Annotated in this window: 50 protein-coding genes; 15 read left to right on the top strand and 35 right to left on the bottom strand. The window is 67.5% G+C overall.

The annotated features are described in order from the left end of the window. Nucleotides 1–10: 10 nt before the first annotated feature. From ABE546_RS13000 to gap, 7 genes are all read right to left on the bottom strand, one after another. Nucleotides 11–1015, bottom strand: coding sequence for a class I fructose-bisphosphate aldolase (locus tag ABE546_RS13000; protein WP_121039354.1), 1005 nt, complete (start codon nucleotides 1013–1015; stop codon nucleotides 11–13). A 152-nt stretch (nucleotides 1016–1167) separates the two neighbouring features. Further along, entirely contained in the window at nucleotides 1168–2634 is a 1467-nt protein-coding gene (pyk, locus tag ABE546_RS12995; protein WP_123730337.1) for a pyruvate kinase, read from the bottom strand. A 213-nt stretch (nucleotides 2635–2847) separates the two neighbouring features. Then, nucleotides 2848–3489 (bottom strand): HAD-IA family hydrolase, encoded by a 642-nt coding sequence (locus ABE546_RS12990; protein ID WP_346463998.1) that lies wholly within the window; start codon nucleotides 3487–3489, stop codon nucleotides 2848–2850. After that, on the bottom strand, nucleotides 3486–4661 hold the full coding sequence (locus ABE546_RS12985; protein ID WP_346463997.1) for a phosphoglycerate kinase: 1176 nt from the start codon (nucleotides 4659–4661) through the stop codon (nucleotides 3486–3488). Before ABE546_RS12985 ends, ABE546_RS12990 begins: the two co-directional genes overlap by 4 nt. 159 nt (nucleotides 4662–4820) lie before the next feature. Continuing rightward, the gene (locus ABE546_RS12980; protein ID WP_346463996.1) at nucleotides 4821–6176 is read right to left on the bottom strand and encodes a DUF3999 domain-containing protein; all 1356 of its coding nucleotides are present in this window, start codon (nucleotides 6174–6176) and stop codon (nucleotides 4821–4823) included. Beyond that, complete coding sequence (locus tag ABE546_RS12975) at nucleotides 6173–8857, bottom strand: DUF2339 domain-containing protein (RefSeq protein WP_346463995.1); 2685 nt, start codon at nucleotides 8855–8857, stop codon at nucleotides 6173–6175. Before ABE546_RS12975 ends, ABE546_RS12980 begins: the two co-directional genes overlap by 4 nt. 176 nt (nucleotides 8858–9033) lie before the next feature. After that, nucleotides 9034–10035, bottom strand: a complete 1002-nt coding sequence (gene gap, locus ABE546_RS12970) for a type I glyceraldehyde-3-phosphate dehydrogenase (protein ID WP_121039371.1) — start codon at nucleotides 10033–10035, stop codon at nucleotides 9034–9036. A gap of 200 nt (nucleotides 10036–10235) precedes the next feature. Between gap and ABE546_RS12965 the strand changes: the two genes are divergently transcribed. Beyond that, nucleotides 10236–10865 (top strand): OmpW family outer membrane protein, encoded by a 630-nt coding sequence (locus ABE546_RS12965; RefSeq protein WP_346463994.1) that lies wholly within the window; start codon nucleotides 10236–10238, stop codon nucleotides 10863–10865. A 79-nt stretch (nucleotides 10866–10944) separates the two neighbouring features. Here the strand turns inward: ABE546_RS12965 and ABE546_RS12960 are convergent, their stop codons facing one another. Then, entirely contained in the window at nucleotides 10945–11643 is a 699-nt protein-coding gene (locus ABE546_RS12960) for an aspartate/glutamate racemase family protein (protein ID WP_346463993.1), read from the bottom strand. Nucleotides 11644–11762: 119 nt separating this feature from the next. On the opposite strand from ABE546_RS12960, the gene ABE546_RS12955 reads away from it, so the two are divergent. Further along, nucleotides 11763–12578, top strand: coding sequence for a S1/P1 nuclease (locus ABE546_RS12955; protein ID WP_346463991.1), 816 nt, complete (start codon nucleotides 11763–11765; stop codon nucleotides 12576–12578). A 10-nt stretch (nucleotides 12579–12588) separates the two neighbouring features. Continuing rightward, nucleotides 12589–13401, top strand: a complete 813-nt coding sequence (locus ABE546_RS12950) for an MBL fold metallo-hydrolase (RefSeq protein ID WP_346463989.1) — start codon at nucleotides 12589–12591, stop codon at nucleotides 13399–13401. A gap of 33 nt (nucleotides 13402–13434) precedes the next feature. Here ABE546_RS12950 and ABE546_RS12945 read toward each other — a convergent pair whose 3' ends face one another. From ABE546_RS12945 to ABE546_RS12935, 3 genes are read right to left on the bottom strand one after another with little or no spacing between them, the layout of a single operon-like run. Continuing rightward, entirely contained in the window at nucleotides 13435–14007 is a 573-nt protein-coding gene (locus ABE546_RS12945) for a hypothetical protein (RefSeq protein ID WP_346463987.1), read from the bottom strand. Then, complete coding sequence (locus ABE546_RS12940) at nucleotides 14004–15215, bottom strand: TonB family protein (protein ID WP_346463985.1); 1212 nt, start codon at nucleotides 15213–15215, stop codon at nucleotides 14004–14006. Before ABE546_RS12940 ends, ABE546_RS12945 begins: the two co-directional genes overlap by 4 nt. Further along, entirely contained in the window at nucleotides 15208–15573 is a 366-nt protein-coding gene (locus ABE546_RS12935; protein ID WP_313210006.1) for a BlaI/MecI/CopY family transcriptional regulator, read from the bottom strand. Before ABE546_RS12935 ends, ABE546_RS12940 begins: the two co-directional genes overlap by 8 nt. Nucleotides 15574–15690: 117 nt before the next feature. On the opposite strand from ABE546_RS12935, the gene ABE546_RS12930 reads away from it, so the two are divergent. Both ABE546_RS12930 and ABE546_RS12925 read left to right on the top strand, forming a co-directional pair. After that, nucleotides 15691–16248: a flavin reductase family protein gene (locus ABE546_RS12930; RefSeq protein WP_313210003.1), complete on the top strand. Its 558-nt coding sequence runs from the start codon at nucleotides 15691–15693 to the stop codon at nucleotides 16246–16248. A 31-nt stretch (nucleotides 16249–16279) separates the two neighbouring features. After that, the gene (locus ABE546_RS12925) at nucleotides 16280–18232 is read left to right on the top strand and encodes an acetyl-CoA hydrolase/transferase C-terminal domain-containing protein (RefSeq protein WP_346463983.1); all 1953 of its coding nucleotides are present in this window, start codon (nucleotides 16280–16282) and stop codon (nucleotides 18230–18232) included. A 202-nt stretch (nucleotides 18233–18434) separates the two neighbouring features. Here the strand turns inward: ABE546_RS12925 and tkt are convergent, their stop codons facing one another. From tkt to ABE546_RS12860, 13 genes are all read right to left on the bottom strand, one after another. Next, nucleotides 18435–20444, bottom strand: a complete 2010-nt coding sequence (tkt, locus tag ABE546_RS12920; protein WP_313209998.1) for a transketolase — start codon at nucleotides 20442–20444, stop codon at nucleotides 18435–18437. Nucleotides 20445–20594: 150 nt separating this feature from the next. Beyond that, on the bottom strand, nucleotides 20595–21938 hold the full coding sequence (locus ABE546_RS12915; protein WP_152152534.1) for a dicarboxylate/amino acid:cation symporter: 1344 nt from the start codon (nucleotides 21936–21938) through the stop codon (nucleotides 20595–20597). A gap of 67 nt (nucleotides 21939–22005) precedes the next feature. After that, nucleotides 22006–23709 (bottom strand): BatD family protein, encoded by a 1704-nt coding sequence (locus ABE546_RS12910; protein ID WP_346463982.1) that lies wholly within the window; start codon nucleotides 23707–23709, stop codon nucleotides 22006–22008. Then, on the bottom strand, nucleotides 23706–25454 hold the full coding sequence (locus tag ABE546_RS12905) for a VWA domain-containing protein (RefSeq protein WP_346463980.1): 1749 nt from the start codon (nucleotides 25452–25454) through the stop codon (nucleotides 23706–23708). The genes ABE546_RS12910 and ABE546_RS12905 overlap by 4 nt, the downstream gene beginning before the upstream one ends. After that, nucleotides 25451–26449 carry a VWA domain-containing protein gene (locus ABE546_RS12900; protein WP_346464016.1) on the bottom strand — a complete coding sequence of 333 codons (999 nt, stop codon included), beginning with the start codon at nucleotides 26447–26449 and terminating at the stop codon, nucleotides 25451–25453. Before ABE546_RS12900 ends, ABE546_RS12905 begins: the two co-directional genes overlap by 4 nt. Nucleotides 26450–26457: 8 nt before the next feature. Next, nucleotides 26458–26916 (bottom strand): DUF4381 domain-containing protein, encoded by a 459-nt coding sequence (locus ABE546_RS12895; protein ID WP_346463978.1) that lies wholly within the window; start codon nucleotides 26914–26916, stop codon nucleotides 26458–26460. Then, a complete protein-coding gene (locus tag ABE546_RS12890; protein ID WP_313209988.1) occupies nucleotides 26913–27836 on the bottom strand; it encodes a DUF58 domain-containing protein in 924 nt (307 codons plus the stop codon). The genes ABE546_RS12895 and ABE546_RS12890 overlap by 4 nt, the downstream gene beginning before the upstream one ends. 5 nt (nucleotides 27837–27841) lie before the next feature. Next, a complete protein-coding gene (locus ABE546_RS12885) occupies nucleotides 27842–28864 on the bottom strand; it encodes a MoxR family ATPase (RefSeq protein WP_121041204.1) in 1023 nt (340 codons plus the stop codon). A gap of 139 nt (nucleotides 28865–29003) precedes the next feature. Continuing rightward, on the bottom strand, nucleotides 29004–30980 hold the full coding sequence (locus ABE546_RS12880; protein ID WP_346463976.1) for a type IV pilus secretin PilQ family protein: 1977 nt from the start codon (nucleotides 30978–30980) through the stop codon (nucleotides 29004–29006). Between the two features lie 20 nt (nucleotides 30981–31000). Then, nucleotides 31001–31495, bottom strand: coding sequence for a pilus assembly protein PilP (locus tag ABE546_RS12875; protein WP_226956626.1), 495 nt, complete (start codon nucleotides 31493–31495; stop codon nucleotides 31001–31003). A gap of 38 nt (nucleotides 31496–31533) precedes the next feature. After that, entirely contained in the window at nucleotides 31534–32208 is a 675-nt protein-coding gene (locus tag ABE546_RS12870) for a type 4a pilus biogenesis protein PilO (RefSeq protein WP_121039421.1), read from the bottom strand. Further along, on the bottom strand, nucleotides 32205–33038 hold the full coding sequence (locus ABE546_RS12865) for a PilN domain-containing protein (protein WP_346463974.1): 834 nt from the start codon (nucleotides 33036–33038) through the stop codon (nucleotides 32205–32207). Before ABE546_RS12865 ends, ABE546_RS12870 begins: the two co-directional genes overlap by 4 nt. Continuing rightward, on the bottom strand, nucleotides 33038–34096 hold the full coding sequence (locus ABE546_RS12860; RefSeq protein ID WP_019183880.1) for a pilus assembly protein PilM: 1059 nt from the start codon (nucleotides 34094–34096) through the stop codon (nucleotides 33038–33040). The genes ABE546_RS12865 and ABE546_RS12860 overlap by 1 nt, the downstream gene beginning before the upstream one ends. A gap of 223 nt (nucleotides 34097–34319) precedes the next feature. Here ABE546_RS12860 and ABE546_RS12855 point away from each other — a divergent pair, with 223 nt between their 5' ends. Together ABE546_RS12855 and ABE546_RS12850 are read left to right on the top strand one after the other, a co-directional pair. Continuing rightward, complete coding sequence (locus tag ABE546_RS12855) at nucleotides 34320–36749, top strand: penicillin-binding protein 1A (RefSeq protein ID WP_346463973.1); 2430 nt, start codon at nucleotides 34320–34322, stop codon at nucleotides 36747–36749. Between the two features lie 165 nt (nucleotides 36750–36914). Next, entirely contained in the window at nucleotides 36915–37562 is a 648-nt protein-coding gene (locus ABE546_RS12850; RefSeq protein WP_313209970.1) for a hypothetical protein, read from the top strand. Between the two features lie 18 nt (nucleotides 37563–37580). Here the strand turns inward: ABE546_RS12850 and ABE546_RS12845 are convergent, their stop codons facing one another. After that, nucleotides 37581–38348, bottom strand: a complete 768-nt coding sequence (locus ABE546_RS12845) for an alpha/beta hydrolase (protein WP_346463971.1) — start codon at nucleotides 38346–38348, stop codon at nucleotides 37581–37583. Nucleotides 38349–38444: 96 nt separating this feature from the next. On the opposite strand from ABE546_RS12845, the gene ABE546_RS12840 reads away from it, so the two are divergent. Next, entirely contained in the window at nucleotides 38445–39221 is a 777-nt protein-coding gene (locus ABE546_RS12840) for a helix-turn-helix transcriptional regulator (protein WP_346463969.1), read from the top strand. 62 nt (nucleotides 39222–39283) lie between these two features. Here the strand turns inward: ABE546_RS12840 and ABE546_RS12835 are convergent, their stop codons facing one another. The 10 genes from ABE546_RS12835 to ABE546_RS12790 all read right to left on the bottom strand — a co-directional run bounded on the left by ABE546_RS12835 (nucleotide 39284) and on the right by ABE546_RS12790 (nucleotide 50122). Then, on the bottom strand, nucleotides 39284–39649 hold the full coding sequence (locus tag ABE546_RS12835) for a NirD/YgiW/YdeI family stress tolerance protein (protein WP_070471146.1): 366 nt from the start codon (nucleotides 39647–39649) through the stop codon (nucleotides 39284–39286). A gap of 149 nt (nucleotides 39650–39798) precedes the next feature. Beyond that, nucleotides 39799–41076 carry a citrate synthase gene (locus tag ABE546_RS12830; RefSeq protein ID WP_313219666.1) on the bottom strand — a complete coding sequence of 426 codons (1278 nt, stop codon included), beginning with the start codon at nucleotides 41074–41076 and terminating at the stop codon, nucleotides 39799–39801. 316 nt (nucleotides 41077–41392) lie between these two features. Further along, nucleotides 41393–41653 (bottom strand): type B 50S ribosomal protein L31, encoded by a 261-nt coding sequence (locus ABE546_RS12825; protein ID WP_019183873.1) that lies wholly within the window; start codon nucleotides 41651–41653, stop codon nucleotides 41393–41395. Nucleotides 41654–41765: 112 nt separating this feature from the next. Then, a complete protein-coding gene (locus tag ABE546_RS12820; RefSeq protein WP_088432679.1) occupies nucleotides 41766–42701 on the bottom strand; it encodes a nucleoside hydrolase in 936 nt (311 codons plus the stop codon). Nucleotides 42702–42912: 211 nt separating this feature from the next. After that, nucleotides 42913–45024: an ATP-dependent DNA helicase RecG gene (recG, locus tag ABE546_RS12815; protein ID WP_346463967.1), complete on the bottom strand. Its 2112-nt coding sequence runs from the start codon at nucleotides 45022–45024 to the stop codon at nucleotides 42913–42915. 1 nt (nucleotide 45025) lies between these two features. Further along, nucleotides 45026–45418, bottom strand: a complete 393-nt coding sequence (locus ABE546_RS12810) for a RidA family protein (protein ID WP_102788192.1) — start codon at nucleotides 45416–45418, stop codon at nucleotides 45026–45028. Nucleotides 45419–45871: 453 nt separating this feature from the next. Beyond that, a complete protein-coding gene (locus ABE546_RS12805; protein ID WP_121039451.1) occupies nucleotides 45872–48031 on the bottom strand; it encodes a bifunctional (p)ppGpp synthetase/guanosine-3',5'-bis(diphosphate) 3'-pyrophosphohydrolase in 2160 nt (719 codons plus the stop codon). Nucleotides 48032–48187: 156 nt separating this feature from the next. Continuing rightward, entirely contained in the window at nucleotides 48188–48487 is a 300-nt protein-coding gene (rpoZ, locus tag ABE546_RS12800; RefSeq protein ID WP_005410877.1) for a DNA-directed RNA polymerase subunit omega, read from the bottom strand. A 112-nt stretch (nucleotides 48488–48599) separates the two neighbouring features. Continuing rightward, nucleotides 48600–49265: a guanylate kinase gene (gene gmk / locus ABE546_RS12795; protein ID WP_313209951.1), complete on the bottom strand. Its 666-nt coding sequence runs from the start codon at nucleotides 49263–49265 to the stop codon at nucleotides 48600–48602. Then, nucleotides 49262–50122, bottom strand: coding sequence for a YicC/YloC family endoribonuclease (locus ABE546_RS12790; protein WP_313209949.1), 861 nt, complete (start codon nucleotides 50120–50122; stop codon nucleotides 49262–49264). Before ABE546_RS12790 ends, gmk begins: the two co-directional genes overlap by 4 nt. Before the next feature lie 120 nt (nucleotides 50123–50242). On the opposite strand from ABE546_RS12790, the gene rph reads away from it, so the two are divergent. From rph to pepQ, 7 genes are all read left to right on the top strand, one after another. Then, entirely contained in the window at nucleotides 50243–50971 is a 729-nt protein-coding gene (gene rph / locus ABE546_RS12785) for a ribonuclease PH (protein ID WP_123730306.1), read from the top strand. Then, nucleotides 50968–51357: a VOC family protein gene (locus ABE546_RS12780; RefSeq protein WP_259259268.1), complete on the top strand. Its 390-nt coding sequence runs from the start codon at nucleotides 50968–50970 to the stop codon at nucleotides 51355–51357. Before rph ends, ABE546_RS12780 begins: the two co-directional genes overlap by 4 nt. Continuing rightward, nucleotides 51354–51947 carry an RdgB/HAM1 family non-canonical purine NTP pyrophosphatase gene (gene rdgB / locus ABE546_RS12775; protein WP_346463965.1) on the top strand — a complete coding sequence of 198 codons (594 nt, stop codon included), beginning with the start codon at nucleotides 51354–51356 and terminating at the stop codon, nucleotides 51945–51947. The genes ABE546_RS12780 and rdgB overlap by 4 nt, the downstream gene beginning before the upstream one ends. After that, entirely contained in the window at nucleotides 51947–53164 is a 1218-nt protein-coding gene (gene hemW, locus ABE546_RS12770) for a radical SAM family heme chaperone HemW (RefSeq protein WP_313209939.1), read from the top strand. Before rdgB ends, hemW begins: the two co-directional genes overlap by 1 nt. Nucleotides 53165–53332: 168 nt before the next feature. Continuing rightward, nucleotides 53333–55780, top strand: a complete 2448-nt coding sequence (locus tag ABE546_RS12765) for a DUF1631 domain-containing protein (protein WP_346463963.1) — start codon at nucleotides 53333–53335, stop codon at nucleotides 55778–55780. Beyond that, nucleotides 55777–56127: a PilZ domain-containing protein gene (locus tag ABE546_RS12760; protein WP_313209935.1), complete on the top strand. Its 351-nt coding sequence runs from the start codon at nucleotides 55777–55779 to the stop codon at nucleotides 56125–56127. Before ABE546_RS12765 ends, ABE546_RS12760 begins: the two co-directional genes overlap by 4 nt. Before the next feature lie 82 nt (nucleotides 56128–56209). After that, nucleotides 56210–57538, top strand: a complete 1329-nt coding sequence (gene pepQ / locus ABE546_RS12755) for a Xaa-Pro dipeptidase (protein ID WP_346463961.1) — start codon at nucleotides 56210–56212, stop codon at nucleotides 57536–57538. Nucleotides 57539–57671: the final 133 nt, after the last annotated feature.

Genomic DNA, 57671 nt, shown 5'->3' with positions numbered 1-57671 from the left:
CAGGCGTGAATCAGCCGTTCCACTTGCCCAGGGCAGCCTGGCCGTTTTCCTTGGCGCGATCGAAGATCGTCTGCTGCGCCTTGGCAACGTTCGCCTTGGTGTCCTTGGCCCACAGCTTCAACGCAGCCTGCTGCATGGCGCGGCCGTAGGAGAAGCTCAGCGGCCACGGCAGGTTGCCCATCTGGTTCATGGCATTCAGATGCGCGGTGGACTGCTCATCGCTCTGGCCACCGGACAGGAACACCACGCCCGGCAGGATCGCCGGCACGGTGCTCTTGAGGCACATCACGGTCGACTCGGCCACTTCCTCGACGTCGGCCTGCTCTTCGCAGCCCTTGCCGGAGATGACCATCGAGGCCTTCAGGATGGTGCCTTCCAGCAGCACGTTCTGCTGGTACAGCGCGTCGAACAGCGAACGCAGGGTGGCTTCGGTGACTTCGTAGCAGGTCTCGATGTCGTGGTCGCCGTCCATGATCACTTCCGGCTCGACCATCGGCACCAGGCCGCATTCCTGGCACAGCGCCGCATAACGGGCCAGCGCGTGGGCGTTGGACTCGATGCAGGTGCCCGACGGGATGCTTTCACCGATGTTGATGACTGCACGCCACTTGGCGAAGCGCGCACCCAGCTTGTAGTACTCCTGCAGGCGCTCGCGCAGGCCATCCAGGCCTTCGGTGACCAGCTCGCCCGGGCAGCCGGCCAGGGCATGGGCGCCCTTGTCGACCTTGATGCCCGGGATGATGCCCTGGGCCGCCATGTACTTGGCGAACGGGACGCCATCCTTGGTGGACTGACGGATGGTCTCGTCGTACAGGATCGCGCCGGAGATGTGCTCGTTCAGCTTGGGCGTGGTGAGCAGCAGTTCGCGGTAGGCGCGACGGTTCTCCTCGGTGTTCTCCAGGCCCACGCTGGCGAAGCGCTTGCCGATGGTGCCGGTGGATTCGTCGATCGCGATGATGCCCTTGCCCGGGGCGACCATGGCCTGTGCGGTTTCAGCCAGCTGTTCGATGCTCATGTACTTCCTGTGGCGGGTGCGGGAAAACCCCAATTATAGACCCCGCCTCCCGTGAACTGACCGTCCACGGAATCTGGAAACGATTCCATCTGAAACGACGAACCCGCGCGGCCGTGAGGCCACGCGGGTCCGGGTCTTGCGGGGTGGGTCGGTTAGAGTTCGCCCAGGCCGCTCGCACGGCCGTCTTCGCCCACTTCCAGCAGGCGCAGCGTGTTGGTGGCGCCATGGGTTTCCATGTGCTCACCGCTGGTGAAGACGACGCGGTCGCCGCTCTGCAGCTGGTTCGCTTCGAACAGCAGGCGGATGCTGCCGCGCGCGGCTTCGCGCGGGGTCAGGCCGCGGCTGTCGAAGTTGATCGGGAACACATCGCGCATCAGCGCCATCTGGCGGCGGGCGCCGTCATGGCGGGTCACCGCGAACACCGGTGCCGAGGCACGGAAGCGCGACAGGTAACGCGCGGTGCCACCGGATTCGGTCATCGCCACGATCGCGCGCACGCCCACGTGCTGGGACAGGAACATGGTGGCCATGGCGATCGCCTGGTCGGCACGTTCCAGGTTGCGCGGCGAGGCGCCGAAGTCGGTCTCGGTCTGGAACTGGCGTTCGGCACCGAGGCAGATACGCGCCATCGCTTCGACCGCCTTGACCGGGTACATGCCAGCGGCGGTTTCGGCCGAGAGCATCACCGCATCGGTACCGTCGATGACCGAGTTGGCCACGTCCAGCACTTCGGCGCGGGTCGGGATCGGGCTTTCGACCATCGACTGCAGCATCTGGGTGGCGGTGATCACCACCTTGTTCTGCGCCAGCGAGGCCTTGATGATCTTCTTCTGCAGGCCCGGCAGTTCGGCATCGCCGATTTCCACGCCCAGATCGCCACGCGCGACCATGACCACGTCACTGGCGTCGACGATCTCTTCGAGGTTCTCGATCGCTTCGGTGCGCTCGATCTTGGAGACCAGCGCGGCGTAGCAGCCGTGCGACTCGGCGATCTCGCGCGCGTCGTTCATGTCCTGCGCGTTGCGGCAGAAGGAGACGGCGATGAAATCCACGCCGATCTTGGCCACGATGCCGATCAGTTCTTTGTCGCGCTCGGTCAGCGCGCCCAGCGACAGGCCACCGCCCTGCTTGTTCAGGCCCTTGCGGTCGGACAGCACGCCATCGTTGAGCACCGTGTTGATGATGCGCTCGCCCTGCACTTCGATCACCTGCAGCTGCATCAGGCCATCGTCGAGCAGCAGCACGTCACCGGCCACCACGTCCTGCGGCAGACCGAGGTAGCTCACGCCGACCTGGGTGGTGTCGCCCGGCGGCGGGGTGGCCGAGGCGACCAGGTCGAAGCGGTCGCCCGCCTTGAGCTTGATCTTGCCTTCGGCGAAACGCTCGATACGGATCTTCGGGCCCGGCAGATCGGCCAGGATGCCCACTTCCACGCCTACGCGGGCGGCGGCGGCACGCACATCGGCAGCGCGCTTGGCCTGGCCGGAGGGGTCACCGTGGCTGAAGTTGAGGCGAACCACGTTCACGCCGGCGCGGAAGAGATCCTCCAGCACGCCCGGCGGGTCGGTCGCCGGTCCGAGGGTGGCAAGGATCTTGGTGCGACGCTGACGCTCAATCATGGTTAATGGGCTCCCGTTAAAGGAGTGAAATTAGCACACCCATCACGTCCCATGAATACGATTACACCGCTGGCACGCTTGGGTTTCGCTGTTGTCCTGCAGACAGCCCGAGACGACCGCGCGGACAGTCGTTTGACCGCCCGGCGGCCAGCGCCAATCGCGGCGGGGCTTTGCGCAGGACATGCGGCGGCGTACGGATCGCCGCCGCGCCCCTCAATCGATCAGGGTGAGCAGGTCGTCCGGTGCCTGCGCGAGGTGCGCCGCCCCGGCCGCCGTGAGCTCTTCGGCACCGCCGAAGCCCCACAACACGCCGATATTGCGCAGCCCGTGATGACGCGCGCCTTCGATATCCATGCGCCGGTCGCCGATCATCCAGCACTGCGCCGGGGTCAGCGACAGCCGGCGCAGGGCCTCGGCCACCAGCTGCGGCTTCTCGCTGCGGCTGCCATCCGGGGTGGCCCCGATCACGTCCTCGAAGCAGTCGCCGAACGGCAGGTGCTCGACGATGCGACGCGCGTGCGGCTCGTTCTTGGCGGTGACGATCGCCAGCCGATGGCCGCGATCCTTCAAGGTCTGCACGACCTGGCCGATCCGCGGGTAGACCTCATGCTCGCGCCAGCCGATCACGTCGAAGCGCTCGCGGTAATACGTCACCGCCTGTTCGACGTCGGCTGGATCGTTGAACAACGGCGCGAAACTGGTGCGCAGCGACGGCCCGATCCAGCGCCGCAGCTGGGCCTGCGGCGGGACCGGTTGGCCCATCTGCGTGAGCGCATGCGCCACGCACCCGGTGATCCCGACGGCCGAATCGATCAGCGTGCCGTCGAGATCGAAGAACAGCACATCGCGGCTCACGAGCCGCGGGCCTCCAGCGCGGCGACGGCCGGCAGGGTCTTGCCTTCCAGGAACTCCAGGAACGCGCCGCCACCGGTGGAGATGTAGCTCACCTGGCCCGCGATGTCGTACTTGTCGACCGCGGCCAGGGTGTCGCCGCCCCCGGCGATCGAGAACGCCGGCGAGGCCGCGATGGCACGGGCCAGCGCTTCGGTGCCATGGCTGAAGGCTTCGAATTCGAACACGCCGACCGGGCCGTTCCAGACCACGGTGCCGGCCTTGGCGATCAGGCCAGCGTAGTGCTGGGCCGTATCCGGGCCGATATCCAGGATCAGGTCATCCTCGGCCACGTCGGCGACAGCCTTCACCGTGGCTTCGGCGTCCGGCAGGAACTGCTTGGCCACGACCACGTCGGTCGGCAGCGGGATGTCCGCGCCACGCGCCTTGGCATCGGCCACGATCTTCTTCGCGGTGTCCAGCAGGTCCGGCTCATACAGCGACTTGCCGACCGAGTAACCGGCCGCCGCGATGAAGGTGTTGGCGATGCCACCGCCGACGATCAGCTGGTCGACCTTGCCGACCAGGCTGGAGAGCAGTTCGAGCTTGGTGCTGACCTTGCTGCCGGCCACGATCGCCAGCAGCGGCTGGGCGGGCGCGAGCAGCGCCTTGGCCAGCGCGTCCAGTTCGGCCATCAGCAGCGGACCGCCAGCGGCGACCGGAGCGAAGCGGATCACGCCGTGGGTGGAGGCCTGCGCGCGGTGCGCGGTGCCGAAGGCATCCATGACGAACACATCGCACAGCGCGGCGTACTTCTTCGCCAGCGCTTCATCGTCCTTGCCTTCGCCGACATTCATCCGGCAGTTTTCCAGCAGCACGATGGAACCGGGCGCGACGTCCACGCCATCGACCCAATCACGCACCAGCGGCACCTCGACCCCCAGCAGCTGCGACAGGCGCAGCGCCACCGGGGCCAGCGAGTCGGCTTCACTCCACACGCCTTCCTTCGGACGTCCCAGGTGCGAGGTCACCATCACGGCGGCGCCCTTCTCCAGCGCCAGCTTCAGCGTCGGCAGCGAGGCGGTGATGCGCTGCTCGGAGGTTATCTGGCCGTTGTCGATCGGCACGTTCAGATCCTGGCGGATCAGCACGCGCTTGCCGGAGAGATCGAGGTCGGTCATGCGAACGATGGACATAAGCAACTCTTTGGCTCTGAAGAAGGAAGGGCGCCGTGCGGCGCAGACGATCATTGTCCCGGCTGCGCGGGTGCATCGCAAATCCATGAGCGGGACGGAGGTAGGCGGCGACCGTTGGTCGTCGCACGCGGACATGCCGTACCGACCAACGGTCGGTACCTACCCGTTCCGGTTTGGCTGACGCAGCAGGCTGACCGCGAACCCGCCGACGATCAGCACGCCGATCACCAGCAGCGCCCACAGCAGCCACTGTTTCCAGTCGCGCTGCGGAGCCACTGCGGCATCGCCGGCGAGCACTTCCGGTGCACCCTGCACGGTGGCCTGCGCCGGCTGCCACTGCGCGCCATGCTGTTCGCGCAGTTGGGCGATCACGGTGGCGACCGGCGCGTCCTGGCGCTCGGCGCGCACGCTGCCGGCGGCCACCGCATACGGCGGCTCGCCCTGGCTGAGGAACACCAGCGTTTCGGGCTGGTAACCGAGCTTGAGCGTTGGCGCCAGCATCGACTGCGGCTGGCCCGCGATCAGTTTCCAGTAACGGTCGCGCGTGCTGCGCGTCAGCGGCTGGGTCTGCGATTGGCGACGGTCGGCGGCGTCCTGCAGCTGGTAGGCCACCCACGGGCCGGCGCGCACCTGCCATGGCTGATCGGCATCGTCGCGGCTCAACAGCGTCCACTGCACCACGCTGTTGTCGGCGGTGGCGATATCGGCCTGCGCGATCGGGAAGCGCCCGTCCAGTTGATACTCGAATTCACCGGGCTTGCCAGCGGTACCGGTCAGCGACTGCCAGCGCCACGCGATCGCCTGCGCGGTCGGCGCCAGCTCGGCCTGCACCGTGGACAGCGCCGGCAAGGCATCGGCGCCGATCGGCAGAATGCGGAAGTACTTGGCCTGGCGCGCGATCTCGATGCGGCGCTGCTGCAGCCGGCGACCTTCGTGCTGCAGATCCACCAGCGGCACGTCGTCGGCGATGCGCAGCCAATCGCGCAGATCGTTGCTCATCTCCACGCGCACGCGCGCCTGCAGTGGCGACTGTGTCTGCCAGTCCAGGCGCAGCGCCTGCACGCCGGTGTTCAGCGCGCTGGCGTCGATCAGCCAGCCGGCCGGTTGCCCGGCCGCGCCACCGCGCCCCAGCCGCGCTTCCACCCGGCGCACGCTGCCGTCGGTATTGCGCTCGGTCAGCAGCTGCAGATCGTCGCCAGAGGTGCCGGCCATCGGCGGCAATGGGAACCATGACAGCGTCTGCCATTGCGGGGCCTGCGCCAGTGGCTGGTCGGCCGCCAGCAGGGCCGAGGGCAGTGCCTGACCTTGTGCATTGAACACCTGCACATCGGCCAGGCGTGGCGACACTGCGGTGCGGTAGACGCCATCGTCGAGCGTCAGCCGGTAGGCACCGGCCTGTGGCTGCGCAAGCTGCAGCGGCCACTGCTGGCGATAGGCCTGGCGGTCATCGGCGGCCTGGGCCAGCGCCGGAAGCGCCAGCGCGGTGAGGAGGATCAGCGGGCGAAAGGTCGTCAAGACTGCGGCTCCACGGCGGGGTCCGGCGCGCGCGGCGGCGCCGGTGCCAGATAGCCCACGACCGTGCACAGCAGGCCGTAAGCAATGAAAGAAGAAATGCCCAGCAGGTTGCCCAGGTGCTGGCGGTCGATCAGCACCAGCTTGGCCAGCACCACGCCCATCAACACCGCACCGACCAGCCACAGCACGCGTTGCCCGCGGCGCGAGCCCCACACCCAGCTGATCACGCCGAGCACGCTCCACACCACGGTCAGGCTGGTCTGGGCCAAGGTCGAGGACCACAAGCGTTCGTTCCACGGCACCCCGCCCCAGTGATGCACGGCGTGCAGGGTGATGCTGGTCAGGGCGACAAAGCCGGCAATCGCCAGCACCGGTATGCGCATCGCACGCAGGCCCTCCGGCGCGTGCGTGGACCACAGCCAGCGCGCGGCGAGCACCAGAACAGCGAGCTGCGCCAGTTCCACGGGGTTGAGCAGCGGCAGCCACGGCAGCGGTGCAGCGCCGGCCGGGACCAGCAACAGGCCCGCCCAGCTCACGCCAAGCACCGCGAACAACGTGCCCTGCAGCGGCGTACGCATCGGATCGAAACGTTCGCCGAGCGGCACCGTCAGCCAGCGCCAGCGCAACAGCGCCACCGCGGTGACGAGCAGCCACGGCAGCAGCATCAGGGCCAGGCCCCACCCCTGTGCCAGCGCGAAACGGTCGGCCAGCCACAGGCAGGCCAGCGACACCACGCACGGCCACAGCAACCACCACAGGGACTGCGCCGCCAGCGACGTGCGGTCGTCGCCCGCGCGCAGACACCACAGGCTGCGCCCGCCCAGCAGCGCGAACACCGCCCAGGCCAGCGCGCCATACCCGGCGAACGGTTGGTCGTGCACGTCCGCCTGCCACAGCGCCAACGGGAACGCGGCCAGCACCATCGCCAGCGTAGTGAGCACCAGGGCGCGTGCCGGCCAGCGTCGATGCATCTCGGCGGCCAGCCAACCGGTGACGGCCGCGGCGATCAGCAGCGCATCGGGTTCGCTGCGGTGCGCGACGAAGCGCAGGATCTCGTGGGTGCCACTGCCCAGCCACCACAGCAGGCCCCACAGGTAGTAGACGATGGCCGGTGCGTCGCGCTGCGCACGGCGATAGCTGAAGGCCGCGGCAAAACCGGCCAGCGCCAGCAGCAGGCCGCTCATGAAGGTCGGGTTGGCGATGGCCGTGGCATCGAGATGCCAGTAGTCCGCGCCGACCACGAAGCCGAACGCGGCGCCCAGGGTCAGCAGCGCACCGGCGATCTGCGGCAGCCAGCGCTGCTGGCGCAGGCCCAGCCAGGCCAAGGCGGCCCCTTCCAGCGCGAACACGCTGGCGGTGGCCCGTGCGGACAGCGCCAGCGGCACCGCCAACGTGGCAAAGCCCACTGCGAGCACCGCATGCGACTGGCCCAGCGCGGCATAGCGCTCGCGCTTGATCAGCACCCACGCCAGCCCCGCATACAACGCGGCCAGTGCCAGCGAGCACAACGCCAGCAGCAGGCGGTCGTCCTGCAGCAGGCCGGCCTGCAGTGAGAACGCGATCAGCGGCGTGCCGAACACCAGGCTGCCATCGATCAGGTCGCGCTTCTCCGCGCTCTGCCGACGCGCATAGAGGATCGGAATCAGCAGGTAGAAGGCGAAGAACAGCAGCAGGAACGGCTCGGTGCTGGCGAACTTGTCCGCGCTGTACTGGAGCACGCCCCAGGCCGTACCGATGCCGAAGGTGAAGGCAAAGCCGAGCAGGTTCAGCGCGCGCCACGGTCGCCACCAGGCAATCGCCAGGATCGCCGCATTGAGCACCGCGTAATACGAGAACAGCGCGACATGGTTGCCGCTGCCGGTGGACAGCCATATCGGCGCCATGAAGCCGGCCAGGATGCCGAGCACGGCCAACGTGCGCGAGTTCTGCACCACCGCCAGCACGCCCATGCCGGCGATCAGCAGCACGCTGAGCGCGAACGCCGGCACGGCGGGAATCAGGTCGTAGCGCTTGAACGCGGCGAAGATGGTCAGCAGCAGGACGCCGATCGCCCCGCCCTGCAGCGCCAGCGCGAACAGGCGCCGGGTATCGCGCTGCACCCAGCCGAACACCAGCCCGGCCAGCGCCGCCAGCGCGATGGCGGCCAGGCGCAGCTCGATCGGGGCGTTCAACCAGCCCTGGTCGCTGGCGTACTTGAGCAGCGCGGCCACACCGGCCAGCAGCACCAGCATGCCGATCTTGACGGGCACGTTGCCTTCGGTGAACCACTGTTTGAGGGTGCCGACGATGCGCTCGCCGATACCCGGGTCCTGCGGTTCAACCGGCACCACCGGCGGCGCGGGCCTGGGGGGAATCGACGCCGAGGACGGCAGCGGGGGCGGCATGGCGGCCGCCGCTGCGGGTGCAGCCGCGGTATCCGCGGTCTCGACCGGCGGTTTAACCCCGGGCTGCATGCCGACGTCCAGCGGCGCGGCCACGGTGTCGACGGATTGGATATCCGTCCAGCGCAGCGGCCGTTCGGGTTCGGCTGGCACCGGCGTGGCGTCCCAGGCCGAACCTGCCGCGCGTTGCTCCAGCGCGGCCACGCGGCGGCGCAGGCCGGCGATCATCACCAGCGCCACGATCAGCAGCAGCGGGATCGCCAGCAGTACCAGCACCAGCAGGACAATCAGAGCTTCCATTCCAGGCCATCCTCAAGAGGTCGCCCCGGCTGCACCCGGCAGGCGCAGTGCCGGGGCACGCGGGCCATGCTAAAGGATCGGCGGCACACGCGGGATCAAGGCCTGGCGGGCGCCCTGAAACGACAGACCCCGGCACGGGGCCGGGGTCTGTGGAATGACGCAGGGGCAGCGCTGGCTTACGCCGCGACGACCTTGACCATTTCCAGGCACTTGTTGGAGTAGCCCCATTCGTTGTCGTACCACGACACCAGCTTGACGAAGGTGCTGTCCAGCGCGATGCCGGCATCGGCGTCGAACACCGAGGTGTGGGTTTCACCGCGGAAATCGGTCGCCACGACCTTGTCTTCGGTGTAGCCCAGGATGCCCTTCAGCGCGCCTTCGCTCTGCGCCTTCACTTCAGCGCAGATCTCGGCGTAGGTGGCTTCCTTTTCCAGCTCGACGGTCAGATCGACCACCGACACGTCCGAGGTCGGCACGCGGAAGCTCATGCCGGTCAGCTTCTTGTTCAATTCCGGGATCACCACGCCGACGGCCTTGGCCGCACCGGTGGAGGACGGAATGATGTTTTCCAGGATGCCACGGCCACCGCGCCAGTCCTTGTTGGACGGGCCATCGACGGTCTTCTGGGTGGCGGTCGCGGCGTGCACGGTGGTCATCAGGCCACGCTTGATGCCCCACTTGTCGTTGATGACCTTGGCCAGCGGGGCCAGGCAGTTGGTGGTGCACGACGCGTTGGAGACGATCGCCTGGCCGGCGTAGGTCTTGTCGTTCACGCCGAACACGAACATCGGGGTGTCGTCCTTCGACGGTGCCGACAGGATCACCTTCTTGGCGCCCGCGTCGATGTGCTTCTGCGCGGTTTCCTTGGTCAGGAACAGGCCGGTGGATTCGATGACGACGTCCACGCCGACCTCATCCCACTTCAGGTTGGCCGGATCGCGTTCCTGGGTCAGGCGGATCTTCTTGCCGTTGACCAGCAGGTCGTTGCCGGAGACTTCCACGTCGGCCTTGAAGCGGCCATGCACGGAGTCGTACTTCAGCATGTACGCCAGGTAGTCCGGCTCCAGCAGATCGTTGATGGCGACGATTTCGATGTCATTGCCGAAGTTCAGCACGGCCGAGCGCAGCACGTTGCGCCCGATGCGACCGAAACCGTTGATGCCAACCTTGATTGCCATGTTCACAAGCTCCTGCAGCCGCGAGGGTGCGGCGCCGATGGAAAGGGGCGTTCATTCTAGCAGGGCCGGAACCGGCCCGGCCCGGGAATGACGAATGGGAACCGGTTACAACGGTAAATACCCGGATTGATCCGGATCAAGGCGCGCAGGCGCATGGACGGGAAAACTGGCGCCATTCCAACCCGCCACGAGACCGTCTCATGCGCAAGACCTCCCCCCTCCTGCTCTCCAGCCTGGCCGCCGCCCTGGCGCTGGCCGCCGCCCCCGCCATGGCCCAGTCCAAGGGTGACTGGACGATCGGTGCCGGCGTGCACCAGGTTGCCCCGAAGTCCAACAACGGCTCGCTGGCCGGCGGCACGCTGAAGGTCGATGTCGACAACGACATCAAGCCGACCATCACCGGCGAGTACTTCATCGCCGACAACCTGGGCATCGAGCTCCTCGCCGCGCTGCCGTTCAAGCACGACATCACCATCGCCGGCCTGGGCAACGTGGGCAGCACCAAGCACCTGCCGCCGGTGGTGTCGCTGCAGTATCACTTCAACAGCAAGGGCAAGGTGTCCCCGTTCCTGGGCGCCGGCATCAACTACACCACCTTCTTCAGCGAGAAGACCGGCGGCGCGCTGGCCGGCAGCACGCTGAAGATGGAAGACTCCTGGGGCCTGGCCGCCCATGCGGGCCTGGACTTCGCGATCAACGACAAGGGCTCGCTGCGCGTCGATGTGCGCTGGATGGACATCGACAGCAAGGTCAAGCTCGATGGCGAAAAGATCGGCACCGTCAATATCGACCCGCTCGCCTACGGCGTGTCGTACGTGTTCAAGTTCTGATCGGCGGATCAGAACCCAACAAGGCAACACCCTCGCAGCAAGACAGTTTCCCCGGCTTCGGCCGGGGTTTTTTTTTGGCTCATTCGGCCAACAGATGCCGCGCCGCTGCCTGCGCATGCAGCGTCGTCGTATCGAACACCGGCACCGTTGCATCCTGCGCGCCGACCAGCAGCATGATCTCCGTGCAGCCCAGGATGATGCCCTGTGCACCGCGGTCCACCAGTCGCTGCATCACCGCCCGGTAGGTCTCCCGCGAGGCCGGCAGCACCTGCCCCTGCACCAGCTCGCCATAGATGATCCGATGCACCGCCGCGCGGTCATCGGCCTCGGGAATCAGCACCTGCAGGCCATGCGCCTGGGTGAGCCGCCCCGTGTAGAAATCCTGCTCCATGGTGAACGCGGTGCCCAGCAAGCCCACCCGCTGCAGCCCGGCGGCCTTGATCGCCGCTGCCGTGGGATCGGCAATATGCAGCAGCGGAATCGCGATCGCCGCCTGCACCGCGTCGGCCAGGCGGTGCATCGTGTTGGTGCAGATCACGATGGCCGTCGCACCCGCGCCCTGCAGGCGCTGGGCCGCATCGATCATCCGCTCGGTGGCGGTGTCCCAGTCGCCGGCATGCTGCAGCGCCTCGATCTCAGCGAAATCGAACGACCACAGCAGGATCCGGCCCGAGTGCAGGCCGCCCAAGGTGTCGCGCACCTGCGCGTTGATCAGCCGGTAGTAGTGGGCCGAGCTTTCCCAGCTCATGCCGCCGATCAGGCCAACGATGTGGGCCATGGGAACCTCCGGATTCCGCCCGATGCGGGCACCCGGCGAGACTAGCCCACGCCGCCGGATTCTGCAGCCGGCCAGATCCCGGCAAGCCCGCGCGCGGCCAGCCCGCTAGAATGCCGCGGATGAAAATGCCTTCCCTGCTCCCGGCCACCGCCCTCGCGCTGGCCCTCACCTTCGTTTCCACCGATGCCCTGGCCTGGGGCGCACAGGGCCACCGCCTGGTGGCGCGGATCGCCGAGACCCGGCTGACCCCGCAGACCCAGGCCGAGGTTGACCGTCTGCTCGCCGCCGAGCCGGACCCGACACTGCACGCCATCGCCCCCTGGGCCGATCAGCTGCGCGCCAAGGATCCGGACCTGGGCAAGCGCTCGGCCGGCTGGCACTACGTCAACATCGGCGAAGACGATTGCCACTATGAAGTGCAGAAGCACTGCAAGAACGGCAACTGCGTGGTCGAGGCGCTGAAGGTACAGACCGCGATTCTCGGCGACCGCAGCAAGTCCGATGCAGAGCGCGCGCAGGCGCTGAAGTTCGTGGTGCACTTCGCCGGCGACATCCACCAGCCGATGCATGCCGGCTACGGCCACGACAAGGGTGGCAACGATTTCCAGGTGCAGTTCAACAACCGCGGTACCAACCTGCACTCGCTCTGGGACAGCGGCATGCTGAATGAGCAGACGCTGGATGACGACCAGTACCTCAAGCGCATGCTCGCGCTGCCCAAGCCCGCATTCGGCAAGCGCTCCAACATCACTGTCGACGCCGCGCAGTGGGCCGAAGCCAGCTGCCGGATCGCCATTGCACCTGGCGTTTACCCGGACAAGCGTACGCTGGGCCCCAGCTATGCGGCGACCTACCGCCCGGTCGCCGAGCGCGAGCTGCGCCTGGCCGGCGAACGCCTGGCGGTGCTGCTCAACGACACCCTGGGCAAGCGCTGAGGTCAGTACCATGTCATTGCACGTCGCCAGTTTCTTCCACCCGGACAGCCATACCTTCAGCTACGTGGTGCATGACCCGGCGACGTTGCAGGCGGCGGTGATCGATCCCGTGCTGGATTACGACCCGGACACCGATGCCCTCGGCGCCGGGCCGCTGCAGCCGTTGCTTGCGCATGTGCGCGGGCACGGCCTGCAGGTGCGTTGGCTGCTGGACACCCATGCCCACGCCGACCATGTCAGTGCCGGGCGCTGGCTGAAATCCCAGTGGCCGGACGCGACGCTGGCGATGGGCCAGGGCATCGTGCAGGTGCAGCGCACCTTCGCACCGCGTTACGCGCTGGATGTGCCGACCGACGGGTCGCAGTTCGATCATCTGTTCGCCGATGGCGAGCGCTTCACGCTCGGTGATATCGACGCCGAAGTGATCGCAGTGCCGGGCCACACCAGCGACAGCGTCGCCTATCGGATCGGCGATGCGCTGTTCACCGGCGACTCGCTGTTCATGCCCGACGGCGGCACCGCACGCTGCGACTTCCCGGGCGGTGACGCGGCGCAGCTGTACCGTTCGATCCAGCGGCTGCTTTCGTTGCCCGATGCGACCCGTGTGTTCATCTGTCACGACTACGGCCCCGGTGGCCGCAAGGTCGCCAACCAGACCACGATCGGCGAGCAGCGCGCGCACAACATCCACCTGCATGACGGCATCAGCGAAGCCGCGTTCGTCGCCACGCGCCAGGCGCGCGATGCCACGCTGGCCGAACCGACGCTGATGGAGCCTTCGGTGAAGGCGAACATACAGGGTGGCCCCGTTCGCGGCGGATAGGCATCGCGCCGCGTGGTGAGGCGCACTGCTTCCCTACTTCTCCCGCGTCCCGCTGTGCACGGTCGCCTTGCCTTTCACGATTTCGAAGGTGAAGGCATACAGCAGGCTGACCGGGACAGGCTCAATGCGCGTGGCATCCTTGCAATCGCCCCGATTGGCTGGAATCTTCCCCTCCGCGAAGTGACACACGGCTGCGGGTACGTACTGCCAGACCGCCACCGCATCCTGCGCGGACTGCAACAACGGCGCATTCTCAGGGGCATTGCCAGCGGCGCATTCGTCACGGTCCTGCACCGGCAGACTTCGCTCCACGCGGCCCTGCGCATCGATGACCAACTGCAGACAGACCGTCGTGGGCGCAAGCTCACTGCGCGGATCGCGATCGCCCAGCACGGGGTCCGGGCCGGCATTGAGTTGCGGCATCCGGTAGCCTTCGGCAGCCTTCAGCTGGTAGCTCGCCACCTGCGCAGTCCCCGTGCCGTTGGCCGGATCCAAGCGCTGATGGCCCACATTCTCCGCCCGCGTGTCCACTGACGTAAGCGTCTCATGGGTGGCACAGCCGGCCATCAACAGCGCCGCCAGTGCGGGGACGTAAGGCTGCCTCATGGTGTTGGCACCTCGTCATCCATGGCGTAGGTGACCGGAATCTTCAGCGCCGAGGCCACGGCCTTGCCGTTTCTGATCGCCGGTTCGAAGGTCCATTGCTTCGCCGCAGCCACCGTCGCCTCATCGAACACACCGGCCGGAGTCGCCTCCAGCACGCGTACGTTGGTCGCCTTGCCTTCGGCGTCGACGTCCACCCGCACCACGACCTTGCCGACGATGCTCTGCTCGAAGGCGATCTTCGGGTATGACGGCGGCGGCATCTTGTGGGCGATGGCATTGCGATCGGCCAGCACTGCGCCCTGGCCGATCCCGCTGGCGGGGACGCCGCCACTGCCCTGACTCGCCCACGCCACCGTGCAAAGCCCCACGCACAGCCCGACCACCAGCACCTGCCCGGTCATCCACGGCAATGCCTTCCGCTTGTGTTCCTTCAACATGGCAATACGCTCCTTCAACATCGGTTGGCTGCGCCAGTGGCAGGCCATCGGGGCAACCGGGTGGACCAACTGCGCCTTGAGCAGCGCGTTGGCGTAGAGCCGGCGCAGCGCCGGATGCGGATCGACCGTGCGCGCGTCGCAGGCCAGTTCCTGGTCACGCAGGAAGCGGCGCGCCGCCCACGGCATCAACGGGTGGAACCAGAACACGCAGCGCAGCAGGGCCAACGCGGCGTTTGCCCAGGGATCGCCATGACGGCGATGGCTGTGTTCGTGACGCAGGATCAGGTCCTGCTCGGCGGGGCTGAAGCGCTGCTCGAAGTCCGGGCCCACCACGATCCGCGGCCGCCACAACCCGACCAGCGCCGGCAGACCCGGATCGCCACTGGCCTGCCAGCTGCCATCCTGGCGCGGCTGCAGCGCGCCCAGGGCCTGCGCGAAGCGGCGCTGCGCGCGCCAACTGATGCCGGCCATCGCCACCGCGCCCAGCAGCCACACCGTCAACAGCAGCAGTGGCCACTGCGAGGCATCGTGAGGCACGGCAGGCGCGCGCAGCGCCGAGGCCATGACCATCACCGGGGCGGTCTCGGTGATCGTCAGCGGCGGCACCGGCAGGGACGGGACAACCAGCATCAGCGGCAGCAACCACCAGCTGCGGTAGGCCAGCGCTGCGCCCCCCAGCCGCAGCAGCAGAGGCCTGGCGGCGGCCAATACCAGCGTCGCCACCGACAGCCATACGCTGGCCTGCAGCAGCCCATCGAGCAGGTCAGTCATGGTCCAGCGCCTGGATGAGTTGCTTCAGTTCGGCGATGTCCTGCGCGCTGAGCTCCCCGCGCTGGCTGAAATGCGCCACCAGCGGCGCGACGCGGCCGTCGAACACGCGCTCCAGGAAGCCCTCGCTCTGCTCGGCCACCCAGGCCTGCCGTTGCAGCACGGGCGAGTACAGATAGCGACGCCCCTCGCGGCTGGCACTGACCGCCCCCTTGGTCAGCAGCCGGTTGAGCAGGGTCTTGATGGTGGGCTCGGCCCAGTCACGGCTGGCCAGCGCGGCCACCACATCATCAGCGCCCAGCGGATGGTGGCGCCACAGCACCTCCATCACCACGGCTTCGGCTTCACTGATCTGGCTCATCATTTACATCCGTAATCGACGATTCGATTACGCCCGTAATCAGCACGGGTGTCAACCCTTCGACAGCCGGTTCATGCAGCCACTGCCAGCATCGGCGCATGCCCCGCGGAGCCCTCGATGAGACGCTACCGAAAATTCGATTACCCAGTGGACGATGTGCGCCGCTTCCTGGAACCCGGCCCGGTCGTGCTGATCAGCTCGGCCTGGAAAGGCCAGCGCAACATCATGACGCTGGGCTGGCACATGGTGCTGGAGTTCACGCCCTCGCGCCTGGCGACCATGATTTCCACCGGCAACCACAGTTTCGAGCTGATCCGCCGCAGTGGCGAATGCGTCATCAATGTACCCACCGCAGAGATGCTCGATACGGTGATCGGCATCGGCAACAGCAGCGGCGTGGAGATCGACAAGTTCGCGCATTTCGGCCTGGACGCAGTGGCCGCCAGCGAGGTTGCCGCCCCCTTGATCGCCCAGTGCCACGCCAGTTTCGAATGCCGGCTGGCCGACCGCAGCCAGATCAAGAAGCACGGTCTCTTCATCTGGGAGGTGGTCAAAGCGCATGTCGCACGCGCCCCGAAACTGCCGCGCACGGTGCATTACCGGGGCGATGGCCAGTTCATGCTTTCCGGCGATGAAGTCTCGCGTCGCCGTCTGTTCAAACCGGAAATGCTGTAATGACCCGCATGATTTCGCAGGATAGCGCCGCATGACCGAACACCTGACCGACCTGGACGCCGCCGTCGACTGGCTGCTGCAGCGGGTCGATGGCCCCCTGCGCATTGGCGCCCCGCTCGCCTTGGGCAAGCCGCACCGGCTGCTCAACGCGCTGTATGCCCGTGTGGAAAACGACGCCTCGCGGCCGCTGCAGCTTTACACCGCACTGTCACTGAACCCACCACGCGGCGGTGCCGGGCTGGAAGCACGCTTCATGAAACCGTTCGCCGAGCGTCATTTCGGTGAGGACTTTCCGCGGCTGGCCTACGCCGATGCAATGGTGCGCGACCAGCTGCCGGCGCATGTGCAGGTGGAAGAGTTCTACATGCAGTCCGGCGCATTGTTGAACTCCTCGCAGGCCCAGCGCAGCTACACCAGCCTCAACTACACGCACGCCGCCGATGCGGTGGCCCAGCGCGCGCCGCATGCGATCGTGCAGAAAGTGGCGATGCGCGCGAATGATCGGCGCCTGTCGCTGTCATGCAACAACGACATCACCCAGGACACGCTGGATGCGATGGTCGCGCGCGGGCTGCCACGCCCGCTGATGATCGCCGAGATCGATCCGCAGCTGCCCTATCTGGCCGGCTCGGCCACGGTGGATGTGTCGTTCTTCGATCTGGTGATCACGCCGCCGGGGCCGTACCCGGCGCTGTTCGGCCTGCCCCGCCAACCGGTCAGCGATGCCGATTACGCCATCGGCCTGTACGCCAGCACGCTGGTGCGCGATGGCGGCACGCTGCAGATCGGCATCGGCACGCTGGCCGATGCGCTCAGCCATGCACTGGTGCTGCGGCATACCGACAACGCCCGCTACCGGCAGATCCTGCAGGCGCTGGATCCCGGCCTGGCCAGCCACCCGACCGTGCTGGAGTGCGGTGGCCTGGAGCCGTTCGAGATCGGTCTGTACGGCTGCAGCGAAATGCTCAACGAAGGCTTCCGCCGTCTGGTCCAGACCGGGGTGATCCGGCGCAAGGTGCATGACGATCTGGCCTTGTTGCAGCGGATCGAGAACGGCACCGCGTGGACCACCGACTACGCCACGCTCGAGGCCGAGGGCGAGTACCTGCACGGCGCGTTCTATCTGGGCTCGCCGGAGTTCTACCAGTGGCTGCGCGACCTGCCCGATGAGGAGCGCAGCGCGATCGGCATGCGCCGCATCAGTGAGATCAACCAGCTCTACGGCGGCGATGAAACGCTGGAGCGGATGCAGCGCCGCGATGCGCGCTTCTTCAACTCCTGCATGATGGCCACCGCGCTGGGCGCTGCGGTTTCCGATGCGCTGGAAGACGGCCGTGTGGTCTCCGGCGTGGGCGGCCAGTACAACTTCGTGGCGATGGCGCATGCCCTGCCCGGCGCCCGCAGCGCGCTGATCTTCCGCGCCACCCGCGAGGACAAGGGCGTCCTGCACTCCAACGTGCGCTGGAACTACGGCCACACCACGATCCCGCGGCACCTGCGCGATCTCTACATCAACGAGTACGGCATCGCCGACCTGCGCAACATGACCGACGAGGACTGCGTGATCGCGATGGCTGCGATCACCGATGCACAGTTCCAGGCCGCGTTGCTGGACAAGGCGAAGGCCTCGAAGAAACTGGCGACCGGTTTCACTCCGTCCGCCGATGGACAGCGCAACACCGCTGCGGCGGTCAGTGCGTCGCTGGCGCCGTTCCGCCAATCCGGGCTGCTGCCGGATTACCCGCTGGGCAGCGATTTCACCGAGGTCGAGCAGCACCTGGTCAAGGCGCTGGGCTGGCTGAAGCAGAACACGCAGACGCCAATGGCGAAGCTGCGCACGGTGCTGGCCGCGGTCACCCAACCCGCCGGCGATGGCGATCAGGCGTATCTGCAGCGGATGGGGCTGGAGGCGCCGACGACGATGGGCGAACGCATCGAGGCGCGGTTGGTGCGGTTGGGATTGGCGCGCACCGCAGCCGGGTGATGTAGATCCACGCCATGCGTGGATGCGTGTTGATCACGCGTCAGCAATGGTCGAGGGGTACGCCAACAGCATCCACGCATGGCGTGGATCTACCCTCGATCAAGGATGCCGTGGTGTTTGCCCTTCAACAAACGAAAAGGCCGGCTTTCGCCGGCCTTCCGCTTGATGGCGCCGAGCATGGCTCGACGCTATCCAGCCGTCATCAGTTCGCCAGCTGCGCCTTGGCCGCAGCCACGACGTGCTCGGCGGTGATGCCGAAGTGCTTGTACAGCGCCTCCGCCGGGGCCGACGCACCGAAGGTGTCGATACCCACCACCGCACCGTCCAGGCCCACGTACTGGCGCCAGAAACCGGTGACACCGGCTTCCACGGCCACGCGGTTGCGCACGGCGTTGGGCAGCACGGACTCACGGTACGCCGCGTCCTGACGCTCGAAGACGTCGGTCGACGGCATCGACACCACGCGGGTCTTGATGCCGGCGGCATCCAGCTCCGCCTTGGCGGTCACGGCCAGGCCCACTTCCGAACCGGTGCCGATCAGGATCACGTCCGGCACGCCGCCTTCCGCATCGGCCAGCACATACCCACCGCGCGCGATCTGTGCGACCTGCTCGGTGCTGCGCGGCTGGTGCGGCAGGTTCTGGCGGCTGAACACCAGGCAGCTCGGGCCGTCGGTGCGGGTGATCGCCGACTTCCAGCTGACCGCCGATTCAACCGCATCGCACGGGCGCCACACATCGTTGTTCGGGATGTAGCGCAGCGAGGCCAGATGCTCCACCGGCTGGTGGGTCGGGCCGTCTTCGCCGAGGCCGATCGAATCGTGCGTGTACACGTGGATCGCGTGGGCCGGGATCAGCGCGCTCATGCGCACGCCGTTGCGGGCGTAATCGCTGAACACCAGGAAGGTGGCGTCGAACGGAATGAACCCGCCATGCAGGGCCAGGCCGTTGGCGATCGCGGTCATGCCGAACTCGCGCACGCCGTAGTACACGTAGTTGGCGTTCGGGTCATCGGTGGCGACCGACTTGCTGGCCTTCCACAGGGTCAGGTTGGAGTGCGCCAGATCGGCCGAACCGCCCACCAGTTCCGGCAGCAGCGGCGCGAACGCTTCGATCGCCAGCTGCGAGGCCTTGCGCGAGGCGATGGTCTGGCCATCGGCCTGGACCTGGGCGATGTAGGCATCGGCCTTGGCGATGAAGTCGGCCGGCAGCTCGCCGTGCGAACGACGGATCAGCTCCTCGGCTTCGGCCGGGAACTGCGCGGCGTACTTGTCGAACTGCTGTTCCCACTCGGCCTGGCGCAGGGTGCCGGTACCGCCGGCACGCCAGCCGGCGTAGATTTCTTCCGGAATCTCGAACGGGCCGTACGGCCAGCCCAGCTGCTTGCGGGTCGCGTCCAGCTCATCCTTGCCCAGCGGGGCGCCGTGGCTGGATTCCTTGCCGGCCTTGTTCGGCGAGCCGAAGCCGATGGTGGTGCGGCAGCAGATCAGGGTCGGCTTGTCGAACTGCGACAGCGCGCTGTCGATGGCGGCCTTGATGCTGTCCGGATCGTGGCCATCGACGCCGCGCACCACGTTCCAGCCATAGGCTTCGAAACGCTCGGGGGTGTTGTCGGTGAACCAGCCATCGGTGTTGCCATCGATGGAGATGTGGTTGTCATCCCAGAAGCAGACCAGCTTGGACAGGCCCCAGGTGCCGGCCAGCGAGGCGGCTTCATGCGAGATGCCTTCCATCAGGCAGCCATCGCCCAGGAACACCCAGGTGCGGTGGTCGACGATCTCGTGTTCCGGGCGGTTGTAGCGCTGAGCCAGCAGCTTCTCGGCCAGGGCGAAGCCCACGGCGTTGGCCAGACCCTGACCCAGCGGACCGGTGGTCGTCTCCACGCCGGGGGTTTCATGGTGTTCCGGGTGGCCGGCGGTCTTGCTGCCCAGCTGGCGGAACTGCTTGAGCTGCTCGATCGGCAGGTCGTAGCCGCTCAGGTGCAGCAGCGCGTACTGCAGCATCGAGCCGTGGCCGTTGGACAGCACGAAGCGGTCGCGGTTGAACCACTTGGGATTCTTGGGGTTGTGACGGAGATAGTCGTTCCAGAGCACTTCGGCGATATCGGCCATGCCCATCGGCATGCCGGGATGACCGGACTTGGCGGTTTCGACCGCATCAGCGGCAAGGAAGCGGATGGCATTGGCCAACTGGCGGCGGGTAGGCTGCGTCATGGTTCTGTCGGAGTCGGGAGGCTCCCGCGGAGCTGCGGGCAGCCCATTGTCCCACAGGTGATCGGCGGGGTCAGGCCGGAGACAGGCCAGGCCCTTAACGACAACGCCCCGCACAAGGCGGGGCGTCGGGAACCCACAGCCTGCGCAGGCTCAGTCGCGCGGGGCGGGTGCCGGGGCCGGGGCCACCGCGGCCACGACCGGACCATCGTCCACTTCGCCCTTGGCCACCAGGGTGGTCAGGGCCAGATCGCCGGTGACGTTCAGCGCGGTACGGCACATGTCCAGGAAGTGGTTCACGCCCAGGATCAGGCCGATGCCCAGCGGGTTCACGCCGACCATGGCGCAGATCATGGCCACCACCGGCAGCGAGCCGGAGGGCACGCCGGCGGTGCCGATGCCGCCCAGGATGCAGACCGCCATGACCATGAACTGCTGGCCGATGCTCAGGTCCACACCGAAGAACTGCGCCAGGAAGATCACCGTCACGCCCTCGAACAGCGCGGTGCCGTTCTGGTTGGCGGTGGCGCCCACGGTCAGCACGAAGCGCGAGACCTTCTGCGGCAGGCCCATCTGGTCGGCCACGCGCAGCGCGGTCGGCAGGGTGGCGTTGCTGGAGGCGGTGGAGAAGGCCATCACGGTGGCCTCCTGGGTGTCGCGGAAGAACGCCAGCGGCGAGCGCCCGGACAGCCACACGGCCACGCCGTAGGTCACCACCATATGCAGGCCGAGCGCCAGCACCACCACCCCCACGTAGGCGCCCAGGCGGATGATCAGCTCGAAGCCGAACAGGGCGGCCAGGTTGAACATGAAGCAGGCCACCGCGTACGGGGCCAGGCGGATGACCAGGTTGATCAGGGTCATCGAGACTTCGAAGATGCCTTCGATGGCACGACGCAGCGGGGCCACCTTCTCTTCAGGCGAAAGCACCATGCCGATGCCGAACATCAGCGCGAAGAACATCAGCGACAGGATCGCGCTGTTGCTGGACGCGGCCTCGACCACATTGCCCGGCACGATCGACAGCAGCATGTCCATGCCCTTCGGCGTGCCATGGATACCGGCGACGATTTCCTTGCTGCGTTCGGCGTTCTCGGCCAGCATCTGCGCGGCCACGACCGGGTCCACGCCCACGCCGGGCTTGAGCACGTTGACCAGCACCAGGCCGATGCCCACGGCGATGCCGGACAGCACGATCGTGTAGGCCAGCGTCTTCCAGCCGATGCGGCCAAGGGCGCGGATGTCGCCCATCTCCGACACGCCCATGATCAGCGCCGAGAAGATCAGCGGCACGATCAGCATGAAGATCAGATTGAGGAACAGGCCCGAGGCGGGGGTAGTGATGTAATCCATCACCCACTTGGCACCGGTATGCAGGCCGTCGATGCTGCCACCGAGGGCATGGACGGTCAGCCCGAGGACCAGGCCGATGATGAAGCCAATGCCCATTTTCCAATGCAAAGGCAGTTTCTGCCGGGTCGTTGCGGCCTCAGTCATGGAGCGGCGTTCCTCGAAAAAATGAAATCAGCTTAGCAAAGCCGGCCGCCCTGACCGACACGCCTTTTTATGAATGCGCGGATGGATACAACGGCGCGAGGCCATTGTTCTGCGCGGCCGCACGGGCCCGCCAGTGCGGTCCGTCATGGAAGGCGCGCCGCAGCGCCTGCCGTGCCTGGCCCACATCACCGCCCTGCCCGCCCCAGCGGACCGCCTGCATCTGGAGCAACGTGTCGCGCTGCTGGGGGTTGTCGAGGCGCTCCAGCACCTGCTCCAAGGTCTGCACGCCGCCCATGCCAGCCAGCACGGCGATGATCTCGTCCAGCCCACCCGCTTCCATCGCGCGGCGCAGGTCGGCACGCGTGTACGGGCTCCCGGACGGAGCGACCGGCACACCCGCTTCGGCACCGGGCACGGCGACAGGACGACCGCGTCGGCGCCAGCCCCAGACCAGGGTCAGCAGCCACAGCAGGGCCAGGCCCGCCGACAGCGCGATCCAGCCCCACGGCCGCGGCGCGCCCTGCGCCGGCGCCAGCTGCAGATCGGAGGAGGCCGCCGCCGGTTCGCCCGGCAGCGCCGAGGTGGTGTCCACCGGCAGCGCCGGCGCGGTACTGCCGGCCACCCCGGCAGCGATGTCCAGTGGCAGGTCCGGCAGGCTGGCACTGCGCGGCTGCCCGGCGGCCACATCCCACCACGCCATGCGCAGCCCCGGCACGGTCAGCGGCCCGGCCTGGCGCGGCACGATCGCAAAACGCCGGGTCAGCTTGAGCTGTGGGGTGTTGCCGTTGAAGGTTTCATCGAACTGCGGCGGCTCGGCGAACACCTGCGCGCCGGGGCCGACATCGGGCACGGGCAGCTCAGGGAACTGCGCCTTGGTCGCGCCGTCGGCCACGGCCTCCACCACGATCGTGGCCGCCTCACCGGCACGGCCGGTGGTGGGCGCTGCGGTGTAGCGCAGGCGCAGCCCGTGCAGCGGCAGCCACGGCTGCGGTGCAGAAGCGGGTTGCGCCTGGACCTGCAGCGTGCGCTCGGCCGATGCGGCACGCAGGCGGCCATCGCCGCCGAACATGTCATTGAAGAAGCCGCCCGCGCTGCGCCCGTTGAACTGCGCGGCCGGCAGCACCAGCGGCCCGCTGCGCTCGGGAATCAGCAGGAAGCGCCGTTCCACCACGTTGTAGCGGCGCCCATTGACCTCGCGCACCAGGGTGCGGTCATCGCCCACCCGCTGCAGCGAGGCGCCGGCCGGTGTATCGAGCACCAGTTCGCCACTGAGCAGTTGCGCGGCGTAGAACAGGCGCACCACCACGCCGACACTCTGCTGCACATAGGGCGTGGGATCGTCGACCTCGGTTTCGAGGAAGGCCGCGGCATCACCACGGGCGGCCGCGGGGGCGGACGCGCTGCCGGCGCCGACCTGCAGGGTCAGCGGCTGGGTGCGGCTGCTGCCCACCTGCAGCGCAGGAATCTGCAGGGTGCCGGTGCGCTTCGGGCTGAGCGCGACGGCATACAGCGCGCGCGAGGTCATCGCGCCGTTGCTCCACTGCACCTGGCGGCTGCTGGTCTGGCTGCTGAGATCGAAGTCGGTCCGCAGCGGGCCATAGTCCGGCGCGCCGCCGCCCGCATCGGATTCGATGTTGAGGGTGACGGTATCGCTGTCGGTGATCTGCTCGCGGTCGAGCCAGGCGCGGGTCTGCGCGTGCGCGGCCATGCTCGCGCACAGCAGCAGGGCAAGCCCGGCGCGCAACCAGCGCTGTATCGTGGAATGTGTCATCGCCCTTCCCGTTTCCTGCGTTCGTTTTCCAGCTGGAACTTGGCCCGCAGCAGGCTGCCGGGGTCATCCGGTACCCGCCGCATCCACGCCTCGACCGCCTGCTGCTGCTCACGCTGCTGCGGGGTGCCGCTGACCTGGCCCTGCGCCTTGTCGTTGCCGTCGTTCTGCCCCTGGCGCTGCATCGCCTGCTGCATGCGCTCGCGCTGGGCCGCGTCAGCCTGGGCCTGCGCCTGGCTGTCGGCGGCCTGTGGCGACTTCCCGCCCTCGGATTGGCCATCCTTTGGATCACCGGATGCCGGCGGCGGTGACTGCCCCTGTTCGCCCTTGTCCTGCGGCGGCGAGGACTGACCGTCGTTACCCTGACCCGGGTTCTTGCCGGGATCGGGCGGGTCGGAGGGCGGCTTTTTCCCGTCCTTCTGATCGTTGTTCTGATCGTTGTTCTGTGGCGGCTTGCGCTTGCGGGCGGCATCGACGGCGGCGCGGTTGGCGACCGCATCGGCCATGCCCGGATGCTGCTTCAGCGCACGGTCGTAGGCCTCGATGGCGGCGTCGTACTGGCCCTGTCGCGCCAGCGCGTTGCCCAGGTTGTACCAGCCGGCATCCGTATCGATGCCCTCGAACTGCTGCTGCGCCGCCTTGAAGTCACCCTTGCGGTACGCATCCACACCGGTGGACAGGCGTTGCTGATCGACCTGGTCGGCGCGTTGCCACCACGTTCCCTCGGCGGCATGTGCCGTCGTCGGCAGCGCCATCGGCAGCGCCGCCATCATCACCAGCACGGCCAGCGCGCCGCGCCGCCGGAAGGCGAACAGGGCCAGCAGCATCAGCGGTGGCAACAGCCAGAACCCTTCATCGTGCCACGTGCGGCCCTGCCCTTCGCGGCTGTCATCGGCACTGACCCGCGGGGTCAATACGTCCAGCGCCGCGAGATCCTTGTCATCGGAGGCGATACGCGCATAGCGGCCGCCGCCACGGCTGGCGACACCCCGCAGCGTGCCCTCCTCCAGCCGCGCCGGCACGATCTGACCCTCGCCGTTGCGGTAGGCCGCGCCCTGCGGCGTACCCAGCCCGAGCACGGAGACCACGAAGCCCTGCGCGCGTGCCGAGGCAGCAGCCTGTTCGGCATCCGCATCGGCGCGATCGGTGAGCAGGAGAATGTCGCCACCGCGTGCGCCGGATTGCTGCAGCAGCTTCACCGCCGTCTCCAGCGCACGGTCGGCACGCTGGCCATCGCGCGGCATCACATCCGGCGCCAGCGCATCCAGATACAGCGCGACATTGGCCATGTCGTCGGTCAGCGGCGCCACGGTGTAGGCATCGTCGGCGTAGACGAGCAGCGCGACTTCGCCGCCCTGGCGCTCGCGCAGCAGCGTGGCCAGCTTGGCGCGCGCCTGCAGCAGGCGCGACGGTGGCAGATCGGTCGCGGTCACCCGCGAAGAGAGATCCAGCGCGACCACCAGCGGCGACGGCGTCTGCCACAGCGGCTGTGCGACCTGTCGCCATGAAGGACCGGCCAGCGCCACGATGGCGGTCGCCGTGCCAAGCAGCAGCAGGATCAACCCGCCCCAGGCGCGACGGTCGCGGCCGACCAGCAGATGGCGCAGCAGATGCGCATCCACCGTCTGACGCCAGACATTGGCGCGACGGCGACGCAGCCACCAGATCGCGACCAGCAGCGGCAGCACGAGCAGCGCCCACAAGGCATCGGGGCGGACAAAATGCAGGGCGTTCCAGCTCGCGCTCATGTCCAGCGCCTCGGCAACAACCCCGCCAAGCCGGCCAGCAGCAACGCCAGTGCCAGCGGCGGGGCGTAGCGTTCGATCCGCGGCCGCACCGCCGGGCCCGCCGATTTGACCGGCTCCAGCCGTTCCAGCTCGGCATAGATGCCGGCCAGCTCATCGGTATTGCGCGCACGGAACGAGCGGCCGCCGGTGAGCTCGGCAATCTTGTTCAGGGTTGCTTCGTCGACCGGGTCTTCGCCGGGGGCGATCTGCACGCCAAACAGGCTGATGCCCCCGTCGCCGCCGAAGGCCACCGTATAGACGCGCACACCTTCGGCCTGGGCCAGCTCGGCCGCGCGCAGCGGTTCGAGCACGCCGGCATTGCTGACCCCGTCGGTGAGCAGGATCAGCACGCGCTGCCCTTCCGGCTGTTCGCGCAGGCGTTTGACCGCCAGCGCGATCGCATCGCCGATCGCGGTCTCGCGCCCGGCCAGGCCGACCACGCTGTCGCGCAGCTGGTCACGCACGCTGGTGAGGTCGGCCGTCAACGGGGTCAGCGTATAGGCACGCTCACCGAAGATCAGCAGGCCGACACGATCGCCCACACGGCGATCGAGGAAATCGGCGAGCACGGCCTTGGCCGCGGTCAGCCGCTCGACCACCTGATTGCCAAGCATCATGTCCGCTTCGCTCATGCTGCCGGAGACGTCCACCGCCAGCATCATCTGCCGGCCCTGCTGTGGCGGCGTCACCGCTTCGCCCAGCTGCTGCGGTCGCGCGGCGGCCACGCACAGGCAGGCCCACGCCAGCCATAGCAGCGCGCGCCCCAGTCGTGGCCCGGCACCGCCCGAGGCAGCCCCGAGCGACTGCAGCTGATCGGCCGCATACGGCACCCGCAACGCGGCCCCCGCCCCGGGCCGCGATGGCCACCAGTGCATCAGGATCGGCAAGGGCAGCGCCCACAACATCCACGGCCACGCCAGGCTGTCCACCCAGGTCAACCACGTGGGCATCGTCATCGCGATCATCAGCGCCGCTCCGTCAGCAGCGACAGATAACGGCGGCGGGCCAGCACGCGCAGCCGCTGCACCGCCTCGGCATCCACGCTCGGTCGATAGCCACCATCGAGCAGCAGCGCACCATCGCCCTCGGAAAACGCCCGGCTGTTCTTCTCATCCAGGAACGCGAGCCACGCGTCGCCCTGCAGACGTTCCGCCCCGGGCTGGGACTGACGTGCCGCGCGGCGCAACAGCTCGGCGATCGCCGCCACCTCCAGCACCGGCGAACCGGCCTGGGCCACCTGTGCATCGAACAGCGCCAGCCAGCGCTGGCGCGCGCGCCGTTGGCGCCAGTGCCAGACCCAGATTCCCGCCACCACCAGCACGATCGCGCCGAACACCAGCCACCAGCCCGGCGCGGGCGGCCACCAGGGCGGTGACGGCGGCAGCTGCACATCGCGCAACGGCAGCGATGCGGCGGCGCTCATGCCACCACCGCCGTCGGCAAGGGGCTGAGCCAGCTGTCGCTGGCATCGTCGGTGGCCACCACATGCACCTGGATGCGCCGAGCCGCCAAGCGGTTCTGCAGCGCTTCCAGGGGCGCAACGAAGCGTTCGCGCCAGTGCTCACGCACCGCGGCGCTACCCAGATCCAGCAGCACGCGACGCCCCTGCGAAAGAAACGGCAGCGCATCGGCCGGCGGTGCCAGCTCCAGCGGATCGACCAGCAGCATCACCACCACCTCGTGGTGCATGGCCAATGCGGCCCAGCGTGCGCTGCTGATGGTGGCGGCGCGCGCCGGATCGGCCAGCACCACCACACGGGCACCGGGGCGCAGCAGACGTGCCGCCTGCTCCAGCGCCCGATCCAGGCCGGCGTCCTCGGCAGGCGGATCGGCATACCAGCGGGTCAGGGCGTCAAGCACGCGCAATACACCGCGGGTGCCGCCGGCCGGTGCGATCGGCGGCTCCTGGGTGCTGCCACGCACCGCAGCCAGGCGGTCGCCCTGGCGCTGCGCCAACCACGCCGCAACCGCACCGACGCGCGCGGCCTGCACGGATTTGAAGCGGACCCGGGTGCCGAAATACAGCACCGGATCGGTATCGGCGACCAGCAGCGTCAAGCGTTCGCGCTCGGCCTGAAAGAGTTTGGTATGCGCGCGCCCGGTACGCGCGGTGACGCGCCAGTCGATATGCCGCGCGTCATCGCCCGGTACATAGTCGCGGGACTCGGCGTATTCCATCCCACGCCCGCGCGCGGGCGACGGCGCACTGCCGGCGTGACCCAGACGGCCACGCCGCGCCGGCGGCGCGCGGTGCGCACTGCGGCGCAATGCCACCAGCTCGGCCAGACGCGGCCGCAGGCCATCGCCTTCAAGCGGCGTGGCCGTATGCACGGGCGTATCCATCGTGCTCAGGGCGCCGGCACGCGGGCCAGCAGCTCGGCGACCAGGCGCTCGCCATCCCAGCCTTCGGCGGTGGCTTCATAGCTGGGCAGCACGCGGTGCCGCAGCACGTCGGGCGCAACGTTGCGCACATCTTCCGGGGTGACGAAGTCGCGGCCGGCCAACCAGGCCCGGGCGCGGGCGCAGCGCTCCAGCGCGATCGAGCCACGGGGGCTCGCGCCCCACGCGATGCGCCGGGCCAGCGCCGGGTCGTAACGCGCGGCATCGCGCGAGGCCAGCACGATCTCGATGAGATAGCGCTCCAGCGCGGGCGCGACATGCAGCGAGAGCACGGCCTTGCGAGCGGCGAACACATCGCTCAACGGCATGCGGGCGGGCGCGGCGGCCGGGGTGGACAGCGCTTCGCGCGCACGCTCGCGGGCCAGGCGCAGGATTTCGGTTTCCGCCTCCGAATCCGGATAACCGATTCTTACATGCATCAGGAAGCGGTCGAGCTGGGCTTCGGGCAGCGGGAAGGTGCCCTCCTGCTCGATCGGGTTCTGCGTGGCCATCACCAGGAACAGCGACGGCAGCGGATAGGTATGGCGGCCGACGGTGACCTGGCGTTCGCCCATCGCTTCAAGCAGCGCGGACTGCACCTTGGCCGGGGCACGGTTGATTTCGTCGGCAAGCAGGATCGGATGGAAGATCGGACCGGGCACGAATTCGAAGCGGCCTTCCTGCGGGCGCCAGATCTCGGTACCGGTCAGATCGGCCGGGAGCAGATCCGGGGTGAACTGCACGCGTGAGAAATCCGCATCCAGCCGGGCGGCCAGCGCACGGATCGCGGTGGTCTTGGCCAGGCCGGGGGCACCCTCGACCAGCAGGTGACCATCGGCCAGCAATGCGGTCAGCAGGCGCTCGACGAGCGCGCTCTGGCCGACGATCTCGGAGGACAGGCCGTCGCGCAGCGCGCGGAAGGCCTCATGCAGGCGGTCGTGCTCCACCGGAGCGGGCGTGGGGGTATCGGGCATGGGGGGCGGCAGATTCATGGCATCCATGTGACCTCCACGGTGGGCAGAGGTTCCATCGCCATGATGGCAGGACAGCGCCGGTTACGACATCAAGATTGGCTGAACGCAGAAAGGGCCGCACGGGGCGGCCCTTTCGTCATTGCAGCAGCGGTGCGGCTCAGTTGACGGCCGGATTGGCCTTGGCCACGCGCAGCACCTTCGGGGTCACGAACACCAGCAGTTCGGCCTTGTCCTTGTTGCGGCTGCGCTTCTTGAACAGATTGCCCAGGAACGGCACGTCGCCCAGGAACGGCACCTTGTTGATGCTGGTGCGGTCGGTGAACTCGTACACGCCACCGATCACCACGGTCTGGCCGTCGTCCACCAGCACCGCGGTATTCACTTCGCGGCGGTTGATGGTCGGGACCTGGCCATAGCCTGCCAGCAGGATGTAGCTCTCCACTTCATCCTTCTTGACCGCCATGTTGAGGAACACACGGTTGTCGTTGGTGATGGTCGGGGTGACCTTCAGCTCCAGCACCACTTCCTTGAACTGGACATTGGGCTGGGCCGCGGCGCCGGCCGCACCACCACCGCTGATGGTGACGTAGCCGATTTCCTTACCCTGCTTGATCACCGCTTCGCGCTGGTTGGTGGTCACCACGCGCGGGTTGGAGATGACTTCGCCGCGCGATTCGGCCTGCATCGCCGAGAGCTCCACATCCAGCAGGTAACCGGCATTGAGGATCGACAGCGCCAGCGAACCGGGGTTGTTGATCGCCGCCACCGGCAGGTTCCAGTTCAGGCCTTCGGCGAACTTGGTCGCACCACGCACCGGGATCGCGCCGGTGCGGCCACCGGCCACCCACTCGTTGATCGCCTTCTGGTACTCGGTGTCCTTGGTGCCGCGGTCGTTGATGTTGTTGTGGTTCTGATCGGTGTTGGCCCCGAAGAACACGTCCTGGCGGCTGCCGCTGATGCCGAACTTGGCGCCGAGTTCACGCGCGAAGGTATCGGTGGCGATCACGATCCGGCTTTCGATCAGCACCTGGTCGACCGGACGGTCGATCACGCTGATGAGCTCACGCATGCGCGCGATCTTCTTCGGAATGTCGCTGATCATCAGGGTGTTGGTGCGCTCGTCGGCCACGATACGGCCGCGCGAGGACAGGAACCCGCTGTCTTCCTGCGAGCTGCCACCACTGCCACCGCTGCTGCTGCCGATACCCTTGGCTTCGGTCAGCGCTTTGAAGATCGCCCCGGCGTTGTGGTAGTTGATCTGCACGTAATCGGTGACCAGATCCTCGCGGTTCTCGATCGCGATGCGCGCGTCTTCCTTGTCCTGCTCGAACTTGGCCAGTTCCGGCTGCGGTGCCACCCAGATCACGCCGCCATCGCGACGCTTGTCCAGGCCCTTGGCCCGCAGCACGATGTCCAGCGCCTGGTCCCACGGCACGTTGATCAGGCGCAGGGTCACGTTGCCCTGCACGCTGTCGGAGGCGACCACGTTGAGGTTGGATTCCTCCGCGACCAGCTGCAGCACGGTGCGTACCGGCACGTCCTGGAAGTTGAAGGTGACCGGCTTGCCGCTGTAGCCGCGCTGGCCCAGGGCCGCCGCGGCCTGACTGACCGAGCTGGCGGTGACCGCGCCCGTCGCCGGGGCGGCCTGGCGCGGGCTGATCTCGACCACGTATTCGTTGCCGCTCTGGTAGGCCAGCGACTCGAACGCGGTGTTGGTGTTGAGCACCAGCTGCGTGCCGCCGCCATACGGCTTGGGATCGATGCGCTGCACGGGCGTGGCGAAGTCGGTCACGTTGATCGACTTCTGCAGGTTTTCCGGCAGGCGTGCGTTGCCGACGTCGATCACGACGCTGTTGCCCTGGCTGCGCAGATCCGGGCTCGCGCCCTGGCCATCGAACTGCAGGATCAGCCGGCCGGCGCCATCGTCGCCGCGCTTGAAGTCGATCTTGGACACCGACAGCGAAGCCGGGGCGGTCGCCGGCGCGGTGGTGGCCGCCGGTTTGGGCACTGCGCCGCTGGGCGTGGCCGCCATCAGCGTGCCGTTGGCCACCATGAGCGCGACTCCCAGCGCGCACAGGTGAAGCAACTTCTGGCGCCGGACGGAACGCAGCCGCATGGCGTTGGAAAAGGTCATCGTGCTATCCCCATAATCATTCATTGATCTTCAAGCGCGAGCGTTGCCGGCCGTTCCAGCCAGCCACCCGCGCCATCCGGCACCAGTTCAATCAGCTCAATCCGGTCCTCGAAGACCCCGGTCACCCGCCCGTCGCTCTGCCCCAGATAGACGCCCGGACGCACCCGATAGGTGACCTTGTCCGGTGCCATCACCAGCACGACGAGTCCGCCCCCACGGCCGATCGAACCCACCATGTCCAGGCTGTCCAGCGGGAAATCTTCCAGCGGCTCCTTGCGGCGGTTCGGATCCGGACGCAGCCCCGATCCCCCTTGCGGATTGGTCCAGGCGTCGGTGAACGGGTCGCGCATCCCCTGCGCGGAATATTCAAACGTCTCGAACTGCTGCATCACCGGCAGCGGCTCAAGCGGCGGTGCCGGACGTGCACGCACGTCGGCCACCCACTTCTCCAGGTTCGGTGCATCGCCGGGCGTACTGGTCACGCCGCGTGCGCAGCCGGCCAGCAGTACCACCATCAACAGACCACCTACCCGTGCGGTCGACGTCAGAGGGCTCATTTCCGGCCTCCCTTCGCAGCCTTTTCTTTCTCGGCGGCGGCCTTCTCCTGGGCTTCCATCTCCACGTCATCCAGGTAACGGTAGGTCTTGACCGTTCCGGACAACTCCAGTGCACCGCTGCGGGCGGTGATGCCGGTCTTGGGATCCTTCGGCTTCAGGTTGATGTCGTGCATGGTCAGGATGACCACACGCGGCAACGAGGCCACACCACTGACGAACGCGCCGAACTGGTGGTAACTGCCCACCATGCGCAGGGCGATCGGCTTTTCGGCGTAGAACTCCTTGGGCTGCTCCGCACCGGGCTGGAACAACTCGTTGGACAGGCCGCTGGACAACGCGGTCTGGGAGATGTCGATGATCAGATCAGGCATCTCGGTCTTGCTGGGCAGCTGGCGCAGCATCTGCTGCAGCACCTGCTCCATCTGGGTCAGCTGCTGCTTGAGCGGCTCCAGATTGACCGCGCGGCCCTGTTCCTTTTCGAACTCGGTGCGCAGCTGGGTCTCGGTGCTTTCCAGCGACGCGAGCTCATCGCGCTTGCCGCTGATCAGCAGGAACCAGGCCATGATCACGATGAACAGCGCCAACAGCGCGCAGAACACGACCTTGGCCTTCTGCGGCCAATTGCCGATGTTGTTGAAGTCCAGCTCTTTGAGGTTGATCTTCTGGCTCATGCGGCGGCCCCCTTCTGGGCCGGGGCCGGCGCCGCCGGTTGTGCAGGTTGCGCGGAGGGCGTGGGCGGCACGATGCGGCTGTTGCCGGCCGGCGGGGCCGGATCAGCAGCATCGGGCGAGGCCGGTGCGTTGGACGCCGGGGCCGGCGACAACGGGGCCACCGGCGGAACCGGGGTAGCGCCCGGCGGTGCCGGATCGGCGGTCGGCTCGATCACGCTGCCATCGGCGGCCAGCTCGGTAACGCTGCTCTGGGCCGGCAGATTGACCTTGACCACGAACATGTACGGCAGCGACTTGATGTCCGCCACCGGGCTGCTGGCGGCACCGGCCCTGTCACGCTCCGGCGCCTTGGCCTCGATGATCGACAGCTCCGGATTGGTCATCCAGCCCGAGCTTTCCAGGTTGCGCATGTAAGCACTGACACGGGCATTGGACTGGGTGCGGCCTTCCAGCGTCAGCACGTCGCCCTCCTGCTTGAGCGTGGTCAGCACTACCCCATCGGGGATGGTCCGGACCAGCGCATCGAACAGGTGCACCATCTGCGAGCGCTTGGCCTGCAGTTCCTCGATCACGGCCTTGCGCGCCAGCAGGCGGTCCTTCTGGCGGTCCAGACGCTCGATCTCCTTGTTCTGCTCCTTGACCTTCTCGATCTCGGCCTGCAGGAAGGTGTTGCGATCGCTCTGCCCGCTGACCTGACGGTCGTAGTAGAACCAGATCAACAGCGACAGCAGCAACCCACCGATGGCGGCGGCACCGAGCATGGCGTAGAAGTCGCGCTGGCGTTGCTTGCGCCGCTCGGCGCGCCAGGGCAATAAATTGATGCGCGCCATCAGTCAAAGCTCCTCAGCGCCAGACCGGTGGCGATCATCAGCGCCGGGGCATCCTGGGCCAGGGCATGTGCCTGCACCTTCGGGCCGAGCGTCATCTGTGCCAGCGGGTTGGCCACCACGGTGGCCACGCCCAGCTGCTCTTCCACCATGTCCGGCAGGCCGGTCAGGGCTGCGCAGCCCCCGGCGAGCACGATGTGATCGACCCGGTTGAACTCGCTGCCTGCATAGAAGAACTGCAGCAGACGGCTGATCTGCTGGACCGTGGCTTCCTTGAACGGCTCGAGCACTTCCATCTCGTAGCTTTCCGGCAACCCGCCCTGGCGCTTGGCCAGCCCGGCTTCTTCGTAGGTCAGCCCATACCGGCGCATCACTTCGTCGGTCAGCTGCTTGCCGCCGAATACCTGCTCGCGGCTGTACAGGCTGCGGCCACCGCGCAGGACGTTCAGGGTGGTCATGGTGGCGCCGATGTCCACCAGCGCGACCACGCCATCACTGGCCACCGGCAGCTCGCTGGCGACCAGGGCAAAGGCGTTCTCGACCGCGAAGGCCTCCACGTCCATGACCCGTGCCACCAGCCCGCCCAGTTCCAGCGCGGACTGGCGCAGCTCGACGTTCTCTGAACGCGAGGCGGCCAACAGCACCTGGACCATTTCCGGGTTGTTCGGAATCGCACCCAGCACTTCGAAATCGAGGTTCACTTCCTCGATCGGGTACGGGATGTAGTTGACCGCTTCGAGCTCGACCTGGGCTTCCATGTCGTTCTCGTCCAGATCGGCAGGCATCGGGATCAGCTTGGTGATCACGGCCGAGCCGGCCACGGCGGCGGCGGCGTGCCGTGCCTTGGTTCCAGAGCGGTTCACGGCACGTCGAATGGCCTCCCCGACCGCTTCGACCTCCACGATGTTCTTTTCCACGACCGCATTCGGCGGAAGTGGTTCCACGGCGTAATGTTCCACGCGGAAACGATTGCCGCTGCGGGATAACTGCAACAGCTTTACTGCAGTCGAGCTGATATCGACGCCGATAAGAGGCGACTGGCTTTTTGGGATAAGCCCCACGGTTTCTCCCCTGCCGATGGGCACTTGGACGCAGAACCTGCGACCGCGCATTAATAACGTTTTTTTTGCAAATCGCAACCGTCAAGCTGTAAAACGAGCACTACGGCTCGTTTCACGCGTCCCCAGACGGTGATCGACTGCTCTCCCCGGGAACACCCCCAGCCGTTCCCTTGCGTAATCTATACTCTGCGACCACGAAATTCGCAATCGGAATCTGTCACTGATGACACGTCTTCGCCGTTGGCTGCGCTGGATGCTGGTCGCGTTCCTGGTCCTGGCATTGATCGGCGCCGCGGTTGCCGGTGGCCTGTATTACGCCGTCTCCTCCAAGCTCCCGGACGTGCAGACCCTGCGCGACGTGGAGATGCAGGAGCCCATGTACGTCTATGCCAGCGATGGCAAGTTGATGGCGGTGTTCGGGGAAACCCGGCGCACCCCCATCACCATGAAGGACGTCCCCGAGCGCCTCAAGCAGGCGTTCCTCGCCACCGAGGATGCCCGCTTCTACGAGCATGGCGGCGTGGACTACAAGGGCATCGGCCGCGCGGTCTGGCTGCTGGCCACCACCAATGACAGGCGCGTGCCCGGTGGCTCGACCATCACCCAGCAGGTCGCCCGCCAGTTCTTCCTGAGCTCGGAATACAGCTACACCCGCAAGCTGGCCGAGATCCTGCTGGCACGCAAGATCGAGAGCGAGCTGAGCAAGGACGAGATCTTCGAGCTGTACCTGAACAAGAGTTTCTTCGGCAACCGCGCCTACGGCGTGGCCGCCGCGGCCGAGTTCTATTACGGCAAGAAGCTGGGGGAGCTGGACCTGGATGAGATGGCCTCGCTGGCCGGCATCCCCAAGTTCCCCTCCTCGGGCAACCCGATCAGCAATCCCGAGCGTGCCCGCGAGCGCCGTGACTTCTATGTGCTGCAGCGCATGGCCAGCCTGGGCTTCGTCTCCCAGGCCGAGGCCGACGCGGCCAAGGCCGTGCCGATGCATGCCACCGCGCACGAGCCGCCGGTGCAGGTCGAAGCGCCCTACGTGGCCGAGCTGGTGCGCCAGGAAATGATCGCCCGCTTCGGCGGCGACGTGGTCAACAAGGGTTACCACGTGACCACCACGATCAACGCCGAGCTGCAGACCGCGGCCAACCTGTCGGTGCGCGATGGCCTGCTGGCCTACGACCACCGCCACGGCTGGCACGGCGTGGAGCAGCACGTGGAGGTGCCGGCCGATGCCGATGCCGCCGCGCTGGCCACCAAGCTGTCCGGCATTCCGGCACAGACCGGCCTGCTGCCGGCGATCGTGGCAGCCACCGCTGCCGATGGCAGCGCGACCGTGGTGCTGGGCAACCGCAGCGAAGTGGTGCTGCCGGCCAGCGCCGCCCGCTGGACCAACAAGACGCCGGCCAAGCTGGTCACCCGCGGCGACATCGTGCGCGTGCGCGCCGGCGAGAAGGAAGGCGAGTGGCTGCTCGACCAGATCCCGCGCGGCCAGGCCGCGCTGGTCTCGCTGGACGCTGAAAACGGCGCACTGAAGGCACTGGTGGGCGGCTTCAGCTTCTCCGGCAACAAGTTCAACCGTGCCACCCAGGCGCGTCGCCAGCCGGGCTCGAGTTTCAAGCCCTTCATCTACGCGGCCGCCTTCGACAAGGGCTTCAACCCGGCCTCGATCGTGCTCGATGCGCCGGTCGTGTTCCGCGACCGCCGCGGCAAGACCTGGTCGCCGCAGAACGACGGCGGCGGTTTCCGCGGCCCGATGCGCCTGCGTGAAGCGCTGGTGCAGTCGCGCAACCTGGTCTCGGTGCGGCTGCTCGATGGCATGGGCGTGGATTACGCGCGCAAGTACATCAGCGAGTTCGGCTTCGCCGAGGCCGAGCTGCCGCCGAACCTGTCGATGTCGCTGGGCACCGCATCGCTGACGCCGCTCTCGGTCGCCCGCGGTTACGCGGTGTTCGCCAACGGCGGCTCGCGCGTGGACACCTGGCTGATCGACCGGGTGACCGACCGCGACGGCGTGGAAGTCTTCAAGGAAAACCCGGCCATCGCCTGCCGCGACTGCGCCGGCACCAGCGGGGTGCCGGTCAGCCAGGTGGTGGATGGCTTCAACTTCGGCTCCGCGCCGGCGGCCAATGCCGCGCCGGCCAAGCCGCAGCAGGCTACGTCCACCGCCGCCGCCGAAACGCCGGTGCCGGTGAACCCGGATGCCAAGGTCGCCCCGCGCGCGATCGATGCGCGTACCGCATACCAGCTCAACTCGATGATGCGCGACGTGGTCCAGCGCGGCACCGGCACCGCGGCCAAGGTGCTCGGCCGCGAGGACGTCGGCGGCAAGACCGGCTCGACCAACGATCACCGTGATGCGTGGTTCTCCGGTTTCGGTGGCCCCTACGCGACCACGGTGTGGGTCGGCCGCGATGACTTCCGCTCGCTCGGCTACCGCGAGTACGGCGGCCGCGCTGCCCTGCCGATCTGGATCGAGTACATGCGCGTTGCGCTCAAGGACACCCCGATCGCGCAGAACGAGCCGCCCTCGGGCATGGTCCAGGCCACCCTCAACGGCGCAACCGAGTGGGTCAAGGTGGAGGACATGGAGAAGCTGGAGGAGTACGACTTCAACAGCCATGCGCCGCAGGCCGACGACGCCGCGTTCGATATCTTCTGACCGCATGCGCCGGGTCCGCCCGGCGCCCCATCGCCCCGGTAGAGCCACCCCATGGGTGGCTGCACGCAAGCCCTGATCGCAGGCACAGCCACCCATGGGGTGGCTCTACCCGCCTGTCACATCGCCGGTGTACATTGCCGTGCAGGTCGCCAAGGAGTATCGGTCATGCATCGAGCCCGCCAGCATGCAGCCACGCAGACCCGTGAGCGCCGCCACCAACTGGCGCACGAAGCCGCCCGGCTGATGGCCGAGGGCGGCATCCGCGACTATCACCAGGCCAAGCTCAAGGCCGCCACCCGGCTCGGCATCCACGATGATGCCTCCCTGCCCCGCAACACCGAGATCGAAGATGCCCTGCGCGAGTACCAGCGCCTGTTCGCCGGTGCCGACCATGGCGCGCAGTTGCGCCAGCGCCGCGAGGCCGCCCTGCGGGCGATGGACTTTCTGCAGGGTTTCTCACCCCGCCTGTGTGGCCCGGTACTGGAAGGCACCGCAGACGCCAACAGCCCCGTGCAGCTGCAGGTGCACAGCGACGATGCCGATGCCGTGCAGCGCTATCTCGATGAGCACGGCATTCCGGCCGAATCACGGACGCGCCGGCTGCGGCTGGACCGCGAGCGCAGCCTGGATGCGCCGGTCTGGGTGTTCAGCGCCGAAGACCTGACCTTCGACATCGCCGTGCTGCCGTATGACGGCCTGCGCCAGCCGCCGCTGTCGGCGATCGACGAGAAGCCGATGCGGCGCGCGTCGGCCACGCAGCTGCGTGAGCTGCTGGCGGACGGCGAGATCGAGGGTTATCTGGGCGGTCGCTGAAACGACGCCCGGCCTCCTTCAGGCCTCGGCGAACTTGACCAGAAAGCGCTCGATCGCCGCGACCAGGGCCAGCGGCGTTTCGTTCATCGGGTAGTGACCCGCATTCTCCAGCACCTCCAGGGTCGCCTGCCGATAGCGGTGCAGGTAGGTCCTGTCCATGAGGGCCGCGTTGAACACGGGGTCATGCTCACCGATCAGCACCTTCACCGGATGTCGGCCGATGATCTCCATGCTGAAGTCCGTGTCCGCCCAGGCCGGGAAGTACGCCGCGAATGCCTCCGGCGACGCGTGCGCCATCGAGTACTGCGCCTTCCAGTCCAGCCACGCGGCGGGCAACCGCCCACCGGTGCTGCGATCGATGATGCCCCGACGGATGCTCACGCTGCCTGCGGCCGCTTCAAGCACCTGCCGCGCGGGCGAATCGTAGGCGATGCCACCGCACGGCACGGGTGCCACGGCGACCAGCGCGCGCACGCGATCCGGGGCGAGCACCGCGATCCGCTCGATGGCCATGCCACCCATCGAATGCCCGACCAGGCTGAAGGTCGCGATGCCCAGCGTGTCGGCCAAGGTCAGCGCGTCATTGGCGATCTCGTCGATCGTGTAGTCACCGGGCACCCCGCGCATGCCACCGTAGCCGCGGCAATCCATGAAGAGGTAGCTGAACGCCTCGCCGGACAGCCATGGCTCGATCGGTTCGAAGGCGTGGGCGTCACCAAACCAGCCATGCAGGACCAGGACAGGATGGGCGCCAGCGCCGACGCGATGAAAGGTAGTAGTGGGCATGGCTGCACCGTGCGGACGTGAGGTCGGGCCGCGATGTTAGGTCGACTGCGCGTGGCCCGCCGTCGATATCAGGCCGATGGCGATAGAATCCGGGCCATGCGCAATACCCGGCTCGATCCCTTTGAAGATCTACCTCGCGCCGTGGTGGTCACCGCCAACGACTACGCCGCCGGATCCGTCTTCCCCGCCCACGCGCACCGGCGCGGTCAGTTCGCGTTTGCCTCGCGCGGCACCATCAGCCTCACCACACCCGAGGGACGCTGGCTGGTACCACCGCAGCGTGCCTGCTGGGTGCCCGCAGGCGTCGCCCACGCCATGGCGATGCGTGGCCCGGTCACGATGCTCAATGTGTTCGTGGCAGCGGACGAAGTGGCGGCGGTCCGGTTGCCTGCGCGCTGCGGCGTGTATGCCGTATCGGCGCTGCTGCGGCACCTGATGGACGATGCGGTCGACCTGCCGGCGATGTACGACCTGGACGGTCGCGGCGGTCGGCTGATGCAGCTGCTGGTCGCGGAGATCGCCGCGATGCCACGCCTGTCACTGCATGCACCGCTGCCCCGCGACCCGCGCCTTGTGCGCACCTGCCAGCAGCTGTTCGATGCGCCCTCGATCGCCGCCTCGCTCGATGAGGTCGCCGCCGAGGCGGGCATGAGCCGGCGCACGTTCACCCGCCAGTTCCGCGCGGACACCGGGGTGGGCTTTGCCGAATGGCGCCAGCAGGTCTGCCTGCTCGCCGCGATCGAACGCCTGGGTGCCGGGCAGCCGGTTACGCGGATCGCACTGGATCTGGGATACGCCAGCCCAAGCGCGTTTTCGTCGGCGTTCCGCCGCGTGCTGGGGGAATCGCCCAGCCGTTACGCGGAAGCACGCTGACGATCACCATGCGCTGAACGCCAAACGCCCCGCAATGCGGGGCATCCGACGGTGCAGGAGAATCAGCGCGTGCCGATGATCCGCACATGCTCCACATCGATATCGGTGGGCTTGAAGCGATGCGTATCGACTTCTCCCTGCAGCTCCACCACGGTCGTCGCGCTGACGGGCTGCCGGTCGGGCAGATCCTTGTCATCGATCTCGACGTCGATCTCGCCGGTGGCATCCTTGAAGCGATAGCGTTCGTGGCCGATCTTGGCGATCAGCGTGCCCTGCAGTACGACGGGCTGGTCATCGCGCTGGTCGCGGGCTTCAGCAACGGTGGTGACCGCGCTGGTCGCGCCAGGGCCGGTGTACTGGGCATGTGCGCCGGCGCTGACCACGCTCAGCGGTGCGGCGATGAGGACTACGGCGATCAGACGATTCATGAGGGACTCCATGGGCGTGAGGGTGACCGCCAAGGTTGTACCTCGATCGAAGTGAGGCCCATGCAAGAAGTACGAAAAGAGGTGACCGGCGGCGCCCAAAAAAAACGCCCCGCAGTGCGGGGCGTTTTCATCACAACCTGCCGGGGCGATCAGCCCTGGTAGTCGCGCACGTCGCTGCCGGTGTAGACCTGGCGCGGACGGCCGATCTTCATTTCCGGATCGACCTGCTGTTCCAGCCAATGGGCCACCCAGCCGGAGGTACGGCCCAGGGCGAACATGACGGTGAACATTTCGGTCGGGATCTGCAGCGCCTTGTAGATGATGCCGCTGTAGAAATCGACGTTCGGGTACAGCTTGCGGGCGACGAAGTAGTCATCCTGCAGCGCGGCCTGCTCCAGCTTGACGGCCACGTCCAGCAGCGGATCCTGCACGCCCAGCTGTTCCAGCACCTTGCCGGTCATCACACCGATGACCTTGGCGCGCGGGTCGAAGTTCTTGTACACGCGGTGGCCAAAGCCCATCAGGCGGAAGCCGGAGGTCTTGTCCTTGGCCTTGAGCACGGCGGACTCGACGTTGTCGGCCGAACCGATCTCTTCGAGCATCTTCAGCACGGCTTCGTTGGCACCGCCGTGGGCCGGACCCCACAGCGCGGTGACGCCAGCGGCGACCGACGCGTACGGGTTGGCACCCGTCGAACCGACGAGACGCACGGTCGAGGTCGAGGCGTTCTGCTCATGATCGGCGTGCAGGATGAACAGCAGATCCAGCGCCTTGACCACGTCCTGGTTCAGCTCGTACTGGCCATCGGCCGACTCGAAGGTCTGCTTCAGGAAGCGGCTGACGTAATCCAGCGAGGTGTCCGGCTTGTTGGCCGGCAGGCCCTTGCCGTGGCGGTAGATCAGGGCCGACAGGGTCGGCACCTTGGCGATCAGGCGCACCGCGGCATGACGACGCTGTTCGGCGTCGGACAGGTCCAGCGAAGCGTGGTAGATGCCCGACAGCTGCGCGATGGCGGCGGTCAGGATGGCCATCGGATGGGCATCCTTGGCGAAGCTGCCGATCAGCGTGTTGATCGACGGATCCACATCGGCTTCGGCCGCCAGCTCGTCGGTGAAGGCCTTCAGCTGCTCGGCGCTCGGACGCTCGCCGTTGATCAGCAGGTAGGCCACTTCGACGTAGCTCGACTTTTCCGAGAGCTGCTCGATGGGATAGCCGCGATACAGCAGCACGCCCTTGTCACCGTCGATATAGGTGATGGCGGACTTGCAGCTGGCGGTGGCGGTGAAGCCGGAGTCGTACGTGAAGAGACCGGTTTCCTTGGTCAGCTTCGAGATATCGACGCAATCGTTGCCGAGCGTGGGTTTGATGACTGGCAGAACAACCGACGTGTCGCCGGCGTTGAGCGTGACCTGATCAAGATCGGACACTGTGTGCGCTCCTCGAGGGAAGGCGCCCGCCCAAGCGCATGGGTCAGGCACGTGAAGGAAGTCCACGATCGTTATCGTGGATCCCGCCATTATCGCACAGCAACATTTTCGACGCCCTAGGACGGAAGTCGTAGACGCAGGTTCCGGACCGCGCCGCAGGCGCTATCCCAGCGCGCGCAAGGGCTCGCGCCAACGCACGGACACAGCGTTCCGTCGGCGGGGCATGCGGGCCTCACCTGGCGTTCAGCAAACCGGGAACAACAAAAAACAACGGCCGCCAAGGCGACCGTTGTTTTCAAGCAGCTGCGTCGACAGATCAGGCCGCGGTCGGCGCCGGCTTGCCGAAACGCTTCTGGAACTTGTCGATACGGCCGCTGGTGTCGATCACCTTGTGCTTGCCCGTGTAGAACGGATGCGAAGCCGAGGAGATTTCAACCTTGACGAGCGGATACTCGTTGCCGTCTTCCCACTTGATCGTGTCCTTGGTGGACATGGTCGAACGGGTCAGGATCTTGAAATCAGAGGTAACGTCGTGGAAAACCACGTCGCGGTAAGCAGGATGAATATCGGCCTTCATGGGCGCGCACCGTAATAAGGGCTGGTGGTCAAGAGCGGCATTATAGTCCCGGCCGCCGCAAAGGGCAAGCCGGGTCCATCAACCGTGCGAAAGGTCCGCCGCAGCGGCGTCATCAGACGCCGAGTGCCGCCCTCACCTGGGCCTCGAAGCGACCCTGGTCGTAGGCCATCAGCAGCTGAGTGTTGTCAGGCTGCCCGGTCTGGCGGTTCCAGTCGACAATGGTAGCACCCCGACTGTGCACACCGGCCAGTTCCACGTTCAGCGGACGGGATTCGACCCGCAACGCGCCTTCCGGCTGCAGCGCCCAGGCCATCGCCAGGGCATCGGCGGCGTACCAGCGCTCGCCACGGCTGTCTTCGGACCACAGGCGGGTCTGGCGCGAGATCAGTTCGTAGAAACGGGCCTTGTCGCTATCGGCCGCCAGCCACTGCTCGACGTCGGCATGCAGCAGGCCATGGGCGACGGTGGCCTCCCAATCGGCCACTTCGATGTGCGGGAAGCCGGTGAACACGATGTGCGCCGCCTCCGGATCGAAAGCGATGTTGAACTCGGCGGCCGGGGTGATGTTGCCGTGGCAGGTCACCGCCCCGCCCATGACCAGGAAGCGCTTCACGCGCTGCGGCAGGGTCGGGTCGAGCTTCAGGGCCAGCGCCAGGTTGGTCAGCGGGCCGAGTGCAACCAGGAACAGCTCACCGGCGTATTCGTGCGACAGGCGCAGGATCGCCAGCGCGGCGTGCTCGGCCTCGGCCTGGCGCTTGGCAGCCGGCAGGTTCACATCGCCAAAGCCATCGGCGCCGTGCACATGGGCGGCATCGACGGAGGGGTGCAGCAGCGGGTCGGCGGTACCGGCGTAGACCGGCACGTCGTCACGGCCAGCCACTTCGCACAGCTTCAGGGCATTGCGGACCGTGTGGTCCAGGCCTACGTTGCCGGCGGCGATGGTCAGGCCAACGATATCGTGGCGCTCATCGGCAAAGGCCATCAACAGGGCCAGGGCATCATCGACACCGGGGTCGGTGTCGATCAACAGCGGAATCTTCTTGCTCATCGTTGCCGTCTTGATAATCGGCAAGGGACTTTCGCACCCTGTCATGACAAATACAAGGCGGTGCCCGCCTGCTCCTCATGGTAGCCAGAAGGCTTATCGGCAGCAGATGTGCGTGACTGCTGCTTCGCTTGGTTTCCTCGCAGTCGGATGGGCCACTCCGCGGCCGGCAGGCCTGTCTGCGAATGTCCCCCGGTATCCGCCTGGCGGCGGACTATGCCGACGCGTACCGCACGGCCGTGCCGATCCAGCGCCGCACGACCTGGTCGGCCACGTCCGGCGCCTCCGCCAGCAGCCGCTCGGCAAGCGCGTGCACGCCGGGCAACAGATCCGCATCGCGGGCCAGATCGGCCATCCTGAAGCCGGCCAGGCCGGTCTGTCGTGTGCCCAGCAGTTCGCCCGGGCCGCGCAGCTCCAGATCCTTCTCGGCGATCAGGAAGCCATCGTTGGTCTGCCGCATCGTTTCCAGCCGCTCGCGCGCCATGGTCGACAACGGCGCCTGATACAGCAGCACGCACCGCGAGACCGCCGAGCCGCGCCCTACCCGGCCGCGCAGCTGGTGGAGCTGGGCCAGGCCGAGACGCTCGGCGTTCTCGATGATCATCAACGAGGCATTGGGCACGTCCACGCCGACCTCGATCACCGTGGTGGCCACCAGCAGATCGATTTGGCCGGCCTTGAAGGCGACCATCGTGGCAAGTTTCTCACTCGCCTTCAGCCGCCCGTGCACCAGCCCCACGCGCACGCCCGGCAGCAGCGCCTGCAGCGATTCGAACGTGGCCTGCGCCGGCGTGGCATCGAGCTCTTCGCTTTCCTCGATCAGCGTGCAGACCCAGTACACCTGCTGACCTTCGCGGCACGCGACCGCGATGCGCTCGATCAACTCCGGCCGGCGATCATTGTTGAGTGCCACGGTCTGTACCGGCGTGCGTCCGGGCGGCAGTTCGTCGATCGCCGAGACATCCAGATCGGCGTATTCGGACATCGCCAAGGTGCGCGGAATCGGTGTCGCGGTCATCACCAGCTGGTGCGGCACGCTGCGCCCATCCGCCCCCTTGTCGCGCAGCGCCAGCCGCTGGTGCACACCGAAGCGGTGCTGCTCATCGACGATGGCCAATGCCAGGTCCTTGAACACCACACTGTCCTGCATCAGCGCGTGCGTTCCGACCACCACCTGCGCCTCGCCCGAGGCGACCTCGGCCAATACCTTGGTGCGCGCCTTGCCGGTGACCTTGCCGGCCAGCCATGCGGTGCGCACGCCCAGCGGCTCCAGCCAGGCGCGCAGATTGTTCATGTGCTGCTCGGCGAGCAGCTCGGTGGGTGCGGCCAATGCGACCTGCTTGCCCCGCTCCACCGCCAGCATCGCCGCCAACGCAGCCACCACGGTCTTGCCCGAGCCGACATCGCCCTGCACCAGCCGCAGCATCGGATGCGCCTTGGCCAGGTCCTTGCGGATCTGCTCGAACACGCGCTGCTGCGCACCGGTCAGCTGGAACGGCAGGCTGTCGCGCAACTGCGCCACCAAGGCACCCTGCCCGCGCAGCGAGGGCGCGTGATGCGCCTGCAACGCCATGCGCTGACGGCGCAGACTCAAGTGGTGCGCCAGCAGTTCTTCGAGGGCCAACCGGCGTTGCGCCGGATGTCGGCCCGCGGCCAGCGCCACCAGATCGGCGTCCGGCGGTGGCCGGTGCACGGTCAACAGCGCACTGCGCAGCGAGGGCAACCCCAGCCCCGACAACCACCCGGCTGGCAGCAGTTCCAGCGTGGATTCTTCCGGCAGCCTGTCCAGCGCCAGGCCGATGAATTTACGCATCGTCGCCGGCCCGACCCCCTCGACTGCCGGATAGACCGGATCGAGGCTGTCGCCCAGCTCGTCATCCTCATTGCCGCCCATCATCCGGTAACTGGGATGGACGATCTCCAGCCCGTGATGGCCAGGCTTGGCGGTGCCGTAGCAGCGGATGCGCGTGCCCACGGCAAACTGCGCGACCTGCTGGGCGCGGAAGTGGAAGAAACGCAGCACCAGCGTGCCGTACGAATCGTCCTCGATCGCGACCTTGAGCACCGGCCGATAGCGGAACCCGCGCTCCACCGCACTCACCCGCCCCTCCACCTGCGCCGCCAGCCCCGGCTGCAACTGGGCAATGGTGGTCAGCCGGGTACGGTCTTCATAGCGCAGTGGCAGATGCAGCCACAGATCCTGCAGCGACGACAGGCCACGGGCAGCCAGCTTGATCGCCACCGCCGGCCCGATACCGGAGAGCATCGACAACGATGCCTCCCCGGCCGCGGCCAGCGCCGGTGCAGGAGCCCGTGACCGCGCCACGTCAGGCCTGGTCGAGCACCATCACCGCATCGACTTCAAAGTTGGCAGCCTTCGGCAGACCCGCCACTTCGATGGTCGAACGTGCCGGGAACGGCGCCTTGAAGTAATCCTGCATGACCGCATTGACCTTGGCGAACTCGCCCAGATCGGTCAGGTACAGACCCAGGCGCACGATCTGATCCAACGAGCCACCGGCCTCTTCGGCCACGGCCTTCAGGTTGTCGAACGCACGACGCGCCTGCGCCTCGATATCGCCTGCACCCACGATGTCACCGGTGGCCGGATCCAGCGGAATCTGGCCCGAGAAATACACGGTATTGCCGGCACGCACAGCCTGCGAATACGGACCGATGGCCGCCGGGGCCTTGGCACTGGTAATGATCTGACGGGACATGGAAGCTCCAGGGGGACAAAAATGGGCCCACCATTGTACTGCCGGACTCGCCCTCCCCGAGAAGCATCCGAAGCCGCAATCGAAGCCGCAATCTCTGGTAGAGCCGACCGTTGGTCGGCTGGCCGGAAAATGACGAAGACCGCTGGTCGGCTGGCCGGAGAATGACGAAGACGATTGGTCGGCTGGCCGGAGAATGACGAAGACGATTGGTCGGCTGGCCGGAGAATGACGAAGACGATTGGTCGGCTGGCCGACCATATCGATCATCGCCGCGCGGTGTGCGAGCAGCCGACCAACGGTCGGCTCTACCCCCCGGTGGTGTGCCCATTGCCCGGCGAAGAGGCGTTCGAGCCGACCATCGCCGCACGGTGCACGGCAGCCGACCAACGGTCGGCTCTACCCCGGTGGTGCGCCAAGCGCGCCGGGGCCCATCATCGCCGCGCGGAACGCGGTTTATTGCCGGCGAACCGACTGCACCACCGACAACCGCCGCAGACGCCGCATCACTTCCGCCAGATGGTTCCGATCACGCACCTGGATATTGAACGCCAGCACCGCCGCGTTGAAATCGCGGTCCAGATAATCCACCCGCTCGATGTTGGAATGGCTCTGCGCGATCGCCGCCGCCAACTGCGCCAGCACGCCGGTCCCGTTCTCCACCTCCACGATCAACGACGTGTCGTAATCCCCCGACACCGTCGTATCCCACCCGATCGGCACCCAGCGCTCCGGCGACTTGCGCAGCTCGGCCAGGTTCGGGCAGTCCAGACGATGCACCACGATGCCCTTGCCGGCCGTGTGGTAGCCCATGATGTCGTCGCCCGGAATCGGCTGACAACAGTTCGCGAAGCTCACCACCCCGCGCTCGCTGCCGTTGATCAGGATCTTTTCCTGCGAATGCTTGGAATGCGCCCCACCGCGCAGCTCCGCATACGCCATCAGCGCCTGTGCGGCCTGGTTGGGCATCCAGTTGCCCAGCGCCACTTCGGCCAGCAGGGCCTCCAGGCGCGGGTAACGGTGTTCGGCCAGGAACGCATCCAGCCGCCCCTTCGGCAGGCGTTCGAGCGAGCTGTCCATCGCCTCCAGCGCGCGGTCCAGCATTCGATGGCCCAACTGCACCGCGTCCTCGTGCTCCAGCTGCTTGAGCTGATGGCGGATGGCGGTGCGTGCCTTGGAACTGACCACGAACTCCAGCCACTGCGGCTTGGGCGTGGCCGAACGCGCGGTGATCACTTCCACCGTCTGCCCACTGACCAGCTTGGTGCGCAGCGGCACCAGCTTCTTGTCCACGCGCGAGGCCACGGCCATGTTGCCCACATCAGTGTGCACCGCGTAGGCAAAATCGAGCGCGGTGGAATTGCGCGGCAGCGCCAGGATCTTGCCCTTCGGGGTGAACAGGTAGACCTCGTCCGGGAACAGGTCCACCTTGACGTTGTCCAGGAACTCCAGCGACGAACCGGCGGCGCGCTGGGAATCGATCAGTTCCACGATCCAGGCATGCGCGCGGCTCTGCGCGCTGTTGGGCGAGTCCCCGCCGAACTTGTAGGTCCAGTGCGCGGCCACGCCACGCTCGGCGATCAGGTCCATTTCTTCGGTGCGGATCTGCACTTCGATCGGCGAGCCATACGGCCCGAACAGCACCGTGTGCAGCGACTGGTAACCGTTGGCCTTGGGGATCGCGATGAAATCGCGGAAGCGCCCGTCCAGCGGCTTGAAGGTGGCATGCACCGCGCCGAGCGCGTGGTAGGCGCTGGGCACGTTGCGCACGACCAGGCGGAAGCCGAACACATCCATCACCTGGTCGAAGGATTTGTTCTCGTCGTGCATCTTGTTGTAGATGCTCCACGGGGTCTTGATGCGGCTGACCAGCCGGTGCTCCAGCCCTTCCTTGGCCAGCCGCTGGGACAGCTGCACCTCCACCTGCGCCATCGCCTCCCGGCGCACCACCGGCTGGCTGCGGATGTGCTTTTCCAGGATGGCGTGGCGCCACGGGTACAGCGCCTTGAAGCCCAGGTTCTGCAGCTCGCTTTTGACCAGGCTCATGCCCAGCCGCTGCGCGATCGGCGCGTAGATTTCCAGCGTTTCGCGGGCGATGCGGCCGCGCGCTTCGCGGCTCTGCGCACCCAGCGTACGCATGTTGTGCAGGCGGTCGGCCAGCTTGATCATGATCACGCGCAGGTCGCGCGACATCGCCAGCAGCATCTTGCGGAAACTCTCCGCCGCCGCCTCCTGGCGGTCGCGGAACTTCAGCTTGTCCAGCTTGGTGACGCCATCGACCAGTTCGGCCACGGCTTCGCCGAACTCGGCGGCCAGCTCCTCGCGGGTCAGCGGCGTGTCTTCGATGGTGTCGTGCAGGATCGCGGCGATCAGCGCCTCCACGTCCAGGCCGAGCTCGGCCAGCACCTGGGCCACGGCGACCGGATGGGTGATGTAGGGCTCGCCCGACTTGCGGGTCTGGCCGGCATGCGCGGCGGCGCCTACTTCCCAGGCGCGGCGCAGCAGTGGCAGTTGGTCGGGCGGCAGATAGTGCGCTGCGCGCTCAAGCTGGAGGACATAGTCGGGTACGGCCGCGCCGGCGGGCGTGGCGACCTTGGCAGTGGGGCCTGGGTTCATGCTCAAAGACTATGCCAGCGGCGTGATATCGGCAAATCCTGAACAGGGAGTTTCACCTGCAACAACACGGCCCCGCCGCAGCCACTGGCGGCACAAACGAAACAGCCCGCCAAAAGGCGGGCTGTTCGCAGCAACAACAACGGACGCGCGAGGCGATCAGTCGTCGTTCTTGGACATGTCTTCGTCGGCGACGACTTCGGCAGCGGCCCATTCCAGTGCTTCACGCTCGGCACGCTCGCGCTCGGCCTTCTCGACTTCGTCGATCAGGGCGTTGTCGATCTTGCGGGCGGCAATTTCGCGCAGCGCCAGCACGGTCGGCTTGTCTTCGGTTTCGCTGTTGTCCAGGGTGGCCTGGACGCCATTGGCCAGCTGACGGGCGCGCTTGGACGCCATCATGACCAGTTCGAAACGGTTGTTCACGACTTCCAGACAATCTTCTACGGTGATGCGGGCCATGCGGGCTCCCGGCAGCCGGTGAGGGCTGCTCAATCGAATGAGGGAAAGGGGACGGATTGTACCGGCCAGGGCTGGACAAAATCAAGCCAACCGGCTAGCACCCCGTTGAGAATCAGTCGGTTGTGGCCGGATCCTGGGTCAGCAGGGCCTGGATGAGGCCCGCGTGGCGGACCTTCTGGGCTTCCCGGCGCAGGCGGCTGGCCGTGAAGATGGCACACAGCTCGTCCACCGCGGTCTCGAAGACCTCGTTGACGATCACGTAGTCGAAGTCGTTGAAGTGCAGCATCTCTTCACGCGCGGCGGCCAGGCGCTGGGCGATCACCGCCTCGCTGTCCTGCCCGCGCTTGCGCATCCGGTCCTGCAGCGCCTGCTTGGACGGCGGCAGGATGAACACGGTGACCGTGCCTGGCACCAGCTGGCGGACCTGCTGGGCGCCCTGCCAGTCGATCTCCAGCAGCACGTCCTGGCCGGCCGACAGCTGCGGCTCGACCGACTGCCGCGCGGTGCCCTTCCAGTCGCCATGCACCCAGGCATGTTCGAAGAAGTCGCCGGCGGCGATCATCCGCTCGAATTCCTCGGCGCTGACGAAGTGGTAGTGCTCACCATTGATTTCACCCGGGCGCGTGGCGCGCGAGGTGAACGAAATCGACAGGGCGATCTGCGGGTCGCGGGCCAGGGTGGCGTTGACGATGCTGCTCTTGCCGGCCCCGGAGGGCGCGGCCACGATGTACAGGGTGCCGCGCGCAGGCGCGCCGACGGGCGGGATCGGGCTGCTCATTCGATGTTCTGCACCTGTTCGCGGATCTGGTCGATCAGCACCTTCAGCTCGACGGCGGCGTTGGAGGTGCGGCTGTCCACCGATTTGGAGCCCAGCGTATTGGCCTCGCGGTTGAACTCCTGCAGCAGGAAGTCCAGGCGGCGACCGACCGGCTCACGCTGCTTGAAGACGCGGCGGATCTCGGCGATGTGGCTGCCCAGGCGGTCCAGCTCCTCATCCACGTCCAGCTTCTGCAGCCACATCACCAGTTCCTGTTCGGCACGGCCGGGATCGACCGGGTGCGGCAGGTCGGCCAGGCGGGCCGCCAGCTTGGTGCGCTGGCCTTCGCGGATCAGCGGGATCAGGGTGGTGACCTCGGCGGCAATGCGCTCGATGCTGTCCACGCGCTCCTGGATCGCGGTGGCCAGCTTGTCGCCTTCACGCTCACGCGCGGCAACGAAGCCGTCCAGCGCCGTATCCAGCAGCGCCAGGGCTTCGGCATGCAGCGCGGCGGCATCGACCGCCTCGCCCTGCATCACACCCGGCATCTGCAGCAGTTCGGTGAAGCTCACCTGCAGGCTCGGGAAGCTCGAGGACAGCCGGGTCGCCAGCTCGCCGAGCTGGCCCAGCAGCGCATCGTTGACCACCAGTGCACCGGTGACCTCCGGCGCGCGCAGGCGAATGACCAGATCGATCTTGCCGCGGCTGCAGCGGGAAGCGACGCGCTCGCGCAGGTGCGGCTCCAACGCACGCAGTTCTTCGGGCAGGCGGACGCCGACCTCCAGGAACCGGTGGTTGACCGAGCGCAGCTCACAGGCCAGCGTGCCCCAGCGGGTGGCGCGCTCGCCGTTGGCATAGGCGGTCATGCTTCGAATCATGCGGGTTTCCGGTGCTCTCAAAGTGCAAATGGTACCCTAGCGGTCTCCTTAGAGCCTCCTCGCCCGCCGGTCCCCGGCCCGGGCGTGGCCCCGCATCCCCCGTCTTACCGGAACTTGAGCATGACTGATTCCCGTCCCAGTGGCCGCCAGGCCGACCAGCTGCGCGAAGTGCGCATCGAGCGCGCCTTCACCCGTCACGCCGAGGGCTCGGTCCTGGTCAGCTTCGGCGAGACCCGCGTGCTGTGCACGGCCAGCGTGGAAAACCGCGTGCCGGGCTTCCTGCGTGGCAAGGGCGAAGGCTGGGTGACCGCCGAGTACGGCATGCTGCCGCGTTCGACCCACACCCGTAACGACCGCGAAGCCGCCCGCGGCAAGCAGGGTGGCCGCACGCTGGAAATCCAGCGCCTGATCGGCCGCACGCTGCGCGCCTGCATCGACCGCGGCGCGCTGGGCGAGCGCACCATCACCCTGGACTGCGACGTGCTGCAGGCCGATGGCGGCACCCGTACCGCCGCCATCACCGGCGCCTACGTGGCCCTGGTGGATGCGGTGAACTTCCTGATCAAGCGCGGTGACATCAAGCGCAACCCGATCTTCGGCGCCGTCGCGGCGGTGTCGGTGGGCGTGTACCGCGGCACCCCGGTGCTGGATCTGGATTACGCCGAAGACAGCGACTGCGATACCGACATGAACGTCGTGATGAACGACGGTGGCGGTTTCATCGAACTGCAGGGCACCGCCGAAGGCCACGCCTTCCGCCGTGATGAACTGGATGCGCTGCTGGTCCTGGCCGAAAAGGGCATCAAGGATCTGTTCGCTGCGCAGCAGGCGGCCCTGGCCAAGGCATGAACCGTCGTATCGCCCTGACCACCCTGGTAGTGGCCGACTACGACGAGGCGATCGCCTGGTACACCGGCGCGCTGGGCTTCAGCCTGATCGATGACATCGACCAGGGCGACAAGCGCTGGGTGGTGGTCGGGCCGGGCGACGGCAGCGCGGCCGCCTTGTTGCTGGCACGTGCCAGCAACGACGAACAGCGCGCGCGGATCGGCAACCAGACCGGTGGCCGGGTCGGATTTTTCCTGAACACCGATGATTTCTGGCGTGACCACGCGGCGATGACCGCGCGTGGCGTGGTCTTCCTCGAAACCCCACGCGAGGAGGTCTACGCGACGGTCGCGGTGTTCCGCGATCTGTACGGCAACACGTGGGATCTGCTGGAGCCCAAGCAATGAAACTGGTCTTGGCCAGCGGCAACGCCGGCAAACTGAAGGAACTGCAGGCCATGCTCGGCGGCCTGCCGCTGGAGATCGTGGCGCAGGGCGAACTGGGCGTCAGCGACGTCCCGGAAACCGGCCTGACCTTCGTCGAGAACGCCCTGATCAAGGCGCGCCATGCCTGCCAGAGCACCGGCCTGCCGGCGCTGGCCGACGATTCGGGCCTGATCGTGGATGCGCTCGACGGCGCACCCGGCCTGTACAGCGCGCGCTATGCCGGCAGCCCGACCAACGATGCCGCCAACAACGCCAAGCTGCTCGAGGCGATGCGCGATGTACCGGCCGATCGGCGCAGCGCCCGCTTCTATGCGGTGATCGTGCTGCTGCGCCATGCCAATGATCCGCAGCCGCTGATCTGTGAAGGCACCTGGGAGGGCGTGATCCTCGATGAGCTGCGTGGCAGCCACGGCTTCGGCTACAACCCGCTGTTCCTGGACCCGGTGCTGGCGCAGACCGCGGCCGAAATGGCACCGGACCTGAAGAACGCGATGAGCCACCGCGCCAAAGCCCTGCAGCTGCTCAAGCAGAAGCTGCCCGCCCTGCTGTGATGGCACACGACCCCTGCTCCCACCTGCCCGGCGAAACCTGCACGGGTGATCACGACCACGCTCCGCGGTTGGTTACGCCGCCGCTGGCGTTGTACGTGCATCTGCCGTGGTGCGTGCGCAAATGCCCGTACTGCGATTTCAACTCGCATGCGGCCAAGGGCGAGCTGCCGTTCGAGGCGTACATCGACGCGTTGATCCGCGATCTCGATCAGGATCTACCGCTGGTCTGGGGCCGGGTGGTGAGCAGTGTGTTCTTCGGTGGCGGCACGCCGAGCCTGTTCCCGCCGGAGGCGATCGACCGTTTCCTGCAGGCGGCCTCGGCCCGGCTGCGCTTCGCACCGAACCTGGAAGTGACGCTGGAGACCAACCCGGGCACCGCCGAGCACGGCCGGTTCGACCGTTATCGCGCCGCCGGTGTGAACCGGATCAGCTTCGGCATCCAGACCTTCAACGACGAGGCGCTCAAGCGCCTGGGCCGCATCCACGACAGCGGCGAAGCCGAGCGTGCGGTGAAGCTGGCCCAGGATGCGGGCTACGACAACTTCAACATCGACCTGATGTACGCGCTGCCGCAGCAGACGCTGGCCCAGGCCGAGCATGACCTGGAACGCGCGTTCGCGCTGCAGCCCACGCACATGTCGCACTACCAGCTCACCCTGGAGCCGAACACCGTGTTCTTCGCGCGGCCGCCGCAGGGCATCCCCGATGAAGATTCGGCATGGGACATCCAGGAGCACTGCCAGCAGATGCTGGCCGAGGCCGGCTATGCGCAGTACGAGGTCAGCGCCTACGCAAAACCCGGCCGGCAGAGCCAGCACAACCTCAATTACTGGCGCTTTGGCGACTACCTGGGGATCGGCGCCGGTGCACACGGCAAGATCAGCAGCGGCGCTGAAGAACACGTGCTGCGCCGCTGGAAGCACAAGCATCCGCAGACCTTCATGGACACTGCCGGAACCGCAGCCTCGATCGGCGGCGACGATGTGATCAGCGCCGAGCGACTGCCGTTCGAGTACATGCTCAACCTGCTGCGCCTGCATGAAGGCTTCAGCCTGAAGGATTTCGAATCGCGGACCGGCCTGCACCGGGCACGGATCGCCGAGCCGCTGCGCATTGCCGTGGCCAAGGGCTGGATGACCGTGGCCGGCGATGACGCCATGCCAACCGAACTGGGCCGGCGCTTCACCAACGACGTGGTCGAGCTGTTCCTGCCCTGAGCAGGCGGCGCCTGCCCGGACGGTAATGCCGGCCGCTGGCCGGCGCCGGGAACCTCGAACCTTGTCGCTTCTGGCAGGGACCGGGCGAAACCGTTAGATTCCGTGTTCTCAGGGGAGCTGGAAGAACATCGGATGTCTGCGCCCGCACCTTCGTCGTCCCAGCCCGACATGACCCGCTTTGCGGACGTGGCCGCGCCGCCGCGCGTGCGTCGCCTGCTGGCCGCGCTGCACGGGCTGGCAGTGCAGACCCTCACCGCGCCACTCAAACTGACCATCGTGGAGCTCGAGCGCGAGCTGTTCCGCGATGCCGAGCGCGCGCGCAACAGCCAGATCCAGGCCGACATATTCGCGCAGGCCCGCCAGCTGCATGAGGTCAACGCGCAGTTCGGCCCACGCTTCCTGGAGGCGGTGGCGGTGAGCCTGGCCAGTTTGCGCGGTCCACGCCACGCCCAGCGCATCGTCCCGACCGAGGTATCCGTTTCGGCCACCGCGCTGACCCTGGTCAACGACACCGACGTGGACCGCGACATCGTGCTGGTGGACATCATCCGCCGCGAAGCCCAGCGCTCGGCCACCGCCCTGCAGTTGCTCGGCCAACGCTTCGGGGTGCTCGCCGCCGGACCGGCCTTCGATGTCGATGACCTGCCGTTCGGCCCGCAGGCGCTGTGCCGGATCGTGCGCGAACTGGGTGAAGACTTCGCGCTGGGCCTGGAAACACAGCTGGCGCTGTACCGCGTGTTCGACCGTCAACTGCTGGAGCGGCTGGGTGAACTGCTGGAGCGCGCCAACATCCTGTTGGGGCACGAAGGCGTCCTGCCCGGGCTGGTCTACACCCCGTATCTGGCGCGCTCGGCCACGACGCGCCGGATCATCACCGGCCCCGAGCGCGGCCTGCCCGGCGCACGCGGCGGCGCGGCGGCGCGGCCCCTGACCGGCTGGAACGGCAGCGCGCCGAGCACCGGCTGGGCAGCAATGACCGAGCACGCCATGGCCTTGACCACGGCGTCCACCGCGCCGGACAGCACCACACCCATCGGTGGCGCGGCGGCGGCCTCGCCGACGGCATCGGCGTCAGTGTCAGTGTCAGCGCCGAGCCTCCCCACCAGCCCCACTGCCGCCGACCTCGGTGCACCGGCGATGTCAGCGCTGCACCAGCTGTTGGGGGCTGCCCGGCAGGCACATGCGGCCGGCGCGGTACCTGGCGGCGGAGCGCTGGCCGCGCAAGCCGTCGGCGCCTCGGCCCAGGCCGTTGCCACCCCCACGGAAAACGCCTTCCTGGCGCCCGAGGCGCTCCCCGCGCTGGCGGTACCCGCCGAAGCCGTGCACGCCACGCTGGCCAGGCTGCAGGGCCAAGCGGTCGCTCCCGGCGGCGCCCGCCGCAGCATGGCCGACCTGCACAACGCGCTGCTCGCCCAGGTCCGGGCCGAGCATGGCGCGCAGGCCTCATTGACGGTCAAGGACAGCGACACCTTCGACCTGCTCGACATGCTGTATGGACAGATCCAGCGCGAGGTGCGGCCCGAGGCCGTGGCCGCCGACCTGCTGACCCGCCTGCAGGTGCCGGTCGCCCGCGCGGCCCTGTCCGACCCGGCCTTCTTCGTGCGCGACCAGCACCCGGCGCGCGAGCTGCTCAATGCGGTAGCCGAGGCCGGCGCCAACTGGCTGGGCGAGGAAGATGTGGATCCGCAGCTGGTGCAGAAGCTCGGCCACGCGGTCGACCAGGTGGTCAACGCGTACGACGGCGATGTGGCGGTCTTCGACACCGCCAACGAGGAGATCCAGCAGCACTTCCGCGCGCTGGCGCACAAGGCCGAACTGGCCGAGCGCCGTCATGTCGAGGCCGCCCGCGGCAAGGAGCGCCTGGAGGCGGCCAAGCAACAGGCCAGCACCAGCATCGAGCAGGTGTGCGCGCAGGCCGCGCCCCCGCGCTTCGTGCAGGCACTGCTGAAACAGGCGTGGTCGGATGTGCTCACGCTCACCCTGCTGCGCAACGGCGAGACCTCGCCGCAGTGGCAGCAGCGCCAGCAGGAAACCGCCCGGATCGCCGAGGTGACCTGCCTGGCGCCGGGCGTGGCCGAGCGCGATGATGCGCTGGGCCAGCAGGTCGAGTCCGCTCTGCTGCAGGTCGGCTATCACCAGGACGAAGCAGCCGCGATCGCGCGGCGCCTGTCCACGCCCGGCGGCGAGGATGACAGTAGTTCACGTACCGAACTCACCGCCCGCCTGCGCGCCCGCACCCGGCTGGGCGAACAGGCCGATGCCAGTGATCCGCGCAAGGTCGCCCCGCTCGCGCGCAGCACCGCCGAGGACGACTGCTATCGCCAGCTGCGCACCCTGCCGTTCGGGACCTGGTTCGAGTTCACCACCAACCAGCAGGGCGACGTGCGCCGGCAGCGGTTGTCCTGGTACAGCCTGATCACCGACAACGCGCTGTTCGTCAATCAACGTGGGCAGAAAGTGGGCGAGCATTCGTTGGATGCCCTGTCGCGGTTGATGGCCCATGGCCAGGTGCGGATCGTCACCGAAGACAAGGGCAGGCTGATTGATCGTGCCTGGCAGGCCACCCTGCGGACCCTGCGCTCGCTGGCCGGCACGCCTGCGGAGAGCGCCGAATGACCACACCCGATACCCGCCGCGCGCCGCGTCGCCAGGTGGCCGAGCTGGTCCCCGTGACGGATCTGATGGCCGAGACCGTGATCGGCCGGCTCGGCAATGTCTCCGAAACCGGCATGCTGATGCTGGCCTCGGTGCCGATGCAGGACGATGCGCTGTACCAGCTGCAGTTCACCATCCCCGGCCCGCAGGGTCAGCCGCTGCTGATCGACGTCGGCGTGCACCTGCTCTGGAGCGAGCAGACCCATGCACCGGGCCAGGCCTGGGTGGGCTTCCGCTTCCTGACCTTGGCGCGCGAATCACGCGAGCAGCTGCGGCAATGGATCGCCGAGGAAACTTCGGCAGTCTGAGCGCCGGTTCCGGCACAGCGCCCGCTGGCGGATTGCGGCAGAATCTAGGGCTGCATTCCGCACTGCCAGCGAGCTTCATGCCATGAACCAGCCAGACCTCGGCGCCCTGTATTCCCACCATGCCAGCGTGATGCGCCAGCGCGCCGATGAAGCGCTGGCCCGTGGCGGCTTCGACCATCTGGTGATTCCCAGTGGCACCCTGCATTACCAGGCCTTTGATGATCGCGATTACCCGTATGCGGTGAACCCGAACTTCAAGGCCTGGCTGCCGCTGACCAAGCTGCCCAACAGCTGGCTGGTGTACACCGCCGGCAAGCGCCCGACCCTGATCTTCCATCAGCCCTTCGATTACTGGCACGTGGTGCCCGGTGCGCCGAATGGCTGGTGGGTGGAGCATGTCGATATCCAGATCATCCGCACGCCGGACGAGGCGCTGGCGCTGCTGCCCAAGGATGCCGCGCGCTGCGCGATCCTCGGTGAGCCGCAGAGTGCGCTGGGCGCCTTCGTGCCGAACAATCCCGCACCGGTCATCGATTACCTGGACTGGCAGCGCGGCTACAAAACGCCGTATGAAATCGCCTTGATGCGCGAAGCGCAGCGACTGGGCGTGCGCGGCCACCGTGCCGCCGAAGCCGCCTTCCGCGCTGGCACCAGCGAGTTCGAGATCCACATGGCGTACTGCCGTGCGGTCGGCCAGGACGCCAACGAACTGCCCTACGGCAACATCATCGGCCTCAACGAACACGCGGCCGTGCTGCACTACACCGATCTGGGCCGCAGCGCGCCGACCCCGCTGCGCAGCTTCCTGATCGACGCCGGCGCCAGCGCGTACGGCTATGCCAGCGATATCACGCGCACCTATGCGGCCAGCGGCCATGACGAATTCCAGGCGCTGATCGATGCGGTGGATGCGGCCCAGCAGCAGATGGGCGCCGGCGTGCGCGCGGGCGTGGATTACAAGCAACTGCACATCGACGCGCACCTGTCGCTGATGGGCATCCTCAAGGACTTCGGCGTGCTCAACGTCTCGCCGGAAGCGGCGCTGGCCACCGGCGTGAGCGCGGCCTTCTTCCCGCATGGCCTGGGCCATCTGATCGGGCTGCAGGTGCATGACGTGGCCGGCTTTGCGGCCAGTGACCGCGGTGGCCGCATCGAGCGCCCGCAGGGTCACCCGTACCTGCGCATGACCCGCGCGCTGGAGCCGGGCATGGTGGTGACCATCGAGCCGGGCGTGTACTTCATCGACATGCTGCTGGACGAAGTGAAGCAGGCCGGCAATGGCGCCAGCATCAACTGGGACCGCGTGGATTTCTTCCGCCCGTATGGCGGGGTGCGGATCGAGGACGAGGTGCTGTGCACCGAGGGCGATGCGGACAACCTGACCCGCCCGGTGTTTGCGGCGGCCAGCTGAGCGGACATGCGGGTGCCGGCCAACGGTCGGCACTACCCCGACAATCCCGACATCGCGGTAGTGGGGGGGGGGGGGGGGGGGGGGGGGGGCGGGGGGGGGGGGGGGGGCGGGGGGGGGGGGCGGGGGGGGGGGC

This window comes from Stenotrophomonas sp. TWI377 (assembly GCF_039674525.1).
Lineage (GTDB): Bacteria > Pseudomonadota > Gammaproteobacteria > Xanthomonadales > Xanthomonadaceae > Stenotrophomonas.
The sequence above is the reverse complement of the archived record's forward strand: the minus strand, read 5'-3'. Positions and strand labels throughout refer to the sequence as shown.

Excerpts from the sequence above, each read along its gene's own strand:
- ABE546_RS12810 (WP_102788192.1), bottom strand. The coding sequence starts at position 45,418 with ATGTCCCGTCAGATCATTACCAGTGCCAAGGCCCCGGCGGCCATCGGT.
- ABE546_RS12925 (WP_346463983.1), top strand. The coding sequence starts at position 16,280 with ATGACCGAACACCTGACCGACCTGGACGCCGCCGTCGACTGGCTGCTG.
- ABE546_RS12855 (WP_346463973.1), top strand. The coding sequence starts at position 34,320 with ATGACACGTCTTCGCCGTTGGCTGCGCTGGATGCTGGTCGCGTTCCTG.
- ABE546_RS12885 (WP_121041204.1), bottom strand. The coding sequence starts at position 28,864 with ATGAATCTGCCGCCCCCCATGCCCGATACCCCCACGCCCGCTCCGGTG.
- ABE546_RS12900 (WP_346464016.1), bottom strand. The coding sequence starts at position 26,449 with ATGACGATGCCCACGTGGTTGACCTGGGTGGACAGCCTGGCGTGGCCG.
- ABE546_RS12910 (WP_346463982.1), bottom strand. The coding sequence starts at position 23,709 with ATGACACATTCCACGATACAGCGCTGGTTGCGCGCCGGGCTTGCCCTG.
- ABE546_RS12945 (WP_346463987.1), bottom strand. The coding sequence starts at position 14,007 with ATGAGGCAGCCTTACGTCCCCGCACTGGCGGCGCTGTTGATGGCCGGC.
- ABE546_RS12960 (WP_346463993.1), bottom strand. The coding sequence starts at position 11,643 with ATGGCCCACATCGTTGGCCTGATCGGCGGCATGAGCTGGGAAAGCTCG.
- gap (WP_121039371.1), bottom strand. The coding sequence starts at position 10,035 with ATGGCAATCAAGGTTGGCATCAACGGTTTCGGTCGCATCGGGCGCAAC.
- ABE546_RS12890 (WP_313209988.1), bottom strand. The coding sequence starts at position 27,836 with ATGGATACGCCCGTGCATACGGCCACGCCGCTTGAAGGCGATGGCCTG.
- ABE546_RS12950 (WP_346463989.1), top strand. The coding sequence starts at position 12,589 with ATGTCATTGCACGTCGCCAGTTTCTTCCACCCGGACAGCCATACCTTC.
- ABE546_RS12840 (WP_346463969.1), top strand. The coding sequence starts at position 38,445 with ATGCGCAATACCCGGCTCGATCCCTTTGAAGATCTACCTCGCGCCGTG.
- ABE546_RS12870 (WP_121039421.1), bottom strand. The coding sequence starts at position 32,208 with ATGAGCCAGAAGATCAACCTCAAAGAGCTGGACTTCAACAACATCGGC.
- pepQ (WP_346463961.1), top strand. The coding sequence starts at position 56,210 with ATGAACCAGCCAGACCTCGGCGCCCTGTATTCCCACCATGCCAGCGTG.
- rdgB (WP_346463965.1), top strand. The coding sequence starts at position 51,354 with ATGAAACTGGTCTTGGCCAGCGGCAACGCCGGCAAACTGAAGGAACTG.
- ABE546_RS12825 (WP_019183873.1), bottom strand. The coding sequence starts at position 41,653 with ATGAAGGCCGATATTCATCCTGCTTACCGCGACGTGGTTTTCCACGAC.
- ABE546_RS12765 (WP_346463963.1), top strand. The coding sequence starts at position 53,333 with ATGACCCGCTTTGCGGACGTGGCCGCGCCGCCGCGCGTGCGTCGCCTG.
- ABE546_RS12865 (WP_346463974.1), bottom strand. The coding sequence starts at position 33,038 with ATGGCGCGCATCAATTTATTGCCCTGGCGCGCCGAGCGGCGCAAGCAA.
- ABE546_RS13000 (WP_121039354.1), bottom strand. The coding sequence starts at position 1,015 with ATGAGCATCGAACAGCTGGCTGAAACCGCACAGGCCATGGTCGCCCCG.
- gmk (WP_313209951.1), bottom strand. The coding sequence starts at position 49,265 with ATGAGCAGCCCGATCCCGCCCGTCGGCGCGCCTGCGCGCGGCACCCTG.
- ABE546_RS12790 (WP_313209949.1), bottom strand. The coding sequence starts at position 50,122 with ATGATTCGAAGCATGACCGCCTATGCCAACGGCGAGCGCGCCACCCGC.
- ABE546_RS12835 (WP_070471146.1), bottom strand. The coding sequence starts at position 39,649 with ATGAATCGTCTGATCGCCGTAGTCCTCATCGCCGCACCGCTGAGCGTG.
- ABE546_RS12965 (WP_346463994.1), top strand. The coding sequence starts at position 10,236 with ATGCGCAAGACCTCCCCCCTCCTGCTCTCCAGCCTGGCCGCCGCCCTG.
- ABE546_RS12905 (WP_346463980.1), bottom strand. The coding sequence starts at position 25,454 with ATGAGCGCGAGCTGGAACGCCCTGCATTTTGTCCGCCCCGATGCCTTG.
- ABE546_RS12975 (WP_346463995.1), bottom strand. The coding sequence starts at position 8,857 with ATGGAAGCTCTGATTGTCCTGCTGGTGCTGGTACTGCTGGCGATCCCG.
- tkt (WP_313209998.1), bottom strand. The coding sequence starts at position 20,444 with ATGACGCAGCCTACCCGCCGCCAGTTGGCCAATGCCATCCGCTTCCTT.
- ABE546_RS12985 (WP_346463997.1), bottom strand. The coding sequence starts at position 4,661 with ATGTCCATCGTTCGCATGACCGACCTCGATCTCTCCGGCAAGCGCGTG.
- ABE546_RS12760 (WP_313209935.1), top strand. The coding sequence starts at position 55,777 with ATGACCACACCCGATACCCGCCGCGCGCCGCGTCGCCAGGTGGCCGAG.
- hemW (WP_313209939.1), top strand. The coding sequence starts at position 51,947 with ATGGCACACGACCCCTGCTCCCACCTGCCCGGCGAAACCTGCACGGGT.
- ABE546_RS12805 (WP_121039451.1), bottom strand. The coding sequence starts at position 48,031 with ATGAACCCAGGCCCCACTGCCAAGGTCGCCACGCCCGCCGGCGCGGCC.
- ABE546_RS12845 (WP_346463971.1), bottom strand. The coding sequence starts at position 38,348 with ATGCCCACTACTACCTTTCATCGCGTCGGCGCTGGCGCCCATCCTGTC.
- rph (WP_123730306.1), top strand. The coding sequence starts at position 50,243 with ATGACTGATTCCCGTCCCAGTGGCCGCCAGGCCGACCAGCTGCGCGAA.
- ABE546_RS12875 (WP_226956626.1), bottom strand. The coding sequence starts at position 31,495 with ATGGTGGTACTGCTGGCCGGCTGCGCACGCGGCGTGACCAGTACGCCC.
- ABE546_RS12850 (WP_313209970.1), top strand. The coding sequence starts at position 36,915 with ATGCATCGAGCCCGCCAGCATGCAGCCACGCAGACCCGTGAGCGCCGC.
- ABE546_RS12820 (WP_088432679.1), bottom strand. The coding sequence starts at position 42,701 with ATGAGCAAGAAGATTCCGCTGTTGATCGACACCGACCCCGGTGTCGAT.
- ABE546_RS12930 (WP_313210003.1), top strand. The coding sequence starts at position 15,691 with ATGAGACGCTACCGAAAATTCGATTACCCAGTGGACGATGTGCGCCGC.
- rpoZ (WP_005410877.1), bottom strand. The coding sequence starts at position 48,487 with ATGGCCCGCATCACCGTAGAAGATTGTCTGGAAGTCGTGAACAACCGT.
- pyk (WP_123730337.1), bottom strand. The coding sequence starts at position 2,634 with ATGATTGAGCGTCAGCGTCGCACCAAGATCCTTGCCACCCTCGGACCG.
- ABE546_RS12895 (WP_346463978.1), bottom strand. The coding sequence starts at position 26,916 with ATGAGCGCCGCCGCATCGCTGCCGTTGCGCGATGTGCAGCTGCCGCCG.
- ABE546_RS12780 (WP_259259268.1), top strand. The coding sequence starts at position 50,968 with ATGAACCGTCGTATCGCCCTGACCACCCTGGTAGTGGCCGACTACGAC.
- ABE546_RS12955 (WP_346463991.1), top strand. The coding sequence starts at position 11,763 with ATGAAAATGCCTTCCCTGCTCCCGGCCACCGCCCTCGCGCTGGCCCTC.
- ABE546_RS12915 (WP_152152534.1), bottom strand. The coding sequence starts at position 21,938 with ATGACTGAGGCCGCAACGACCCGGCAGAAACTGCCTTTGCATTGGAAA.
- ABE546_RS12935 (WP_313210006.1), bottom strand. The coding sequence starts at position 15,573 with ATGAGCCAGATCAGTGAAGCCGAAGCCGTGGTGATGGAGGTGCTGTGG.
- ABE546_RS12940 (WP_346463985.1), bottom strand. The coding sequence starts at position 15,215 with ATGACTGACCTGCTCGATGGGCTGCTGCAGGCCAGCGTATGGCTGTCG.
- ABE546_RS12880 (WP_346463976.1), bottom strand. The coding sequence starts at position 30,980 with ATGACCTTTTCCAACGCCATGCGGCTGCGTTCCGTCCGGCGCCAGAAG.